Source organism: Nostoc sp., assembly GCF_036919575.1.
Taxonomy (GTDB): Bacteria; Cyanobacteriota; Cyanobacteriia; order Cyanobacteriales; family Nostocaceae; genus Nostoc.
Genome location: NZ_JBALBY010000023.1, coordinates 1 through 57671, shown reverse-complemented (window position 1 = coordinate 57671; position 57671 = coordinate 1). Strand labels below are relative to the sequence as shown.

Below are 57671 nucleotides of genomic sequence, written 5' to 3'. Positions count from 1 at the left end.
ACGGTGCGCTGTAGGCTACGCAAATCCAAGGACGCATACCAAGACGGTAAGATAATTCCCATTCACGCCCCATGTAACAACTAAGGGCAGGTATGTAATGAAATGCAATCATCTGGTAGGGGCCACCGTTATAAAGCCATTCGTCCACAGAAGAGGCTTCCCAGATGGGATAAAAATGTAAGCCAATAGCATTGGACATGGGAACTACGGCACCGGTAATGATGTTGTTACCGTAGAGTAGTGAACCAGCTACCGGTTCGCGGATACCGTCAATGTCAACTGGCGGCGCGGCGATGAAGGCGATGGTGAAGACGCAGAAGGAAACTCCTAAGAGGGGAATCATTAAGACACCAAACCAGCCGATATATAGCCGATTTTCAGTGCTAGTAACCCAATTACAGAACCTTTCCCAAGTTGGGAAACGGCCCCTCTCTCGTTGCAAAATCGTAGTCATAAATAATTCCAAATTCAAAAATTTCTTGTTTCTCGTTCCCAATCTCAGGCTGGGAATGCCTACAGGTGGGCTACTGCCTCATACTGGCGATGGCGATCGCAGAAGGTAGAAACTCTCTGAATGCGTTCACAGTCTGACACTGGGAACGAGGAATCTAAAATGGTATGAAATGCACGTTCCCAACTAATTTAAAATTCAAAACTCAACGGGATGGCTTCCCCTGTAGCTAAATCTTCAGAGAAGTTATAAACTCGGCGATCGCTTTCGCCTGCCACTTTTATCCCCAAATCAGCCCAATCAATTGTGTCTGCCCAAGTGTTAATAACTCGGCCTTGGCTTTTGATTTCTGGCTGATCAAATGTGAGTTTTTCAAAGTTAAATGCAGCGACATCAACCCCTAAGGCCGCAGACCAAATTCCTGCTACTGGAAAAGCCGCGAGGAAAAAATGCAATTTGCGAGAGTTAGGAAAACTTGCACGCCGCCATACCAACCGCCTCAGATAGAATTGAGCAGACCCAAAGTTGTAGGTTGGATGTTTTTGACCGAGTTTGTATCCGGTATTAATCGATTCTGAGTCGCTTTCTTTGGTACGAATCAAGGTCGATGTCACCAAAGAACCATGCATCGCACTCAGCATTGCACCACCTAATACCCCAATCACCCCTAACTGATGCAACGGACTCATCAGAATATTGTGATCTGCTTGAAACTGCAACATGAAGTTAAAGGTACCGGAAATCCCTAAAGGCATTCCCGCAGAAAAACTCCCTTGCCCAATTGGGTAAATTAAGAATACAGAGATGGCAGCAGCAACGGGAGCAGTGAACGCCAGAGAAATCCAGGGACGCATCCCTAAGCGATAGCTTAATTCCCATTCCCGATCTTGGTAACAGATGATGCTAATCAAAAAGTGCAGCACAATCATCTGATAAGGACCGCCACTGTAAAGCCACTCATCAAAAGAAGCAGCTTCCCAAATTGGGTAAAAGTGCAAACCAATTGCAGCTGATGTGGGTACTACGGCGGCTGAAATGATATTATTGCCGTCGAATAAAGAACCGGAAATTGGTGAACCCATTCCGCCCATGTCTACGGGCGGAGCGGCAATAAAGGCAATGATGAAAACGGTGGCTGCCGTTAAAATAGTAGGAATCATCAGTATGCCAAACCAGCCAATATATAGCCGATTTTCAGTACTCGTCACCCATGAACAAAACTTTTCCCATAAACTAATCTTCCCCCCTCTTTCTAGGATGTTTGTTGCTATTGTTTGAAGATTATGATTTGCAGGCGTAACCCGCGCCTCATGACAGTTAACATCGGCGGTAGCCGCCGCTCTCACTGCCTCATCTACGGTAACAGTCGAAGTTGCAATTATGCTGTCTGACTTTGGCGCCATCTTAATAGATCCTTGCATAATTAAATAGAAATTCTCTATCGCCACAGTTTCTCAAACCGGAGACAACAGAATAATCTTTTGCACTCAAACCAAAGCCGCTGAGACAAAAACTACTTCAAGGTCGATGTCAAGGAAGATAATAAAAAAACATGAAGAACCAATGAAGGAAGTTGATATCTTCACAGAAGTTAACAATATTCATCAGAAAGGTCAGAGGGGAAAGACCTAGCCCTGGACTCTTCAATGACGGCTCTAGAAATAGATAGAGGCATTAAAAAATGAATATATAAGTCACGTTTTAATTATCAAAATAAGTAAACAAATGTAAATTTGCTTGAAGCTGTATAAGTTTTGGATCAGAGAACAGTCAATAATAAACCTATTGCAAAAATACTTGAACTGCCAGAACCGCCAGTGACTCAAGTCACTGCCTAATAGCAAAAGTCCGTTTAAACGGACTAAAACTACTGTCATAAGTCGGTTTAAACCGACTTGAGCTATTAGTCCGAAAATAAACTTTCGGGCGGTTTTTTGACTTTTATAAGAGGTCTAATGATTTTCAAATAAAACAGGAGTCAGAATTCAGAATTCAGAATTCAGAATACTCTACCCATAAAGGGATAGAGTTTTAAGGCGAGAATATTTTAATTTTTTTCGCTTAACCCAACGGCAGAGCTACGGGCATCGCCAGGGGCGAGGTTTTGACCAATATTCATCACCCACTCGTACAGAATTCATACTGAATTCTGACGCCAAGCCGAGGAGCGTCTCCGGCTCCGCTCCTGAGTTCTGAATTCTTCTTATAAACTTGTTCACCACAGATGCTAGTACTGCTTGGCCGAATTCGTAATTCGTAATGACGCTTGAACGCGAACAGCATGTCGTAGACAAGACTCACTAACGTAATTCGTAATTCATATACCTTAAGGGTTTCATTGATTTTCAATGGTTGCTCTATTTGCGCTGTGCTAGTAGTAGATGAAGTCCTAGTGTTTAGGTACAGTAGGGTGATATTGAATGAGAATTTTACTAGTTGAAGATGACGAGTGTATCACCAAAACACTTGAAAGTGTCCTTGGTAATCAACACTATGTAGTTGATATTGCTGCTGATGGTCTGCTTGGTTGGGAGCTAGTAGAAGCTTTTAGCTATGACTTAATTTTGCTAGATATCATTCTGCCCAAATTGGACGGCATAAAATTTTGTCAGAGGTTACGTTCCCATAATTATCAAACACCTATAATGCTACTGACGGGCCAAAATTCTAGCACTCACAAAGTGATGGGATTAGATGCCGGAGCAGATGATTATGTTGTTAAACCTTTTGAACTCTCGGAATTATTAGCTCGAATTCGCGTTTTATTGCGGCGACGAAATTCACCCATTTTGTCAGTGATGAAATGGGAAAAACTGCGTATTGACCCTGGTAGCTGTGAAGTGACTTATGGTTCTCATGCTTTGAATTTAACGCCTAAAGAGTATCGTTTACTGGAGCTTTTTCTGCGTAACGAGCATATTGTCTTCAGCCGCAGTGAAATTTTAGACCATCTCTGGTCTGTAGAAGAAGCACCTAAAGAGGATACGGTGACAGCTCACATCAAGGGTTTGCGACAGAAACTAACGCAAGCTGGCGCACCAACTGATTTTATTGAAACAGTCTATGGTTTAGGTTATCGTCTGAAAGTATTTGCAGATGAAGAAAAACCTTCTGTAGCCTCAAGACAAATAAAAAAAAGCCAAAGCAAGAGGAAGCCACAGATTAGGGAAGCATTAGCAGTTGTGTGGGAGAAGTTGAAAGTACACAGTAGCGATCGCTTAGAAATTCTACAACAAGCCTCACTCGAGTTACAAGCTAACAATCTCTCTGAAGAATTACGGCAAAAAGCATATCATGCAGCACATAAGTTAGGGGGAGCTTTGGGCATTTTTGGCTTTGCAGAAGGTTCACGTCTGGCTAAACACATAGAGCAAATATTGCTATCCCAAATTACTCTTGACCAAAATGAGGCATTGCGTCTTCGCCATTTAGTAGAACTTCTTTCTGGGGAACTACAGCAGCCTGCATTTAGAGAATTGGATAAAGTACTTTGTCATTATGTTGTAGACGATGAAAATAATTGATACAGCAGAATTCAGAATTCAGGAGTCAGAATTCAGGAGTCAGAATTCAGGAGTCAGAATTCAGAATTCAGAATTCAGAATTCAGGAGTCAGAATTCAGGAGTCAGAATTCAGAAGTAAAACAGGCTTTATACTTGGCTTTGAGACAAATCGTTGTGTACTTCACTTTCCTTGAAATCTGCTGTAATTCTAATTCATAATTACAAGCCCCTAAATTTATGATCGTGTTGGTCAATTTACGAGGGGTTAAACCTCATACCTAAAATCTTGGTTTTGCGTTGCTTTCGGGCCCGACAATAAATTCCGGGCTAATAGCTAAAGTGCGTTGAAACGCACTGAAATTAAAGAAATTAAGATGGATTAAGGCTGATGGGTTAGACTCAATTTGCCAACATATCATTTATTTATGGGGATTGTTAATTTGAATTTTGAATTTTGAATTTTGAATTCGGAGCAAAGCGACGTGACTTTCTCGGTTTGCCGCTATCTGAGGACAACTGACAAATGACAAAAGACAAAAAACAAAAGCCGATCGACTCCTTGGAAGCGCTGCTACATCGGATGATGAACCGCATTCGTCAATCCCTAGAGTTACCAGCAATCCTCTCAGGAACCGTTGCTGAAGTACGTATATTCTTGGGGACTGACCGGGTTAAAGTGTATCGTTTTGATGCAGATGCGAGCGGTGAGGTTGTGGCTGAGTCGGTTAACTGCGATCGCTTACCATCTCTATTAGGACAACACTTTCCGGCTGAGGATATTCCACTTGAAGCTCGGAAGTTGTTTCTGAAAGCTCGTCAGCGCTCAATTGTGGATGTTGCAGCCCAGCAAATTGGGCTGAGTCCCTTAGATAGTCTAGAAACGACCGAGCCACTTGATGAAAATAATATGCGGGTTCGACTCGTAGACCCATGCCATATAGAATACCTCACCTCAATGGGAGTGCAGTCTTCTCTAGTTGTGCCAATTTTGCATCGTGACCAATTATGGGGGTTGTTGGTATCTCATCACAGTTCGCCGCGACAAGTGAGCGAGCGGGAATTACAAGTAGTGCAACTGGTTGCAGATCAATTATCAATTGCGATCGCTCAAAATACTCTCCTCGAACAAACCCGCGCCCAAGCTGACCAAGAAGCCACAATTAACCGCGTGGCCAAGCTACTGCATTCCATGACCGAAATGCAGTTACAACAGGCGCTGGAGTTGACTGTATCTGCTTTACAGTCTGCTGGTGGCAGAATTTATATCGCTCCCCAAAACCCAGGTGAGGCGGCTCAGGTGTTTAGCTGTGGGGATTGGGGAATGGGGGAGCGGGGGAGTGGGGGAGTGGGGGAGTGGGGGAGGAGGGGAGCAGGGGGAGCAGGGGGAGCAGGGGGAGCAGGGGGAGCAGGGGGAGCAGGGGGAGCAGGGGGAGCAGGGGGAGATGAGGGAGATGAGGAGGAAGAACTAATGCCCAATGCCCAATGCCCCATGCCCAATGCCCCATGCCCAATGCCCCATGCCCAATGCCCCATGCCCAATGCCCCCATCCTCTTCGAGGAACATCCCGGTTGGCAAGAGTGGTTAAACATGGAGGCGACTGTTGGGAAGGGAAAACTAGTGTGGGCAATTACTGATTTACATCGGGCCGCACTACAGTCAGACTTGGCACAGGCGTTTTTTGATGCTGGGATTCGCAGCTTATTGGTTATTTGCTTGCAATATCGGCAGCAGATATTGGGTTACTTGAGTATTTTTCGCCATGAAATAGACACAGAGACTCTGTGGGCGCGACGACCTGACCGCAATAATGCGCGACATCAGCGCCCGGTTCAATCCTTTGAAGCATGGCGAGAGTTAAAGCGGAGTCAAGCCCAAGAATGGAAAACCGCAGAAGTTGAACTCGCCCAAGCTTTGGGCAGTCACTTTGCGATGGCAATTCATCAATATGAACTGTATCAGAAAGTTCACGTACTCAATGCTGACTTACAGAGAGATATTGAAGAACGCAAGCAGGCAGAGAAAAAAATCTCTGCTTTGAATGCCGAACTAGAGGAGCGAGTACAGGAGCGAACGGCGGAGTTACAGCGTGCTAATGAAAGATTGCTGCGGGAAATGAGCGAACGCGAACAGGCACTACGCGATCGCCAGCAAACACAAGCCTCTCTAGAACGCCTCAGCCGACAGAGTGAGTTAATTTTGAACTCCGCAGGTGAGGGAATTTACGGTTTAAATTCCCAAGGTAATATCACCTTTGTTAATCCAGCAGCAGCCAGAATGCTTTTATCTGGGGTGAAAGAACTAAAAAATCAGTTTATGCACGGAATTGTAAAACATTCCCAACCCGACGGCGCTCCCTATTGCTGGGAAGAAAATCCGATTCGCGCCACTCTGGAAACTGGGGCAGTACAACATATTTCTGATGACATATTTTATCGTTGTGATGGGTCGAAATTTCCAGTCGAGTATGTAAGCACACCGATTAGAGAACAAGGCGATATTGTCGGAGCAGTAGTCATATTTAAAGATATTACCGAGCGACAGATAGTCGAGCGAATGAAGGATGAGTTTGTCTCAGTGGTAAGTCACGAACTACGGACACCTCTCACCTCAATTCGCAGCGCTTTAGGTTTACTAGCGCGTGGTTCCTTAAATGATCAACCAAAAAAAAGCCAGAGGATGCTGGAAATTGCCTTTGATAACACTAACCGTTTGGTACGTCTGATTAACGACATCCTTGATATTGAACGCATCAATTCCGGCAAAGCAACGATGTATAAACAGACCTGCAATGCAGCTGACTTGATGAGTCAAGCAGTGGACGAAATGCGGGCAATGGCCGAAAGAGCAGAGATTAAGCTAGAATTAACGCCCCTTTCAGTGCAGCTATGGGCAGATTCAGACCGGATCATCCAGACACTCACCAACTTACTCAGCAACGCGATTAAATTTTCATCTCCAGGTTTTACAGTTTGGTTGAGCGCCCAAGTAGAGACTAGGAAAGAAATAAATACAGAAGTCACAAAAGGGATTAGTTCTTCCTCTGACCCTTGCCACTCCAACATCCTATTCCAGCTAAAAGACCAGGGGCGAGGAATTCCTGAGGATAAATTAGAAAAGATTTTTGACCGTTTTCAGCAAGTCGATGCCTCTAACTCGCGTCATCAAGGGGGAACTGGCTTGGGATTAGCAATCTGCCGCAGCATTATACAACAGCACGGAGGGCAGATTTGGGCAGAAAGTACTTTAGGGAAAGGTAGTACATTTTATTTCACATTACCTATTAATCATTAAGTAGTTGAAGAAGAATGCAGAATTCAGAATTCAGAATTCAGAATCAAGGCGCTCTCTACGAGACGCTACGCGTAGCTTGCTTCCCCGTAGGGGTACGGCAGAAAGCTACCTCGGCTACGCTCGGCACAAGTCAGGGCAACGTAAGCTCAGTAAGCATCGTACAGAATTCTGACTCCTGAATTCTGTTTCGGTAATACCATTTCTTTATAAAGCTGCGTCAAACCCTTTTAACTAGGACTTACGCACTTTACAAATTGAGCATCATGTGTATATCAAGCTTATTAAGATAAAAGTCTTGCCCTGCCTCGTTCCCAGGCAGCAGCCCAGGAACGAGATGTGATTCATATTTGGTTATGTCTGTCAATGCGTAACTCCTATTAACTTCTTTCTTTCTTTCTTTCTTCGCGTCCTTCGCGTCCAACTCTTGGAGACGCTACGCGAACGCGGTTCGTTTTTCTTTCTTCTACTTAAATATGGTTTAGCGCATCTTCATACAGAATTGGTATAAGCGATGAAAAACACTTTCCGCAAAATCTAAAATCCAAAATGGTATAAGAGGATGTTTCAAAAGTCCTCTTGTTGGTAGCAAAAAGTTTTAGATCCCCCTAAATCCCCCGATAAAAAGGGGGACTTTAATTCCGATTCCCCCCAATTTATCGGGGAGCCAGCGCGGTCTTGGGGTCTCCCCAAGTGGAGCGACTGGCGTGGGTTAGGGGGGATCAACAAGTGCCTAAAATCACAGTTAACCACTTTTGAAACAACCTCTAACAAATGAACAAGCGTATCTTGATTATTGATGATGAAGAAGATATCCGAGAAACGACTCAGATATGTCTAGAGATAGCTAATGAATGGCAAGTGCTGACAGCTGGTTCTGGTAAAGAAGGTTTGCTCAAAGCTGCTTGTGAACATCCAGATGTGATTCTCTTAGACGTAATGATGCCGGATATGGATGGGTTGACGACATTGGAGAATCTGCAAGCAAATCCTGAAACCCAAAATATTCCCGTGATTTTATTAACAGCAAAAGCACAGGCTGCCGAACAGCGTCACTTTACTCAACTCAAAGTGGCGGCAGTAATTACTAAGCCTTACGACCCTTTTACTCTGTCTGAACAAGTTGCACAGGCGTTAATATAGCAATCCCAGGGCTATTTCATTCTCATCTAGTCCGCCTCAGAATGAATTCTGAGTCTAATAGCGAAAGTCGTCTAAAGACGACTAAGAAAAGGTTATAGGTTATAGTCCGTTTTAACGGACTTTAGCTAAAAGCCAAAGAACTTCAGTTCTGGGCGGTTTCTGTCTAGAATGAAATAGCCCTGATAGCAATCGTATTTGATTTGCGAGAATTGCAACCCCAAGATCCCCAACTTCGTAAAAGTTGTCGGGGATCTTGTTTATCACGAATGTGTAACTATTTTTCTTTTTCTTTATCATTCTTCATTAGTTTTTCATATTTTTTGCCTACCCTATGAGAAGAAGCTGGCAATCGCAAGCCAGAAGGTAAATATTTATAGTGAAAACCCGACGCATCTTACTGATTGAGAATAAAAATGCTATTCGGGAAGTGACTCAGCTTTGCTTGGAGACAGTAGAAGGCTGGGAGGTACTGACGGCGGTATCGAGCCAAGAAGCGATCGCTAAAACAAAGACGCAAAAAGTTGATGTTATCCTTGTGGATCTGGATACTTTTGTCTCCGATAGAGACTTATCGACAATTTTGCACCAACTACAGAATAACTCCGTAACCCAAGATATACCCGTAATTTTGTTAACGACTACATTATCATCTCAAGAACTAGAGCAATTTACTAAATTGGGGGTGAGAACTGCGATCGCTAAACCTTTTGATTTAATGACTCTAGCTAGCCAAGTTTCAGCAGTGCTGGGCTGGAACCGATAATCAACAACAGATAGCTATACAAATGTAACCTTTCATTAAGAAAGTATTTTCCTTCATAGGTTCTTCATTTTTATTTCCTATTCTCACCAAAGAAAGAGTTTTTCAGCTACTTATTGCTCTTGAGTTACCTTTGTTTCGCTAATCTAGCGTCACTGGTTAGTCAATCGCTGGCTTTTTTCTCTGCTGTTAAATCATTAAACTGAAACTCATCTAAATTGCATAACTTATCAGAAAGACATTCTTGAGTTCTTATTGCATCTAAGCTTGTAGAGAATTTTCTTTCTGATATTATGCAATTTCAATGTGGGACAGCTTACCAATAAACAAAACTCAAAGTTGTAAATTCTTGCTTCAGTTAGTTATTAGTTGGTCAGCGACTACCAACTAATAACTAACTACTTATAGAGAAACTTTGAGCAGAGTAAAGTTCTCATTTCTTTCATGGAAAAGGGAGAATTTCAATGACAATTACTCCTGAGCGAGAGCAAAAGGTAAGGGTTGAGGTTGATAACAATCCGGTGCCAACTTCATTTAAGAAGTGGTCGGAACCAGGACACTTTGACCGCACCCTTGTCAGAGGCCCCAAAACCACCGCTTGGATTTGGAACCTCCACGCACTCGCCCACGATTTTGATACTCATACCAGCGATTTACAAGACGTATCGCGCAAAATCTTCGCCGCTCACTTCGGACACTTAGCTGTAGTGTTTATTTGGTTGAGCGGTATGTATTTTCATGGCGCTCGCTTTTCCAATTTTGAATCTTGGATGACGAACCCTACAGCCATTAAACCCAGCGCCCAAGTTGTCTGGCCGATATTTGGTCAAGAAATTTTGAATGCAGATGTGGGCGGCGGCTTCCACGGCATTCAAATTACCTCTGGACTCTTCCAGATGTGGCGTGGGCAAGGTTTTACTAATACCTACCAGCTATATTGCACCGCCATTGGTGCCTTGGTGATGGCAGCAGTGATGCTGTTTGCTGGCTGGTTCCATTACCACGTTCGCGCTCCCAAGCTGGAGTGGTTCCTGAATTGGGAGTCAATGATGAACCACCACCTGGCAGGGCTTTTAGGCTTGGGTTCTTTGGGTTGGACAGGACACCTGATTCATGTTGCCTCACCAACTAACAAGTTGTTAGATGCTGGGGTAGCTCTAGGAGACATTCCTTTACCCCACGAATTCATCTTGAATTCCAAGTTGATGGATCAGCTCTATCCCAGTGCAAGTTGGGGTTTCGTTTCGGGTGTAGTGCCTTTCTTCACCTTGCAGTGGGGAAATTTTGCTGACTTTTTGACCTTTAAGGGCGGTCTGAACCCCGTGACGGGCGGCTTGTGGTTAACAGATGTAGCACACCATCATTTAGCGATCGCAGTGCTATTCATCATTGCCGGCCATTTCTACCGCACGAATTGGGGCATCGGCCACGACTTCAAGGAAATGCTCGATGATGCCAGAACTCCGAAGATGCTGCCATTATTCAGCTTTATTGGGCCTGTCGGTCATAAAGGCCTCGATAAAATTTTCGAGACTTCCTGGCACGCTAATCTAGCTATCCACCTAGTACAGTTTGGAACAGCCAGCCTCCTCGTGGCGCACCACATGTACGCGATGCCCCCTTATCCTTATCTGGCAACGGATTATGCGACCGTTACATCGCTATTCACCCACCATGTATGGATTGCAGGTTTCTGCATTGTTGGGGGCGCGGCTCACGCAGGCATCTTCATGGTACGGGACTACAATCCAGCCGATCATGTTAACAACGTGTTGGATCGGACGATCCGCCACCGCGATGCAATCATCTCCCACCTAGCCTGGGTGTGTCAGTTCCTTGGCTTCCATAGCTTTGCAATGTACTGCCACAACGACACCATGCGGGCTTTTGGTCGTCCCCAAGATATGTTCTCGGATACGGGAATTCAGTTGCAGCCAGTGTTTGCTCAGTGGATACAACACATCCAGACGATGACCATCGGAAATCCCGCTCTCCAAGCTGCTGCACCTCTGGGTAATGCTTTCGGCGGCTTGCGGGGTCTGGAACTGGGCGGATTGGGAACTGCTGCACCTAATTTGCATGAGCCTGTCAGCTATGCCTGGGGTGGCGGTATTGTCGCAGTGGCTGGCAAAGTGGCGATGATGCCCATTACCTTGGGTACTGCGGATTTTATGATTCACCACATTCACGCCTTCACAATTCACGTCACTGTTTTAGTGCTGCTGAAAGGTGTGTTGTTTGCCCGCAGTTCGCGTTTAGTTCCAGATAAAGCTAATTTGGGCTTCCGCTTCCCCTGTGACGGACCGGGACGAGGCGGTACTTGCCAGGTATCAGCTTGGGATCATGTTTTCCTGGGTCTGTTCTGGATGTATAACTCCTTGTCAATGGTGATTTTCCACTTCTTCTGGAAGATGCAGTCGGATGTCTGGGGGACGGTAGATGCAGATGGGGTAGTGACGCACATTACGGGTGGAAACTTTGCCCAATCATCGATTACCAATAACGGCTGGTTGCGTGATTTCCTCTGGGCGCAGGCGACGCAAGTAATCACATCCTACAATTCAGCACTTTCGGGCTACGGCTTAATGTTCTTAGCGGGACACTTCGTTTTTGGCTTTAGTCTGATGTTCCTGTTTAGTGGTCGTGGCTACTGGCAAGAGTTAATCGAATCAATTGTTTGGGCGCACAACAAGTTGAAAATTGCCCCAGCTATTCAGCCTCGCGCTTTGAGCATCACTCATGGTCGGGCTGTGGGGGTCGCTCATTACCTTTTGGGAGGAATTGTCACCACTTGGGCGTTCTTCCTGGCGCGAATGTCGGCATTGGGATGATACTCCTCTCGTTCCTAGCCCCTAGCTAGGAACGAAGATAGGAACTCCCATGAGGTTCAACCTCTGGATGTGCAATCCCAGATTCAGCCTGGGAACGAGAAAATCTCAAAACTTTTAAAACTATGGCGACTAAATTTCCCAAATTTAGCCAAGGACTTGCACAAGATCCAACGACGCGACGCGTTTGGTATGCGATCGCCACGGCTCACGATTTTGAAAGTCAAGATGGCATGACGGAAGAAAATCTTTATCAAAGGATTTTTTCTTCTCACTTCGGTCATCTAGCAATTATCTTTCTGTGGGCGTCAGGAATTTTGTTCCACGTTGCTTGGCAAGGTAATTTTGAAATCTGGCTTAAAGACCCCATACATATCCGTCCCATTGCCCACGCGATTTGGGATGCTCAATTTGGGCCAGGGGCAATTGAAGCTTACACCCAAGCGGGAGCGCGTAACCCGGTAGATATTTGCTACTCCGGTGTTTATCACTGGTGGTACACCATCGGGTTGCGGACGAATGATGAACTGTATGCTGGGGCTATTTTCCTAGTTTTGCTGGCGGCTGTATTTTTGTTTGCAGGTGCGCTGCATTTAAAGCCCAGATTCCGTCCTAGCTTGGCTTGGTTCAAGAGTGCAGAACCTCGTCTCAACCACCACTTAGCGGGTTTGTTTGGTGTCAGTTCCTTGGCTTGGGCAGGTCACTTAATACATGTTGCTATTCCAGAATCTCGTGGTATTCATGTAGGTTGGGATAACTTCTTGTCTACCCCACCGCATCCAAGTGGCTTGCAACCGTTCTTTACTGGGAACTGGGGGGCATACGCGCAAAATCCCGATACATCAGCCCATGTATTTAATAGTACCCAAGGCGCAGGAACAGCAATTCTCACCTTTTTGGGTGGTTTCCATCCCCAGACTTACTCTTTGTGGTTGACAGATATCGCGCATCATCATTTGGCGATCGCTGTAATCTTCATTGTTGCAGGTCACATGTACCGGACTAACTGGGGTATCGGTCACAGCATCAAAGAGATGATGAACTCCAAGGAATTCTACGGCAATAAAGTTGAAGGACCCTTCAACTTACCCCACCAAGGACTGTACGAAACCGTTAATAATTCTTTGCATTTCCAACTCTCTTTGGCATTAGCTTGTCTGGGTGTGGCGAGTTCCTTGACGGCGCAGCATATGTATTCCATGCCGCCTTATGCGTTTATCGCTAAGGACTTTACCACAATGGCGGCACTATACACACACCATCAGTACATTGCCGGTTTCTTGATGGTAGGGGCGTTTTCCCACGCGGCGATCTTCTGGATTAAGGACTATGACCCAGAACAGAATCAAGGAAATGTTCTAGAACGGGTACTCAAGCACAAAGAAGCGATTATTTCTCACCTTAGCTGGGTATCGATGTTCTTGGGCTTCCATACTTTGGGTTTGTACGTCCACAATGATGTCGAAGTAGCTTTTGGGGCGGCTGACAAACAAATATTAATTGAGCCTGTATTTGCTCAGTTTATTCAGTCGGCTAACGGTAAGATATTGTATGGGTTTAACACGTTGCTGTCAAATCCAGATAGTATTGCTTCCACAGCATGGCCCAATCATGGCAATGTCTGGTTGCCGGGTTGGTTGGATGCAATTAACAACGGCACCAACTCCTTATTCCTGACAATTGGCCCTGGTGATTTTTATGTACATCATGCGATCGCTCTTGGTTTGCATGTCACCACTTTAATCTTAGTCAAAGGTGCGCTAGATGCTCGCGGTACTAAGTTAATGCCGGATAAAAAAGACTTCGGCTATGCTTTCCCCTGCGATGGTCCCGGACGGGGTGGCACTTGCGATATTTCTGCGTGGGATACTTCCTACCTCGGCGTGTTTTGGATGCTTAACACCCTTGGTTGGGTCACTTTCTACTGGCACTGGAAACATCTTTGCGTCTGGCAAGGCAATGTCGCCCAATTTAATGAGTCTTCCACCTATCTCATGGGCTGGTTCAGGGATTACCTTTGGGCGAACTCCGCACAGTTGATTAATGGCTATAACCCTTACGGCACAAATAACTTAGCTGTTTGGGCTTGGATGTTCCTCTTTGGACACCTAGCTTGGGCTGTTAGCTTCATGTTCCTGATTACCTGGCGAGGTTACTGGCAAGAATTAATCGAAACCTTAGCCTGGGCGCATGAACAGACTCCACTATCCTTTGGCTACTGGAGAGATAAGCCCGTTGCTTTGTCAATTGTTCAAGCTCGTTTAGTCGGCTTAACTCACTTTACTGTTGGTTATATCGCAACTTATGGCGCTTTCTTAATCGCCTCAACAGCAGGTAAGTTTGGTTAACCTTCAAAGCTGTTTAACTACACTTGAAATTACGCAACAAATTCTAGTTCTTTGCAAATAAGTGCGTAATTAATCTGCAAGTATTCAGCTAAAAATATTCAGTTTTCGACCTCCTCTCTTACCTATTTAGGTAGGAGAGTTTTTTAGTTACAAATATGTTAACTTTCAATAAAAATGCTCTAAATTTCCGCGCCAATGATAGTATTTAACTAAGACAACAAGGAGAAATAGTAATGTCTAATACAGCTGAGATCGCAGAGGTAATTAAAGAATACAACGAAGAAGACATAATTAAACCCTTCAAAGGAGATCCTTGTCTTGGTAATCTATCCACTCCTATCAATGATTCTCCCATAGTTAGGGCTTTCATTAGTAATTTGCCAGCTTACCGTAAAGGGTTAACACCTTTCATGCGGGGGTTAGAAATTGGCATGGCTCATGGTTATTTACTAGTTGGCCCAGAGGTTGTGGTTGGTCCTCTGCGAGAATCAGCACATGGAACCAATCTCAGTGGATTAATTACCTCCATATATATAGCATTATCAGCCTGTTTAGGTATTTCCATCTTTGCAATTACTACTTTCCAAGGAAATCCTAAAGGAGCTTATAATTCATATTCTAAAGACTTCCTTCGACCACTAAGAACTCGTGAAGAATGGAGTCAATTGAATGGTGGAATTTTTGTTGGTGCAATGGGTGGCGCGATATTTGCCTACTTTCTACTAGAAAATTTTGATTCTTTAGATGCTATCTTGCGAGGTGCGGTTAACGCTAGTTAATCAAGCTTGTCTTGGGAATTTGGGATACGTCCAGAGGGTTTTAGATAAATTTTTCAACTTTGAATTCATGAGGAGAATACATCATGGTAGATATAACACAACTAACAGGTGATTATGCCGCTTCATGGCTACCCTGGATCATGATTCCCTTAATATTCTATATCTTGCCTTTTCCAGTATTTGCTTTAGTATTTATCTGGATTCAAAAAGAAGGCTCTCAAGAAGAAGGCTCTCAAGAAGAAGTATGATGAATTCATGGAAAGCGGCGGGAAACTCCATCCCCAGGTGTCTGTAGAGGGATAGCCGCCCCGCCGCTTTAGTCATTAGTCATTTGTCATTGGTCATTGGTACTAATGACAAATGACTAGTGACTAATGACTAAAAACTCCACCCACAAGGGGATGGAGTTTTTTATAACACACCTACTTATGAACTACTCCTGGCGATAACGTTGTAGCCAGGGGTTTCTACATCCGGTGAAAAGTCAGCGCTGGGGAAGGTTGCCATAGATTCGGTGGTGCTAAATACAGGCATCAAGGTTTACTATTGGCAGTCGAGAGAGTCGCCAGCCCGCACCTGGCACTTTCAAGACCTATGCTCTCAAAGTTTCTTTTCAATCAATAGTTCCATTTCATAATATGAAGTATTTTCTTTTACCCATACTTCGATAAGTTCGCCAGCCAATTGTACTGATTCCTCTGAAAGTTCGCACGCAATAACTAATTCTTCAATGAAATTTTCTTCATCATCAATAAGTCCAAATTTATCCATCCATGCTCCAATATAAACTTTTTCTGTAGTCGCTTCATCTTGATTAATACAAATACCTTTTTTACTATCTGGCGATATTAAGCTATAAATTGGATTCCCATCTAAAAATGGAGTTCCATCAACAAAATGAACGTTCAACCAAATTTTCCATCCATGTTTCTGTCCTTGGTGTTTTATAAGAATACTCTCACACAAATTACGCCAAAAATTTTCAGAAGCTTTGTAATCATCAATATTTGATAAAAAATTTTTAAATAGATGTTTTACCATTTTTTGTTCAAGTTAGTGTTATGAATTTTTTAATTACGATCAAATTTTTTGATTCCTCCAAAAACAATTAACCAAACTACAACAACAACCCAGTGAATTAAAACTATCACAAACAAAGATCCTGTTAGGGTATATGCAACAGTACATATAATTCCCAAAAATGCAGCTAAAACCAGAAAAACACGATTATAAAATGTGGGGATTTCAGCTTTAGAAAATATTTTACTATTCAATGGATGATATAAAATAAATAATAATAAACTCACTATTGCCCACAAAGCCCATTGGAACCAATTGGTGATTTCGCTAGGATGAGGAAGCAAACAAACGCGAAAAAAGAGTTCTTCAACAATCGCAGGTAAAAATAAACAACGCAATATTAATAAGCATTTATCAATCCAATTTGCAGACCAAATTTGGATATGTAAAAATCCAGATTTCCAGCCATAAGGTAGGGCAATAACACTATAAATTATCAGCATTAAAGCAACAACTAACCAATCTTTTAGTGTCGGAACTGCTAAGGACGTTAAAACGCGATTTAAAAGAATTGAAAGTGGTGAAATATTGGTAAAGGGAATCTTAATTTGTCCCAAAAGTCCTGTTGGTGCAATGGGTATAATATTAGGTTGCCAACCACCTACTTGATTGGTTCGCAATACTTGCATAATCGCACCATGTTTTAAAAATATTGCGGCGAGGTCGTCGTGTGCAAGTCTAGGCATTATTGTTCGCCATGTTGTCAAACCAGCCCAAATACTACCATCTTCAAATGGTTGCGTGGTTTTTCCTATTCCTGTACCTGCAAGTATACCTGCTTGACTGTGCCAATCAGCGCGAACTATACCCAAGGGTGCTAATTGTTGTTCCAAAGATTTACCTAATTCAACTAGCTGCTGAAAGCGTAATGCTTGCGGGTGATTGGGGTTTGCGCGTACCCAAGTTTGAATTTGAGGAGTTATAGCAACTTGGTTTTTAATTACCAGTATCGTAGTATAAAGTGCTTGGCTTGCGTCTTGGACGCATGAGGTAGCAGGTGATACCATTGCGCCACCAGTTCCATCACCAACCCGATAACGTGCCATTGTTACCTGTAATTGTTGCTGGAATTGTTCTAAAGGCGAAAGTTTAACACCATCAAAATCATAATCCTGCGTTACAGGGTCGAATTTGATCAGAATATCTGATACTGGACGTGTTGCCAGCCAACCATGTTGTAAATTACCCATATAATCAGCCCATGTATGCGTTCCGGCAATAATTCCATCAGGGTTATGGGCATAAATTTGGTGGTATTTAGTCTCAAAGCGTAATTCTTTAGTAAACTCGTCGCGGACAACTTCTGCAATTCCAAAAGCAAAATGTCCGGTGATAGTATAAGGTACTCCGACTGATTCAGCTTTACGTCCGCCAATTCCACCAAATAGGTGTAGGACAATAGCTTTATTGCCTTCTTGCCATTTTGATATAAATTGATTATGTGAATTTTGTGTTTCTACAGGTTTTAATAATACAGTATTGAATTTACCTTTATTTTTCTCGGTATTTCGCCAATTTACATCTTGGATGTAATTTAGCCCTAATTCCTCACCAGTAATGATTTCACGGGGTTGAATTTGAAACAGAGAACGAGGTGCAAGTGCTACTACCGTAAATACACCCTTTGCATCGGCAGCACCATAAATATACCACCCATCCTCACCCGCAGGTGATTGTTCGATTTGCTGCGAACTTGAAGGAGCAAAATTTCGCTTATCTATTACTTGTTGGGGAATACGAATAGTTTCTTTAAGACCATCAAAATTATTTGAATTAGGGTTATAATGGTGTACCAAAAAATAGTCGTTATACTGCTTTTCTTTGGGAAAAAAAATAGTTTTGGAGCTAGATTTAATCGGGTTAATTATTTTTACCAACCCATAAAATCTACCAGTTGCCAAAACAGGTTCGCGTTCAATTTGCAAAATAGATTTTTCTTTACTGGCATCAATGATTGTACTTGAATCTAAAGCAACAATTGCATCATCATCAGGATTCGCACCAGCCAAAGAGCGTAAAATTCCTACCTGACGAACTCCATTTAGTCGAAAAGGATGAATGTTACCTTTTTTTTGACTTTTAATCACTTCAGAAGTGAAATTTATATCTCGCGTTACAGCTTTAAGGTGATCAAGCAAATCTTTATTCTTTTTCCACTCCAAACGCACAATATTTCCTACCAACTTTTGCGCTGTAGGTGGTGCATATTGCACTTCCATCCATACCCAATCTAAACCATCTTGTAATTGCTGTTTCGTTGGTAAAATTAACCTTCCTACCCAGTCGGCAATCGGTTTATAAAGGTTTGCAGATGGAATTTGTGCAACGGGATAAAAACTAGCTTGATTAAAATTTGGTCGAATATGGATCGCGTAATTGCTTTCTTGTTGTATTAACTGGGGTTGGGTTGGGGAGAGTTGCCACACCGCAATTACTACTATGAATGCTAGCAGTAAAAATCTCGTAAATAGTAGCCTTGCTTTTCGACTCAATCCACGGAAAATCATATATTATCAGCAAGTTTTAATTGCTGATAATCTTACTCTAAATATACTGTTTTGAGTCCAGTACAAGAACCCCACCCCCAACCCCCTCCCCGCAAGCGAGGAGGGGGCTATGATCTAGCTCATGTAATTAATAAATGCTATATTTCATTAGAAATTTAGGCGATATATGAGATATCTCCAGAAATTAAATATGCTTTATCTAGAACCCTTGTAGAGACGTAGCATTGCTACGTCTCTACATTCTTTTTCACTGCTATGTCTTGTGTGTACACGGTAGCAAGCGGCGCAGGGTTTTTGGGGTTCAACGATTAAAAGCGATAGTTGCGATCGCGCACCCACATACTAACTGGCACTGCATTTCCCTGTGGATCTACTTTCGCCTTTACCACAATGGGTGGTACTTGTCCTCTGCGGGCGCGTTGGGCTTGCAAGTCGTTCCGAATCTGCTGCCGTTGGTTTTCTTTTATGTAATATGTTTCCAAGCCGTAGTTAACAGAACCATCCTGATAAATACCTTTTAAGGCTACTTGGTTGGCTCTGAGAGTTGTGGGGCGATCGCTACTTACTCGTAACGGTCTCCAAGCTCTAGGAACACCGCGCCCAGAGGATAGTTGCTCTTGCAAAGTCACGTAGATGTTGGTTCCTTCAGGCAATCTTCTGCCACTTCCACGACCTTTGCTGACTAATGTCTGCCAACCAGACAGTCTGCTCAAATTTGCAGTACGGGATATGTTGTAATCTAACGCTAAGGTGTTACCTTGCAGCACATCGTTAGGGTTTACAGGTACGGTTTGCAAAATCACCGTCTTACCTGCCACATCTGTATAAAGCGCTTGGGCTGGTACTGCCATAATTAGCCCTGTTTGCAGCGCCAGAGGAGCTAGTAACCGCCAAAAAGGTAAGGGCTTATTCGATTTTTGTTCAGTGGCAATCAAGTAATCCCGAAAAGTCACCTTACTGGAAAATTCGGCTTCGGGAGACAAAGCTTTATTTTTAGATTCAGAAGAAGTATTAGTCATGAGCGTAGTCCTAAAAAGCAGAGGTGTTGAGGAGGTCAAAAGTAACGAGATTAGGACTGACGCAGAGAAACTTTAAAAACTTTGATGCACAGAGATTTTGATGATGGGCAGATTTTAGAAGGAGTTAGGAGTTAGGAGTTAGGAGCAGAGACGCGATTAATCGCGTCTGTACAGGAGTTAGGAGTTAGAAGGGCTTTGAATGCAACTGGTAGATGATTATTGGTTTAAAGCCGATCTCCTTGTGAACTGTATAGAAAACATTAAATACTTTGTTCAAACTCCATCTCTTTATGATTGGGCTTCTCCTGAATTCTGAATTCTGACTCCTGAATTCTGAATTCTGACTCCTGAATTCTGAATTCTGACTCCTGACTTCTGATTTTGCCCTACTTCTTACTTGTAGAGCCACCACCAGATAGGCGGCGTTCAAACCAAAGTCCAGCGCTAATTAAAGCAGAACCGCATAAAACAAAGACCAGCGACTTAAAAAGTAAGTCGGTGTCGTACTCTTGCACCCGACTGATAATTTGCAGTGTTATTAACAGCATACCGCCCCAAAAGGAACTTCTGTTACTTAATTTCAATCCTTCTTGAATTAGTCCCCAGGCTAATGTTGCTAGAAGTACATTGAAAATAAAAACACCAAGTTCATCAATCCGGCTGATAGTTTGATGCCAAAAAGGTACTAGGGTAATAAAGACAAGAAAAGTACTAATGATAGCAGTTGTGAAAATCACTTCGCGGCGCGGAGGGTTATTTCTTTGACGCAGTAGAAACAACCATTGCAATACCGCCAAGCCACTGAGAATCCCCAAATCGATGATCGGCAGAGACTCGAATAAGTTTGTCACATTCGTTGGCTGATTATAACCATAATTTGGAGATTCCCAAACCCAACGAAAAGACAAGATATAAAAGACAATGCCGAAGCTTACCAACGCTAAATTACGGGCTAGATATTGAAATAACCTATAATTTATAGTTGGGAATAGCAAGTCATCATAACTCCAGAATAATGCAGGTGGGAGTGCAAAAGCAAAAGATGCCACCCAAGGGGCTATATCAACATAATTCAGCAGTGGCAGAGGATTGAGGTTGGCTTGTAAGGAACTCGCAAAAACAAAGGCTGCTAAACCAAAAATCCAACGCGATCGACAGAAGTAGGCTAAGGGTACAAATACCAGCCATGCCAATAAAGGCAGATGCTGCACCACTAAACGCGACCAAGTTAACTCTCCTGAAGAGTACCACAAGTCTTCTAGTCCAGTCCAGTAGCCGATTTCCACGAGGACAATTGACAGAATTCCTAAAGAATTTAAGCACAAACTGAAGGCCATCACCACAACACCCAACCCCCAGGCGAGAAACAGTTGGGAAGTTGAACCGGCAATATTGAACATCTGGGCCATCAGCAGTAAATTTGCACCGAAAATGAAGGCGCTTAAAATTAGCAACCCTTCTCCCAGTAAGCGTTTGCTTCGTTCTGGTTTCTTTCCTTCAGGTGGCCTCCAGGTGTAAAATCCAGTGATTGCGATCGCAAAAAACAAACTGATCATCAGAATAAATTTGATTTCTCGTGACCCTCCCTGCCAGTTTCCTGCTACAAAGGTAATTATGCCTAAGCATAAAACTATGCTGCCCACAGTAATGGCGATCGCTTTATTGCGATCGCGTGCAGCAGTTTCCAGGTTTTTAAATTGATAACGTTCTGCTATTTGCTCATACAGCGAAGAACTAATTAATCCTTCATCCCTCCATAATTGTGCTTCTTTGCGTAATTTTTGCGGAAAATTATCTAAGTTCATGACCTTCTCCGGTGCAGTGGGGTAGCTTGGCCATTGCGATCCCAATGGCGGTCATTATATTTTGAGTATGAAGCCAAAAGCCTTAATTACATTGTTCTTGTGTAACAATTTTATTTTGATTCTAATACAACTTACTAATTCGTAATTCGTAATTCGTAATTCACATGGAAAAACCTTCTAATTTATTACTTAAAGTTTCGCGGCGTTTGTTCACTGATGTAGATGATCAAGAAAAATTTATCGAGGCTTTAATGAATCCTCAGCCTTTTTCACCCAGCATTCTTTGGTGTCAAGAAAAGCCAGAGATTTCGCTTTTAGCAGTGGAAACACCAACTTATTGGCAACCACAATTTATAGACCGCTTATCTCTGGGAGAAAAACCCGGTCAGCATCCCTTGCATGAAAAAGGATATTTCTATTGTTTAGATTTTTCTTCGGTCTTTGCAGCTACTACTTTGTTAGCTATTCCTCAGTCAGTGCCTTTAGTTTTTGATATGTGTGCCGCACCAGGAGGTAAAAGTATCTTTGCTTGGAAAGCTTTACAACCTGACTTACTTATTAGTAATGAAGTAATTGGTAAACGTCTGGGAATGCTAATTTCTAATTTGAAGCGTTGCCAGATTTGCCCTAGTGCAGTGGTTAATCGAGATTCAAGTATATTTGCCCAAATGTTTCCCGGCTCTAGCAATCTAGTAATAGTAGATGCTCCTTGTACTGGACAATCTTTACTTGCCAAAGGTGAAAAAGCACCCGGATGTTTTCACCCAACTGCTATTAATAAGAGTGCAAATCGCCAAAAGCGTATTATAGCTAACTCTGCTAAAATTGTTTCACCACAAGGCTATCTTGCTTATATGACTTGCACCTATTCACCCGAAGAGAATGAGCAAGTTTGTGAATGGTTTTTAGAACGCTTTCCCCAGTTTCAGGCAATAGAAATTAGTAATTTATCTAAATATCAATCGCATTTAACTACAATGCCTTGTTATCGAATGTTTCCTCAAGATAGGTTAGGTGCTGGTGCATTTACAGTCCTGTTTAAAAATACTAATGAGGATGAAGATGAGCGTGAAGAAGTAGATTTAAATACAATATCTTCGCTGTATATCTACCAAAATATGAAAAAGTCAAGTTAGTTAAATTGGTGACATATAGCAATCCTAAATCATTCGTGAAGAACGAGATCCCCGACTTCTCTAAGAAGTCGGGGATCTGAGTCTGTGATTTTAATAAAATAGGATGGCTATATATTCTGGTATTAGGCCAAAATATGTGATGTTTTGAAGAGTGCCGCATTTGTAAATCAACCATCGGGAATACATATTTTACAGCAGTTAATTTTATATTTGTAAGATTACAAACCTAGCGATTCTTATATCCTGCTTCAACAATCAAAAACTTTGAATAATTAACTCTTATGGTAAAAACCATTTTTAACCTTTTGATAATCTGAGCTTAACCAGAATTTATCCGGTATCAGCTCTCGACTTTCTGAAGTAAATATTGTACAAAAAAGCTAGATATTACAGGATGCAAATTACATGAGTCAAAAAGTCAGCAAAGTGTTTAAACAGTCTGGGGTGATTCCTTATAGAGTGAACAATGGCAAAATTGAAATCTTGCTAATCACGACCCGTAACTTTCAAGATTGGGTGATTCCGAAAGGAGATATTCCTAATGGCATGAGTCCGCCTGATTCAGCAGCCAAAGAGGCGTGGGAAGAAGCAGGGGTGATTGGGCAGGTAGACGCGAATGAACTGGGTACTTACAAGTACCGCAAACGAGGCAAAAATTACCGCGTTAAGATGTATTTGTTACCAGTCGAGATGCTGAGTGAAGATTATCCAGAAGCAAATAAAAGAAAACGCCAGTGGGTAAAAGTGCCTAAAGCTATCAGGTGCGTTAAGTTTAATTCACTCAAACGAATCCTTAAAGGTTTTTTTCAGGTAAAATCTCAGTTTTGTGCATTTCGATGTTAGTCAGATATATCAATACAGATTATTACAAAGCCCTCGGAGCAAAGTGAGGGCTTTTTTAGAAGTGGTTATACTTAAAATAACTGCGATCGCTAAGACATTTCCAACAAATAAATTACTACTACTTGTGGGGTGGGCATCTTGCCCGCCTTTGGCTAAGGGCGCTCGTGTCGCCCACCCCACAATAAGTAAGTAGTTGAGTATTTTTTTCTTGAGTGTACAATCCATTCTAAATCCACAATAAAGCTACCCAAGTTTTTATACCGATAATTCCATCAGCTTGCAATTTCTTAGATGTTTGGAAACTAACAATTGCATCCTTAACTGACTCAGAGAAATGCCCATCAATGGCATTAGTATATAATCCAATCTTTGTTAATTGCTGTTGTAATTGTTTGACTCTTAGCCCAGAATCTCCTAGCTGAAATCCATTAAATCTATTCAAATCGGCTCGACCACTAACACCTGGTACACCAGATATATCACCTTCATATTGATGGATTAAGTATTGCCCCTGCCAAGCGCTAGGAATAGTTGGGTTCTTGGTTCCGTAGTGGGCAATCCATAACGGATAACTAGCAAAATCAGATGGATTGCCAAGTTCTGTCCAGAAACTGGGGAAGGTATAAATAATTGGTTTGATTGGTTTTTGTGTTTGTTGTAAAAGGGCTTTTTCCACCTCTGCTAACCAAAGTTTAGCTGCATTAATTACAGCTTGGCTATTTACTTTGTCATTTACCTCTACATCCAGAACTGGTGGTAAGTCTCCCGGTTCTAATTTTCCCAGTGTTTTTAAGAATTCCTTCGCTTGCTGAACCGGGTCAGATGTATGTGGGTGAAAGAAATGATAAGCACCCCGAATAATACCAACAGCTTTCATGGTCTGCCAGTGATGAGCAAAAGCAGAATCTTTGATGCTAACTCCTTCTGTGGCTTTGACAAAGGCAAAAGTTTTACCAGAGTTTTTTACTGCTGTCCAATCTACTCTGCCATCTTGATCGGCAACATCAATTCCTTCCATAGAATTTTTTAACCTTTTTATACAGTGCAATACTGAACTTATCACAGGCTCTAATCAAATTTATGCTATTTCTGGATGTTTGAGTAAATTACAGAAATTTACCGAAAATTTGGGTAAAAGCCTCGTCCTTCCAGGACGGCTTTATATTGTATTTTCTTTGATTATCTTATGAACACTATGCTATCATAAGACTATGATAAACAGAAAATTCCATGTTAGTTTTTGAGTTCAAAACCTACGGCAAAGCAAGACAGTTTCAAGCAATTGATGAAGCTATCCGAACAACCCAGTTTATTCGGAATAAAGCTATTAGATTGTGGATGGACGGTCAGGCTTCGTCTTGGGTTGAACTCTCACGGCATTGTGCATTATTGGCGAAAGAGTTTGCTTTTGCTTCGAAGTTAAACTCGATGGCCAGACAAGCCGCAGCAGAAAGGGCATGGGCTTGTATATCTCGGTTCTACGACAACTGCAAGAAAAAAATATCGGGTAAAAAGGGGTATCCAACTTTTCAAAAAGATTGTAGAAGCGTAGAGTATAAATCAACTGGGTGGAAGTTGTCTGAAAACAGAAAGTCTATTATCTTTAGCGATAAAAATGGAATCGGCAGTCTTAAGATGAAAGGTACTCGTGACCTGAATTTTTATCAGACCGACCAAATTAAGCGCGTGAGGCTAATTAAACGAGCAGATGGCTATTATGTGCAATTCTGCATATCAGCAGACCGGACAGAAACCATTAAACCCACTCATCAGACAATTGGGCTAGATGTAGGATTATCTTGCTTTTACACCGATTCTCTTGGAAATAAAGTTGAAAATCCTCGGTTCTATCGAACTGCGGAACATAAAATGAAACGGTCACAAAGGCTTGTTTCCAGAAAAGTTAAAGGTTCTAGCAACAGACGTAAAGCCAGAACTAGATTAGGTACAGTTCACCTCAAAATAAGCAGACAACGTAAAGACCATGCCGTGAAGTTGGCAAGGTGCGTAATCACATCAAACGATGTAGTCGTCTACGAAGATTTGAGAATTAAGAACATGGTGAAAAATCATTGCTTGGCAAAGTCAATCAATGATGCTGGATGGTATCAATTTAGGGTGTGGTTGGAGTATCTTGGAAAGGTATTTAAGAGGATTACTATTGCGGTAAATCCATCATATACCTCGCAAGAATGTTCTAACTGTGGCGTAATTGTGAAAAAGTCTCTGTCTACTCGCACACACGTTTGTCAATGCGGATGCAATTTAGATAGAGATCACAACGCCGGGATAAATATTCTTAATTTAGGATTGGGTACGGTAGGGCATACCGGAACCTTTGCGCTAGACGCAAGCAACGCTTCTGGAGAAACAACCTCTACTTTAGCTGGAGTAATCCTGTTAGAGCAAGCTGTCTCGTAGATAGAAGAATCCCCGTGCGTTCACACCGGGGAGTGTCAATAGGGTTGAGTGGTAACGGCTCGCACTGGAGTCACTCTAACTTTGCCCGTACAAGGCTTGATTTCTTCTGTAAGGGTAAAGTGCTGGTAAGCATTCGGAGGCGTGATTTGAATTTTACTAGACATTGGGCAGTGTTCCTCTGGGGAACCAATGTGGTTATATGCTATCTGAAATGATGCTTGTTTTCCAGGAGCTAGAGTTACTTGTTGTCGAGGTTGCTGACTCGAAAAGTATGTGTCCTTGGAACGAATAACTTTAACCCTCTCCAAAGGCTGATCTTTTGCATCCAGTATTGCCAATCCCGGATAACCGTTGAGGGTGCAAGGGGATGAGCCGTTATTGGTGAAGGCGTAGGTGAGTGCAACATTCCCAACGCCAGCATCTTTGGAGACTTGGCGCACTGACAATTGGCTAGTTTCACAGCGCGTCGGATTCGTGGCAATAGTGGCTTCAGGGGTAGAATTCTCTGTAGTTTTTTGAGTCGGTGTAGGTGTTGAGGTCAACACAGTTTCCTTCGTCGCCTGCTCAGTGCTTGCTGGCAAGGCTTGCGGCTGTTTTGTAACAGAGGAAGAACCTACACAGCCACTTGTCATCGCAGTCAGGAGCAACAACATACTGCTTTCCACAATTAGAATTCGCATATCTTTTTTCTCTCTAGTGAACTACTTACACTGATGGTTTATATACAGTGTAAGTTTCCAAATTCACAACGGTTAGCGTTGCTGTGCATATACCATCTTTTATAGTGGGGTCTATGAGAGTTTGCCAAAGATTAAATAAGTTATCTTTGTATGTGTCATTCGATACGATAGGTAAGTTATGGACGTTGAAGAATTGCTCCAGCGTTATGCTGCTGGGGAGAGAGATTTTAGCAGGGCTAATTTGAGTAATATCGATTTGAGTGGTGCTGACTTGAGAGAGATTAACTTGACTAGTGCTGTTCTGGAAGGAGCTAAATTTGACCGGGCTAATCTCAGTCGAGCAATTTTGAGACAAGCGAAAATGACTGGGGTTAGTCTGTTCAGGACTAATCTGGAAGAAGCTGACTTGAGAGGAGCTAAATTGTTTGATGCTGGACTGACAGAAACTAACCTCAGAAGTGCCAACTTGGAAGAAGCGAGTTTGGTAGAAACTACTTTGCGTGATGTCAATCTGGAAGGGGCTAACCTCAAAGGTACTAGCTGGGGAGATACTTCCATCCTGATTAATGCTAACCTCCGAGGAGCTATTTGGGAAGATATTGATGGATATCCCCTCAGGCGAGATACTATTATGCCCAACGGAGAGATTGTCACTGATGAGATTGAGTTGCCTGACGGTTCGAAAATATTTCCCTAACTCAGTTTATGCTTGCAAGATTATTAGTACAGGAAGGCGGAAATAAGCAATTAAATAGCCAAAACTTTGTTTTGCGTAGTGCTGATTTGAGTGGTGCTGATTTGAGAGATGTCGTTCTTGACAAAGGCAAACTGACTAATATAAATCTGAGTAGGGCTAATTTGAATAACGCCTGTTTGGAAATTGCCAATTTAACTGGAGCGTTGACACCAGACATAAATTATGGAAGATGAAAGAAAGTTTATTAATCGTCGAAAGTTGCTTAAGAGATACGCTGCTGGCGAGAGAGATTTTGCTGGGATTAGAATCAGTTCCTCCGGGCTGGATGGAGAAGATTTGCGGGAAATTGACTTGAGCGGAGCCGATTTGATAGGTGTTGATTTGAGTGGCTCCAACCTGAGCCATGCCAACTTGAGTGGAGCCAAAATGCTTTGTGTTAACCTCACAAATGCCAATCTCAGTTATGCCAATTTGCGAGGAGTTGACTTAAGTGGTGCTGATTGCATAGGGACTGACTTCTCCAATGCCAGTTTGAATGATGCTATCTTGACTGCTGCTATATTTGATGGGGCTAATCTCTACAGGGCGGCGATTGGTGGTACTGCCAAATTTATAAAAACTGACTTCAGGGGAGCCAAAAATTTCCCTCCTCTCGGAGAAGGTGTTTTGGTGTATCAAACTTTTAGAGAAGATGGAAGTTTCTTCAAAGGACCTGATTGGATTGAGTGAGCTACAAGAACCCCACCCCCAACCCCCTCCCCGCAAGCGAGGAGGGGGCTATGATGTACCTTATATGATTGGGAAAGGCTATAGAAATTTAAATATTTAAGCGAATTTAATATTATCTGTTGCTTCAATCAAAGCACTACGAATTCCTGGCTCACTCATCGAATGTCCAGCATCAGGAACCACTATAAATTCGGCTTCCGGCCAAGCACGATGTAATTCCCAAGCTGATATCATTGGGCAAACTACATCATAGCGTCCCTGAACAATTACAGCCGGAATATGGCGGATACGGTGTACATTTAAGAGTAATTGATCTTCTGTTTCCAAAAATCCCTTATTCATAAAGTAATGGCATTCAATACGTGCGAAAGCTGAAGCAAATTCACTCTCGCCAAACTTTTGCATGAGTTCTGGGTCTAAGAAAAGTCTACTTGTACTACCTTCCCAAATTGACCAAGCACGCGCTGCTGTTAATTGAATTTCTAAATCTGGACTGGTCAAGCGTTTGTAATATGCTGCGATCAGATCATCACGTTCATCTATGGGAATCGGTTTTAAATATTCTTCCCAAGCATCAGGAAAAATATAGCTCGCACCCTCTTGGTAAAACCAGCGCAACTCTTTTTGTCTCAGCATAAAGATCCCACGCAAAATTAGCCCCGTGCATCGAGAGGGATGGGTTTGACTGTAGGCTAATGATAAAGTGCTACCCCAACTACCACCGAAGACCGCCCACTTTTCTATACCTAAATGTTGGCGCAGTTTTTCGATATCACTGACTAAATCCCAAGTGGTGTTTTCTCGTAATTCTGCATGGGGCGTACTTTGACCACAACCGCGCTGGTCAAACATCACTAACCGCCATTTTTCTGGATGGAAATATTGCCGATAAAAAGCTGGACATCCGCCACCCGGCCCCCCATGCAGCAAAACGATGGGTTGACCTTGCGGGTTCCCTGACTCTTCAAAATGAATGGTATGAAGGTCGGAAACCTTTAAAATACCTTCTAAGTAAGGCTCGATCGCTGGGTAAAGTTCTCGCATTTTGCATATTTTATCACTAATGTTGTCATTGCGATCGCTTGCATAAATCAAATAATCCCGATACCCATGATACAACCCTCCAATGGTCTTCCACCTAAACGGCGATCGCCTCAGATGAGAATGATCACAGCATTAAAAACTTGGGCTGCTACTCCGCATGGAATCTCAACAATTGTGCTAGCTAAGATGGCATTCAAAATGGCGATCGCATCGGCAATATCTTTTGAAGTTGCTCAGGCGTTGCGATGGCAGTATCCTTTTTATGCAGCGATCGCCGCCATCATTGTCATGTCATCTACTCATGGCAGCACTTTGTTACTAGGAATTCAACGAATAATTGGCACGGTGATTGGTGCCATCGGTGGAGCCATCTTTGCGGTTGCGCTGGGTACAAATTTCTGGTCATTGGGAATCAGTGTATTTTTGACGATCTTTCTGACTTCTTATTGGAAATTCAATGAGGCAGCAAAATTGGCGGGGTATGTGTCAGCGATCGTCATTTTAAGTCACAGCCAATCACCTTGGCTGTACGCTTGGGGTCGTTTTCTCGAAACCCTCTTAGGTATTGGTGTCGCACTGTTGGTAAACAATTTTATTTTTCCTGCTTCGGCTGGAGTCGAACTGAGGCGTTGTTTGTCACAAACGCTAACTGATTTGGAGCAGTTTTATGAGTTAGTTGTGGACTCTGCCTTTACAGGAAACTACGATCGCCCCCGTGTGGATAAGTTGAAAACTAGTATCATTAGTTCACTGACCAAGGGGCGATCGCTATGGCAGGAAGTCAGACAGGGACAGACAAACGAACCGCCAGGAAAACGGGTGAATGAAGCCTGGGAGTTTCTCATCCGCCGGATTTGGGAACACATTTTGACAATGGAACATACCGTACTTGCTAGACAGCAGGATACTTTCTGGCAAATTCTTTCACCTCAAATTACCCAACTGGCACTAGAAACTAAAAGTGCAATGCTCACCCTCGCAACAGCTGTGAAATCGCACCAACCTAGTTTATCTTTGTCAGGAATGGAAGTTGCAATCACCAATGCTACTGAGCAATTAAATCGGTTGGAAGAAATTAAACAGCAAGATTATCCAATGGATGAGATACTCCGGTTTTTCACCTTCTTTTACACGATGGAAGAGGTGGGCAGAAAACTGCAAAAAATGGCAGGTACGCTGAGTACCAAGTAAAAATAGAAGTAAACTCACATCTTGCACCTAGCCCTAGCGATTAGAAATCGCGGCTATACAAACGAAGTCCGCCTGCGCGGACTAACATAAAATCAAAGGTTTTCAACCCGCGCAGGCGGGTTTTGCCTGTGTAGCCAAGCCAGTGCGGTCTTGGGGGTTTCCCCCATGAGCAACTGGCGCGCGACTTCCAGTCGCCTGGTGCAAGATATGAGTAAAATCTAAGTTGAGAGTGATAATTAACTAAAAAAGCTTATGACCACAGCAATCAGGAAACTCACTCTGGACGAGTACCTTGCCTATGATGATGGCACAGATGCTCGGTACGAACTTGTGGATGGAGAGTTGCTTAAAATCCCACCGGAAAGCGATAGAAATAACTTAATTTCTCTCTATCTACTGTCACAGTTTCTCAAGTTTGTGCCGATTCAACTGATCCGCCATAAAGATACAGAACTCGTGGTCATCGGCAACCGGACTCGTGTACGAGTGCCTGACTTGATGATCTTGACACAGGAGTTATTAGAAGCGATCGCTCTTGGACGGGCTACGATCACTTCAGATATGCCTTCCCCTGCACTGGTGGTTGAGGTTGTCTCCCCAGGAAAAGTGAATGAGGATAGAGACTACCGATATAAGCGTTCTGAGTACGCAGCACGGGGGATCTCTGAATACTGGATTGTTGATGCTGATAGAGCCAGGATTACCCTGCTGACTCTGGTAGATGGACTGTATGAAGAAGCTGTGTTTCAAGGAACAGACATTATTCGATCAGTGACTTTGCCAATGCTGAATTTGACCGCAGCCCAAGTATTGACGGCTGGACAGGTATAATATCTGACAATCCCACAAAAAAGTTATTATGGCATTGTCAGATAGTTAGATATGCGTTATCCATAACCTTGTAGAGACGTAGTAATGCTACGTCTCTACAATCAATCATTTTCACTCCTATGTCTAAGGAGTATTTACAGCCTGTGACATACTCCTACACTGACTGCAAGCAGTGCAGTGTAGGCTTCTCACCCAATCCGGCTATTGCTTAGGAGGCGATGAGCTTTATTAAAGAGACGGAATGCCCTGCCGCCCCTATTTGTTAATTTTAGCTTAGATTTGTTCGTTTCCTCCACATCCCTTTTTCCCGTGCTTTACACATCCAAAAAGGGATAGTCGTCACCTCACTCGCGTACATCTCACACTCCTAAAAGTGAGTGTGAGGCTTCTGCTGATTCAGCTAACTGTACTACCCTACAGCAAATTGCTGTAAACCTTTAGAAGGTGAAAGTCGTTCTCAGCGTACCAATGATTGCATCATCGTTGTTGCCAGCAAGTTGACCAGGATTGGTTAACCAAATTACCCCAGGAGTAATAGAAATGTTGTCGGTGACGCGATACTTATAGAAACCTTCAAAGTGGTATGGTTTATCACCAGTGTTACCTCCAACATATGGTTCAATACCGGCGAAAAGTCCTAAAACGTTGCCCTTTTTACCTAAGTCTGGCAGGGCTACCCCAAGTCCATAACTCCAAACTTGACTATCATCATTAGCACCAAAGCCTCTGATATCGCTGTAAAGCGCAAAGCCACTAATCGACAGTTTGTCACTAGGTTTGAAAGCAGCCTCAAAGCCGTAGGAATTAGTTGAATATGGATTGCCACCACCGACAAAGTTAGCTTGGGCAGTACCAACTACACCAGTTGTTGTACTCGCGGAGCCGGCATCGAATAATACAGTACCACCATTATGATAACCGTGGACGTAGGTTGCAGCTAAGGTGATGCGATCGCCTACTTTTAAATTCAACTGTCCTAAAGCAGCATAGTTACCCTCTAATAAACCCGTATTTAGACCAGGGTTATTCGCTTGAGATGCCAAGTAACCCAAGGTTAATGAAGGTTGGAAGCCACCAGAACCTTTACCAAAGGCTAAGTTAACGCCGATACCAGCACCGCCGCCAATCCGATAGATCGGACTTTCAGAAGCAAAGGTAGACAAAGCACCGTTACCGCCATCATAATCCTCAAAGTATGGGTTGACGGTAGGAACGTAATCGCTCTGAATACCTCCACTCGCAGCTATGTAAACTTGGGAGTTGCCAATGGGGAAGTAATAGGACAACCAGTCTATATAAACACTGTTGTTCGTAGAAGGGGACAGGCTAAAGGTTTGAGTCCCTTCAAATGTGCCACCTGGTAAAGCCAATCCAACTGCATTACCAGCTGCAAGCCTAGTATGCAAAGTATCTTTACCTGTGAAGCTGGTTTGCAAGTCTAAACGCACCCTGTCTTGGAAAACAGTGTTGTTTTTGTCGTTGTCGCCAAAGTTATCGGTGACAGCGAAAACTGCTTCACCAACCAGCTTGGTTGTAGTAGAAAACTGATTTGCTTCAAGTTCAGCAGTCCGTGCTTCTACAGAATCTACTCGACCACGCAGAGTTGCTAGTTCTGCCGAGAATTCCTCTTGCAAACGCTGGAGGGTCGTCAAATCCTGTTTTGACACCAAGCCAGCAGTTGCTGTCGCAATCAGTTCATTAACTCGATCTAAACAAGCATTCAAACCTGCGGCAAATTCATAACGAGTCAAGGCTCGATTGCCACGGTAAGTGCCATTGGGGTATCCAGCAATACAACCGTAGCGCTCAACCAGCGATTGCAAAGCTTGGAATGCCCAGTCAGTCGGCTGTACATCAGAAAACTGAGAAACTGATGTGACTTGAGACAGTGAATTCTGGTTCTCGCCTTCGCTGCTGTAGCGGTTAACCTCTTCTAAAACGTTATTATCATCAGTCTTTTGGGCAACCAACTGCTGATTAACTTTTGGTTGCTCTGTTTGAATGAATATTGAAGCAGCAGAAGCTATTGGTGCTTCTGTTTGAGCAACTTTTGCCTTTATATCTTCAGAAGAGCCTGGTACTTTAGCAGCTATAGCCCTAACAGAAACCAACATTGTCACTCCCAAAACTACTGGACTTAGTACCAGAGTTTTCCACAACAGATGAGACATTTTTTTATTTTCCTTTCCCAAAAAAGACCCGAAATCAGTGGCTTCAAGAAAAAGAGAACAAGCAGTTATTCTACTTGTTGGAAATCTTACCAGATTGTAGTCAACTAAGATATGTCTCACAAAATTTTTACGGATGAAGAATCTTTAGGAGTGCTGTTAGCGGATAGCTAGGATTTAACCCGTACTGAGTTCTGAGTAAATCTTTCTACTCAGCACTCACTACTCAGAACTGATTTGATGCTGAGTTCGATTATGGTTACTGAGCTTGTCGTCATTCTGACTCCTGAGTTCTGAATTCTTCTTATAAAATACTCAGGGTAAGTTCTCAGCAAATAATTAGACATCTGGCTAAATTAAATATGTGTTATCCAGAACTCTTGTAGAGATATAGCAGAAAAAGCGCCCGAAAATAAATTTTAGGGCTAATAGCTCAAGTCGGTTTAAACCGACTAATGACAGTAATTTTAGTCCGTTGAAACGGACTTTTGCTATTAGCCAGTGACTTGAGTCACTGGCGGTTCAAGTATTTTTGCAATAGGTTTACAACTATCGGTAGTCTTTGATTTTACTCCTACAATATCATACATATCTGGCTCAAATCTTCCGTGCATTGTGAGAACGATCGCATGAATTAAGGCTTCCGCTTTCAGCAGCGTTTCTTGAAACTCTATCTCCGGCTCGGAAAGCGCCACAATTCCGCCACCAATACCAATAGAAGTTTGATTAGGAGTCAGAATAGCAGTGCGAATCACAATATTTAAATCGGCTGAACCATTCAATCCCAAAAAGCCGATCGCTCCTGAATACACTCCTCGCGCTTCTTGTTCCAGGCGATCGATAATTTGCATAGTTCTGAGTTTGGGCGCACCTGTCATCGAGCCTCCGGGAAATGAAGCCCGCACGCAATCTATTGCTGTTAAATCTGGTCGCAAATGCCCGCGTACTGTTGTCACCAATTGATGCACTGTTGCATAGGTTTCTACATCCATTAACTTCGGTACGTGAATGCTACCGACTTCACAAACTCGTCCCAAATCATTGCGTAATAGATCGACAATCATCAGATTCTCAGCCCTGTCTTTTTCGCTATTGCGTAGCTGTTCTTTGAGGATAAAATCTTCTTCAGGGAGTTTTCCGCGTCTCAGGGTTCCCTTAATCGGCTTAGTTTCTACCCAACCCTGCTGATCAATCCGCAGAAATCGCTCTGGAGATGAGCAGGCGATCGCAATCTCACCAAAGCGCAAAAATGCCGCATAGGGGGCAGGATTGAGCCGACGTAATCTGCGGTAGAACGTCAATGGATCGGGGGTTATATCAGTATAAAGCTGATTTGTGAGGCAAACTTGATAGGTTTCCCCTTCATAGATTTCGTCTAAGCAATGGTGAATATCATTAATATAAGTCTGGTAAGTACGACTTAAACAAAACTTGACTGGCTGACTATTTCCTTGAGGTACAAGAGGAGTCAGAGGAGTCAGAGTTTCGAGTTGTTGTTCGATAGTATCAAACCAAGTTTCTAACTGTTGTGTTTGTCCTTTTTTGATTAATTGCAGCAAATAAATACACTGTTCTTGGTGATCGATGGCAATCATGCGATCGGCAAATAAGAAAATTGCATCAGGTAATGGCGAAGAATGCACCAATGACGAGCCAGACTCTGCCTTGAGTTCATAGCCAAAATAGCCAACAAATCCACAGTTAAAATCAAACGGTAAATCATCAGCTTGGCAACTTCGGAGGTCAATTTCTCGTTTGAGATACTCGAAAATACTTTCGCGGCGATGGGTAACACGATCTGACTGTGCGATCGTCAATTCTTGCGTTTGCGTATGGTAGCGTACCAAAAGGCTATTTTCCCCGTTTCCATCGCCCATAAACGAGAAGCGAGATAAACCGGGTTCCACACGGCTACTGTCTAACCAAAAGGCATTTGGTGCTTGACGAAATAAATGGACAAATATTTGTTCTGTGTTCGGGCAAATATCCAGTTTGCGGCTATAAAGTTCAAACTTATCTTCCTGTTTTTGGCAAGTTTCATTGATAGGAGGAACAATAAATTCATATCCAAAATACTGCTTTTCTAAACTTCTTGACGATTTATCTATAAATTGCAGCGTGATATCTCTAAAGTTTTCTAACAATGTTTGTCCATATTCTGTACAGATAGACTCTGGGTGAAACTGCACACCCCAAAAAGGTAAATACCGATGACGCAATCCCATCACCAGTCCTTCCTCAGTCCAAGCAATTTTTTCTAAGCACTCAGGTAATTCATCAGCAACTATCAAGGAGTGATAGCGCACCACAGAAAACTGACTGGGAATGCCTTGGAATAATTTGGAATTATTATGATAAATTTTACTGAGTCTACCGTGTCGAACTTCCGGTGCATGAATCACTCTTCCACCATGTAGATAGCCAAGTCCTTGATGTCCCAGACAAACTCCCAGCAAAGGCACATTCACATTCTCAATTATCTGTCGGCAGACTCCAAAATCTTCTGACCTTTCTGGACGACCGGGGCCAGGTGAAATCACAATGTTGTCAAATGCAATTTTTTTCAATTCATCCCAGTTAAGCTGATCGTTACGAATTACCAGAGGCAGTTCCCCATTTACTTCGGCAATCATCTGATAAAGATTAAAGGTATAAGAGTCATAATTATCAATAATTAATGTTTGCATACATACTAAATTAACTACTACATATAGGACTAGTATTTGATTTTTGAAATGCACTACAAGACTACCGAGATTTTTTCAGAAATCAAATATGATTCCTATAGAACCTTTTTGCAGTAGAGGTAGGTTGGGTGGAGCGGAGCGCAACCCAACTGATTATCAGGATGTTGGGTTACGCAAAGCCTCCACCCAACCTACAATTTTTTTGCAACTGTACTTCCGACTTCCGACTTCTTTAATGTATGCTATAGCAATCCTGAATCATTCGCAAGAAACAAGATCCCCGACTTCTCGAAGAAGTCGGGGATCTGAATTAAATAGAATTGCTATATGTCTAAGAAAATTTTCCCGGATGAAGAATCGTAAAGTCTTGCAGATAGCTTGTTTGCCAAAGGTCGCGTTTATACGATAATTTCGCTCGATTTTGTACCATTTCTGGACTTGACCTTCTTATTCTTGACCCTGATTTGTGGTAAATCCTTTTTATCTTTGTAAAAATAACAGATTTCCACTAGAGTTGGCCATATTTCTAGAGAACCGTGAAATTGGCTAATAACATCATCGATAATTCTGGAAACGTTTTGCTGAAAAAAGTCGGGTTCAAACCCATAAAATGCTCTCGATAAGTTCTCAGCAAAAAATTGCAGAGACTGCTTACGTTCTTCATTCTGGGTAGACATTGAGGCTTTGACTACCTGGCTGTGGATAGCAGAGATTTTTTCTAAGATTTCTTCAGAGTCTAGCAACGTCACCTCGCCAGAGTAATCAAACTTGATTCCCAGATCATCAAGATGATAAACACTGCTTTTAATCTTCTTTTTCAGCAGGCTACATATTTCTTCATTAAAGAGTTCACTAGCGAGAGGATTACGCATATAGTTATTTCTAATGTGGTTTTGGACAGCATCAACGTGTGCAGCCACAATCCCCTCTTGCTGTATCCAAATCCTGTAGATATAATCTTCAAACCTCAGCCGAGTTGGAAAAAATGGTGGTAAACCTAGCTGGTTATCATATCCAGCGACTCCACAATCCATTCTCCAGTTTTTGTTAGTAATAACAGGTCTAAAATTGGTGAGAATATAAAAATCATTTAGGTCATTTGGACTTATTTGGTTTTCATCATTGAGGTACATCTGAATAAAATCAAGTGTATCGATATCATTAGTTCCTGTGCGAAAAGTCTGGGCAATTTTGACGATCGCATTATTCAATACTCTCCCCTCTTGTAATAAAAGGCTGTTTTCCCGAAAGTAACCCTTAGTTGTATTGGTTTCTAAATCCATTGCTGTATCAACAACCAATTCTCCAGCCTCGTAGTTTTCCGGTACATGGCTGGCTTTTTGACCTAGAACATCAGCAAAAGCTGTGAGTAAGTCAAAAGATTTATGGATGTAGCCGCCTTGTTGATTGGACTTGATTAATTTACCTCGACATATTTCATCGCCTGTTAAAGATTCTGGACTAGTTTCAATTAATGCATCTGGTCGCATATCGTCATCTGCACTAACCATTAAATGACCAAGGGTATACATCAGCGTGAAGTTGCGATTTCCTCCATAACTAGGTCTAAATAAGTTTTTGACTAATGATTCTAGCTTGCGATCGCGCAGTCTTTCATTTAAAAATGTAATAAATTCCTCTTTCTGTTGGGGTCCGACATAAAACACGTCATTGACTGTCTTAGTCTGTTCTAAAATCGGGTAATATTTCTCATGGTTAGCAATACTGGAATCATCAAAGACGATAATTTTTAAAGCATGACCATTTGCCCAGAAATTCTCATCATATTTTTCGATGGTCTGTGCTACATCTCTCAATCGATGAGTCGGAATAACAAATATCGTCTCTTTTTGTTTCATAAAATATGTTCAGAATGCATTGGTGTTGTTGCGCTTTCATCAGGATTAGTCAACTAAATTAAACTGATAGATCGCTACCAATTTCTAGCTTATTTTTACTACGTTCCAACTGTTTCCATAATGCCTCAATTTGGCTGAAAGCTTCTTCGGAAGATATTTTTCCACCAGTTTCTAAATTAGTGATATAGCTAATTCTTTGAGTAAATTCTTGGAGATTGGCATTAAATACTAAGTTCTTTGGCTTAACTTGACCGTAGTAGCTACTCCGAGGGTATAAAAAGCTATTTTTCTCTTCATAATTGGACTGTGCCATTAATTTGTTCCTGATGAAAAGCTTGATTTTTTTAGTTATTATTTGGCTGATTGCAGCGACCTGATATCATTCCATTTGGTAATACTGTTTCGCAGAGAGTAACAGAATTGCGACCTGGGATTTCGTTGTTTTTTGAAGCTTTGGTGAGATTTGCATAAAGCGATCGCTGAGAAATTCACCTATTTAGGCATATAGTCAGAGCAATTGAGTGCTTGTTGAGTTAGAGCAATGACAGGGTGTACTGCACACTTTAGATAATGGTTATTGTTAAAAAATTGGCAGCTTTTACAGGGATGTTGCTGTAAATGTTTGATGCTTACAATTTCGTCTTTATCTTGTGCCGCATTTTCTGGAGGATCTTCTATTGCTTTGCAGGCATATGAAACAAGAAAAACGACGATACCCCAAACAATCATGAAGGAAATGTGAGCCAAAAATACTGCTACAAAGGGAATATCTCCCTCATGTGGTTTTGGATCATTATGTGTTGCCTTAGCTAAGTTAACTTCAATCAGGGTGGACTGATGAACACTTTTTTGGGCGGATACATCAAGTCGGAAAAGCTCCGAAATATGCATATTAAAAACCTTTAGTTAGTCGAACTCCGATTCAGTAAAATTCATCTACAATTAAACATCTTCAGAAGATAGCACGATCAGAGATAAGTAAATGTTCATCTGTCTAATAATATGTGGAATTGAAACTAGTTATTTACCTCTGAATCAACAGATTGGCTGGCTGTTGGTCGAGCTTCCAGCAAGCAATAGTTGAGGGAGTAGTAAACAGAATGAATTTTCTTGAGAGTGACTTTGAGAGCGGGAACCATCATGGGATGGGTTGCGATCGCTAAGATGTAGTCTCCAGCAAAAATTGCGGGATTATCTGTTGCTGGAATGACTTGAATTTCTCGTAATATTCCTAGAAAAACACATTGATCGGGTAACTGAATTTCAGTTAAATGAATTCCACAGTAAACGCTATTAGCTTGGATTAAAACACCAAACAGGCTTGGTTCTAAAGCTTTTTTGTTTTTTAACACAAATCTTTTTTTAACTCTAATAGTATTGTGCAATATTTTACAGTGAAAATATTTTTTCTGAGATATATTTTCAAGATATATAAAATGTATTAAAAAAATAAAGTATATGTTTATTTATTAGATAAATAGGTATATATTTAGAGATATAGCTTTGATATATAGGAATCCTAAATCATTCGTGAAAAGTTAGATCCCCGACTTCTCGAAGAAGTCGGGGATCTGAGCCTTTCGATAGGATTGTTATCAATACGGTTCGGTTAAGGTACACAGTCCTTAATGATCCCCCTTACTCCCCCTTAAAAAGGGGGAAATAGAGCCATTCTTAGCCCCCCTTAAAAAGGCAGGGCTGATTCATTCCCCAAAGAGCTTTAAAAATCAAGGGTTCTAGCGATTAAAAATTAGTTATTTTGTTACCAACGTGCCGATGAAACCAACTATTTTACTGATATTTCAGTGCTTAAATGTTCATCTCTTCGTCACGCTTACTTACAATTTTCTTGCTAACCATCTTGACAAATCCTGTTTGAAATGGAATGAATCAGCCCTGCCTTAAAAAGGGGGTTGGGGGGATCGAGTCTTATCCGAAACGTATTGGGATTGCTATAGCCCTACTTAATCATTGGTGAAGAACAAGATTCCCGACTTATTAAATAAGTCGGGAATCTAAGCCTTTCGATTTTAATTTGGAATTTTGAATTGTTAAGCCTTAATCTGATCGAGAGCTAAATTCAGCTTTAACACATTAACCCCAGGCTCACCAAAGATGCCGAGAAAGCGACCATCGGTGTTTTGAGCAATCAAGGTTTCCAGTTGGTTCGGCTGAAATCCTCGCGCCTTAGCCACGCGTGCAATTTGCGCGATCGCAGCTTCGGGGGTAATATGGGGGTCAAGGCTAGAACCAGAGGTGTAGACTAAATCGCCAGTCGGCTGCACACCTGCTTTTTTCAGACGATTTAAGTCACCTTCAATTTTTTTGGTGGGGTCGGGGTCATCTTTACCTTTGATGCGTTCCAGTAATGCGGGATTACTGGGAGCCAAGTTACTAGCACCAGAAACCCCAGTTTTCAAAACTCCCCCATCGTCCTTTTTGGGATCGGCTGTGCTGTAGCTGGTGGTGCTGGGACGACTGTTAAAATAGCGATCGCTAGTAAAAGGTTGACCAATTAAGGCAGAACCGACAACTTGTCCGGCACTATTTTTCAGTAGACTACCGTTTGCTTGAAACGGAAACACAAGCTGTCCAATGGCAATCATCGCAAAAGGATAAATAATTGCGCCGATTACCCAAAGTACTAAGGTAGAACGAACAGCTCTGCTAGCTTCGCGTGCAAAACTCATTAGAATTTCTCCGGTACAAACATCACAAAAAATAAATAGATGGAAAGCCCTAGCGTCACTATTCCTAATAGTCCCAATCCCCAAGATTGACTGCGGGAAAGTTGCTCACCAGTAGCGCCATAAACCAGAGGTGCAACCACTAGGTTGAAACACATCGCCAGGAACAAATACAGTGGCAGCTTTTGTCTGCGCCATTGACACCAGATTTCAGTTATTTCTTCTAATACTTGGGATGCAGCGATAGTGCGTCGAATCTGAACGGATTTCATAGTAAATTAAGACAAAGGTAAGATAATATCTATCAGTTTGATGGCAATGAAGGGAGCAATGATGCCACCAAGGCCATAAATCAAGATGTTGCGACGTAGGAGTTGATCTGCGGTTAAAGGCAAGAACTTTACCCCTTTAAGTGCTAGCGGAATTAATGCCGGAATAATCAAGGCGTTGTAAATCAGCGCCGAGACGATCGCAGATTCGGCACTCTTTAATCTCATAATATTAAGTGCGCCGATTCCAGCAGCTGCAAAGATCGTGGGAATGATCGCAAAATACTTGGCAATATCGTTAGCGATCGAGAATGTTGTCAATGCTCCACGAGTAATCAACAACTGTTTACCGATGGTTACTAGGTCAATTAGCTTGGTGGGGTCAGAATCTAAGTCCACCATATTAGCAGCTTCTTTGGCGGCTTGCGTCCCAGAATTCATCGCCACACCCACGTTTGCTTGAGCTAGGGCAGGTGCATCGTTGGTACCATCCCCCGTCATTGCCACCAGTTTACCCTGAGATTGTTCGGCGCGAATCACCTCAATTTTGTCTTCTGGAGTCGCTTCGGCAATAAAATCATCAACCCCAGCTTCTTCGGCAATTACCGAAGCGGTAATCCGGTTGTCACCTGTGAGCATGACGGTGCGAACACCCATGCGGCGGAGTTGGTCAAATCGTTCCCGCAGTCCAGGTTTGACAATATCTTTGAGGTAAATCACACCATAAATCTCGGCATCTTGGCAAACAGCTAAGGGCGTACCGCCTAACCGGGAAACGCGCTCATAAGCTGCGTCTGTATCATCAGGAACCTGACCGCCACGGGAACGGACAAACCCTTTAATGGCATCCACTGCTCCTTTACGAATTTGTTTGCCATTGGGTAGATTTGTGCCGCTCATCCGGGTTTTTGCGGAAAACTCCACACCTTCGGCTTTGTCGATATTAAAATCTACCGCCGCTTGGGACTTTTCTGCTAAAACTACAATTGACTTGCCTTCTGGCGTCTCGTCAAACAAGCTAGCAGCTAGGGAGATTTGCGCCACGTCTTTTATTGAGTGATTATTCAGGGGAATAAACTCATCAGCCATGCGGTTTCCCAAGGTGATCGTCCCTGTCTTATCCAGCACTAGGGTGTTGATGTCGCCACAGGCTTCTACTGCTCGACCAGAGGTAGCGATCACATTAAATTGGGCAACCCTGTCCATGCCAGCGATGCCGATCGCACTGAGTAAACCACCAATAGTTGTGGGAATCAAAGCTACCAGTAGCGAGATCAGAATCGCAACGCTAGCACCCGCACGCAAACTGTTTCCCGACTCAACCCCAAACGCCGTACTGACAAAGCTGGCAATGTAGCCAACGAAGGGAGGGATTGTTGACACTACAATCAGGAATACCTGTGTTAACACTGCCAACAATACCGTTAAGGCAATTTCGTTGGGAGTCTTGGTGCGTTGTGCGCCTTCTACCAGGGCAATCATGCGATCGATAAAGCCTTGACCAGGATCAGCACTAATGCGAATTGTCAACTCGTCTGAGAGTAGGCGCGTACCTCCTGTCACCGAACTGGCAATATCTGTACCTGGTTGCTTGAGTACAGGGGCAGATTCCCCAGTAATGGCAGACTCATCCACTGAGCCAATGCCTTGAATTACATCCCCATCAGAGGGAATCATATTATTTGCAATCACTTTCACCAAATCGCCCCGCCGCAGTTCTGTGGAACTGACTTGTACTACAGAACCATCAGGGAGGATTTTGTTAGCGATCGTATCCGATCGCGTCGATCTTAGTGAATCAGCCTGTGCTTTACCGCGTCCTTCAGCTACGGCTTCGGCAAAGTTAGCAAAAACGAGTGTGAAAAAGAGAATGAAGGTAATCAACCCGTTTAACAGGCGTTGTTGGTTAACATCTGCCTGGATTGTACCGAAAAAGTTCGGGTCAAGGGTGACAATCAAGGTGACAATCGTCCCCACCCAAACAACAAACATTACTGGGTTTCTGACGGTAATTCGAGGATCGAGCTTGAGAAATGACTCACGAATTGCTCTCTGGTAAAGTCCCCGCAAATCCGCTTTGGGCGTATGCTTGCGCGAATCACGAGTACCAGATGGAATCCGGGGCGAACGAGAATCAGTATCAGTAGTAGTTGGCATATATTAAATTTTGGGCATGAGTCTTTGAGGTCGATAAACGGAGTTCCGAAGTCAATGAATGGAGTTCCGAAGTCGATGAATGGAGTTCCGAAGTCGATAAACCGAGTTCCGAAGTCGATGAATGGAGTTCCGAAGTCGATGAATGGAGTTCCGAAGTCGATAAACCGAGTTCCGAAGTGGATGAACGGAGTTCCGAAGTCGATGAACGGAGTTCCGAAGTCGATAAACCGAGTTCCGAAGTAGATAAACCGAGTTCCGAAGTGGATGAACGGAGTTCCGAGGTCGATAAACCGAGTTCCGAAGTGGATGAACGGAGTTCCGAAGTGGATGAACGGAGTTCCGAAGTAGATGAACGGAGTTCCGAGGTAGATGAATCTAGTTCCGAGGTAGATGAATCTAGTTCCGAGGTGGATGAATCAGTCTCTAATTTTCCTTGTCCCCACTCCTAACTCCTAACTCCTAACTCCTAACTCCTAACTCCTAACTCAGCACTCCCCACTTCCTACCCAATACCTTTGGCGATAAAAAAGGCTTCACCGATGGGGCCTAATGCTAATACTGGGAAAAATGTAAGTGCGCCCAAGATTAAAATTACCCCTGCGGTGACGCCTGTAAACAGTCCGGTATCGGTTCGCAATGTACCAGTCGTGTAGGGAACAGCTTGCTTACGAGACATACTATCTGCTAACAACAGCAAACCGATGATCGGTATATAGCGTCCTGCAAGTAAACTGAAACAGGTACTCAGGTTCCACCAGAGGGCGGTTGCGGTAGTTTTGGCGCCTGTAGCGATCGCAAAAGGAGAAGGTTGTGAATCGCCTAAACCTTCAAACCCAGAACCATTATTAGCAGCAGCTGAGGCATATTCGTAGATCACCTGAGAAAAGCCGTGAAAGCCGGGATTGCTAATTCCTGCCAGTTGGTCAGGAAAAGCTAAGGCGATCGCCCCTGGAATCAAAATGGCGATGGGGTGAACCAGTAAAATCAGGAAGCTAGCAAGCACTACCTCACGCTTTTCAATCTTGCGTCCCAGAAATTCTGGCGTGCGTCCCACCATCAGACCCGTGACGAATACCGCCAGGATGCTATAGGCAAACAAGTAAGCTGTTCCTGTACCCTGTCCACCCCACATGATTTGCAGGAACATATTAGAGAGAAAAATAAAACCACCGGCGGGCATAAAGGAGTCGTGGAAACCGTTGACGGCGCCGCACATGGTTCCGGTTGTACTTACCGCAAATAATACAGATTCTGCCCAACCAAACCGGACTTCTTTACCCTCTAGGTTGGGTTGCTGACTACCCAAAAGCGTATTTACAGCCGGATTGCCGTTATATTCTCCAATGGCGGTGACAATCAGAAATCCGACAAAAATTACACCGATCATGCCGTAGAGTAACCAAGCTTGTTTGGGGTTATTTGCAAACAAGCCATAGGTATAGATCAGAGACGTGGGAATCGAAAGCATTGCCACGATCTGAATTAAGTTAGTAAATCCACTGGGATTTTCAAAGGGGTGCGCCGAGTTGATCGCAAAAAAGCCGCCGCCGTTTTCCCCTAATTGCTTGATAATTTCAAAATGGGCAACGGGTCCACGAGCGATCGCCTGACTGATATTCGGATCTTCCAAGGTCGGGAATACAGCTGCACCCGCCAGTGTTTCTGGAACACCAGCTGCCATCAAGGCGATCGCGCCCACAATACAAATCGGCAGCAAAATTCGGGTAATCGAGCGAATTAGGTCTACATAAAAGTTACCCAACGATCTACCCGTCAATCCCCGAATAAAAGCAATTCCTACCGCCAAACCAGTTCCAGCAGAGGTGAACATGTGGTAGCCCAGCCCAAACATTTGACTACCGTAGCTCAAGTAAGTTTCACCAGAATAGTGCTGCTGGTTGGTATTGGTAATGAAGGAAATCGTGGTGTGTAGTGTGGTGTCCCAGGTTGGGGCGTCTATCTTGGTCGGGTTAAGCGGTAGCCATCCCTGATTTGCGATGATAAAGAAAATCAGCAACCCCATGACTACGTTGCTATACAGGATTGCTCGCGCATACTGCCAACCCGTCATATTTTCTTGGGTTTGAACGCCTACCAAAGAATAAAGCGATCGCTCAACCGGATTCAAAATTGGGTCGAGAAAAGTACTTTGCTCTAGGTAGACACGCGCCATATAGCGCCCAAAAAAGGGAGTAAGCGCTACTACAATTAGTAGCGTTAATGCAATTTGAATCCATCCTTCTAGCATTGGATTAGTCGAACTCCGACATGAATAAACTTCAGATGAATATCAGATATTTTTTGGCGATGAATCAGAAAAAACTATATCGCCATTATTATTAGCTAACCTATAACTATGTCCTTTCTCAATCAATCATCGAACTTTTTGTGAAAGAACACAAGGTATAAATTAATATTTAAACTAGCCTATACAAGGAATATATTTGTCTATATATACAAATCTTCAGAGTGTTTATCTCGATATATATCTGCAAATATAGAGCAACAGCTAAATGCTAAACAACTATAGCGGTTCTCAATAGCATGGAATACAGACCTAACAAGAACAGCCCCTTCCCTTCTAGCGTTGGGGAGTAAGATTCAAAGCCTCTCTCCTAAGAGGAGAGAGATTTGGAGAGAGGTCAAAACTGTACTGCACCCAAGCGAGAACCGCTATAGAATACAGACCACTCATAGGGAACATTGCTCATAGGTGTCAACTTAGAGCCAGGGCAATAGGATTCGCGGCTACACGAATAAGAGCCACACCTCTGTGGGTTAAGAGAAAATAAAGCTTTTTGTAACCCAGGTCGGTGGGTTTTGCCCGTGTAGTTGCGGTTTATAACCGCCCTTTTAAGGTTAGTCAGGAGTCAGGAGTCTAATTCATAATTCATAACTGATTTTGGCGACAAATTCCAAATGCTGAAGTGTAGGCATGTAAGAAGGTTCTGCCACCAACAGGGCCGATTTCACCGCCACAGAAAAAGCCGCCTACAGGAATATCGTTCAGGTAGCGCTGAAATAGTTCAGAATCGAAATTGGGTTTACCATACAGTCTTTCACCTCGCCCCAGACAGGCAAACATCAAGGCAGCTACGGCAGAGGGTTCAGATTCTCGTTGGTGTTGATAACTCTGGAGGAGTAATTCTAGGTCTTGGGCAGAGGCTTGGGCATCGCGGAGGTGGAATTGCAGCCTTTGACCCGGACGGACGCGATCGCCAATTGCGATCGCCCCAGCAGTGGGATCGACCCCAAGAATAGCCCGAATTAAAAAGTCTCCTTGCTGTAAAGCCAGCTTAAATTCATCCATTGCCACACCAACAAACAGAGAATGCTGTGCTAAATTCCGTTCTTCTTCGCTGAGACTGGCAATCAAATCTCGCAACACCATCAGAGGTACTTTCTCATCTAACTCCAGAATAATATTGCGATCGGCTTTTGTGACTTGCAATGGTTTGCCAATCGGCCGGCATCCTTGGGCGACAATCGTCTCCAAAACAATATTGCCAGTCAAAGCTATACCAACAGTGCCCTCACGATACAGGTTTTGGCGTTCCTCACCGCAGGCATCGTTACAAAAAAGGGCAACACGACCACCCATACCCCCACCACTAGCCTGTCCCCCCACGATCACCGATCCTGGATAAGCAAAATCCAGCCCCTGCAACAAATCGTTGATTCCAGAGGCGAAAGAACTAGACAGCAAGATAAACTGGGGTGTCGGTGATGATGGCACACCGATCAAATCCAGCCAAGCATCTGGTGAACTGTCCAAGTCAGGTAATTCTTCAGCAAGAATATGAAAGACTTGAATCTTCACTCCTGGAAGGTGTGCTAAAGTCAAGCTGATAGCTGGTTCAGCTTCTAGTTCTTGGGTTTCTCCGCTAATTGTCGTCCCAATCACACCTCCACCACTACAGCCAATTAGCACTGGCACAGAAAGCTTCTCAGCTAACAAAGGTAACAGTCGGGAATACTCACTCGTAAAAGCAGACGAAATGAATACCAGTCCTAGATCCGCAGGTACTGTTAACGATGAGACAGCTCGTTCCACCACATCTGTAACGGCGGCTTCCAAAGAATGACGGGTTGATAGGGCGTTTGCCCACTGCATTTGGTCTGCCATGAGTTTTGAGCTTCTTTCTCTTTTTAGGCTACTAGGTTTTGATTTTTTATTTTGGGAAGAATTGCATCTTACAAGAATTGACACCAGCCTTTCGTTTCCTGCATCCCAATAAGCTGGGGTTGTCATTCCCTAATATATGCATCTCAATATATTGTATGATTATTTGTCTGTAGTACTGATTCCACAAAATCTTAAAAAATAAAGCTAAATGCATCATAGATGCAGCAGTTTGCTGTGTTAGTTATAAATCAATAGGCTAAAACACTAACTTTTGATCAGCTAAATGGTTAGAATGGTTAGTAATAAAGCCAAAAACTACCTTTTGTGAAGTTTTTCTATACTAGTATTAACAACGCACAACGAGACTAAAGCAATGACCAACATCCAAGAAACAGCAAAGAGCGACATCCAAGAAAAAATCCACGAAGAAGTGGAACAAGCGCGTACTGTCTGTGATATTAACGGTAGCAACTCACCAGAGTGTGCTGCTGCTTGGGATGCAGTAGAGGAATTGCAAGCTGAAGCTTCCCACAAGCGCCAAAGCAAGCCAAAAAACTCTCTAGAACAGTATTGTGATGACAACCCAGATGCAATTGAATGCCGGGTTTACGACGACTAGAAATTGAGGCAAGTGAATTTTCTGTTCCTTTGGTCAGCAAGCAACCAGGATTTACCTTTTACGCCGTAAGTCCCCCACTGAATTATGTACTCAGAATCAGTGGCGGGATATAAAGCGGGTGGGAAAAACATGGGAAAACGAACTTTTTTTTGGTATGATTAAACATCTTGACCATCAATGCCGTAAGCGAAAACCATTAGCTTTTAGGGATATGTTGCAAGATAAAAAATTTCGGTCTTGGGAACCAGGACTTCTGCCCTTGGAGGGAATGTAAGACCAACAGGATTACTGAGTTCTCTTGGCTATTCCCGATGAACTGGGAAGCCCACACCATACCGCCTAGCGGTTGGTGTGTGGTAGTTCACTTACTAAGATTTCGCATTTTTACGCCACTCCCTGTTTCATAATTTTCCCCAAAGGGTAGAAAATTGGTTAAATATCTGGAGTTAGGAATGTCTGAGGGTTAAAATTTAGTGAATTGGCTTTAGGAGCGTACATATGTACGCCCCTATAAATTTGTTTGTAGTATAAATTTCGTGAAATCGGATGAGTTGGAGAGCCACTTGCTTACGAGTCGTGATGTGTAAAGCCCCCGTGTTTCTAACTGGGGGATATAAGCGAAAAGCCGAATTTATTCGGCTATAAAATAGTAAAATAGTGTGTATGAAAACACTGAAGTTTAAGCTTTATCAACACAAAAGGAATAGATACCTCAAGGGCATAATTAATGCCTCTGGGGTAATTTATAATCATTGTATTGCTCTCCACAAAAGATATTATCGGATGTGGGGCAAGCATTTAAGCTGTGCAAAACTTCAGTCTCATATTGCCAAACTGAGAAAGCGTAACCCAATAGGCAATCAGTAGGCTCTCAAGCGGTACAAGATATATGTCAACGCATTGAAAAAGCCTATCAATTATTTTTTAAACACCATAAAAAGCGCAAAGTCTGTGCGTCCCGGTTTCCGGGCGCAGAACTTTGTAAGAAGGGGGTTAGACCACCAGGGTTCAAAAAGGTTAGGAAGTACAAGTCATTCACACTCAAGCAAACTGGTTATAAGTTTTTGGGTGGCAACCGAGTGCATATTGGTAATCGAGTTTATCAATTTTATAAGTCTAGAGAAATTGAGGGAACAGTTAAAACCTTAACTATAAAACGTACACCATTAGGTGAATTGTTTATGGCTGTGGTTGTCGATAATACTGTTGATTTAGAAATCAATTCTACGCCTAGTAAAATAGCGGGATTCGATTTTGGACTCAAGGTGTTTCTCACTTGCTCAGACGGATCTAGAATTGAATCGCCCCAATTCTTCAAGCAATCCCTTAACGCTATTAAAAAAGCAAGCATTCATCACTCTAAAAAACTAAAAGGTTCATGGAATCGGGAACGAGCAAGAAAGAACCTAGTACGCAAACATGAGGATATTTCTAACCGAAGACGTGATTGGTTTTGGAAATTAGCGCATTCCTTAACCCTGAAGTTTGATGTCCTGTGCTTTGAAACCCTAAACCTAAAGGGAATGCAACGTCTTTGGGGCAGAAAAATATCAGACTTGGCTTTCGGCGAGTTTCTACAAATCCTAGAATGGGTTGCCAAGAAGAAAAACAAACTGGTTGTATTTGTGGACAGGTGGTATCCCAGCAGCAAAACTTGCTCTAACTGTGGACACATTTTAGAAAGTTTGGATTTGTCAGTCAGAGAGTGGCGTTGTCAACACTGTCAGTCAGTTAATGGACGTGATGAAAACGCCGCTAAGAATATTCAAGCAGTCGGGGCATCGACTGTTGAGTTAGGTGATCTAAGTCGGGCAGTGCCTGCAATTGCTGTTTGACCTCAGAATCCCCCGTTTTCTAAACGAGGGAGTATGTCAAAGAAAGAAGTTAGAGCGCAGTCTTGAGGCTAACCACTGAGCTTTATGCTTTGATTAAACTGTTATCAAGAAGAATTCAGCATGAATTGGAGTCCGATTGACTCCTGAATAAAAGGGTTTAAGCGGTCTACAATCAGGTAGTGGTATAAAACCCCACTTGATTTCTTCTGACGCCAAGCCGCAGAGCAATCCTAAGCTCCGCTCCTGACTTCTGAATTCTTTTTTATCTATTGTTTGAGAAAAACTATGGACTATAATATTTGGTTTCGCCCTTTCGTCTGGATTGATTACCGACTGGCAGTATTATTCCTGGTAATTATTCCGCTAATCCTTCTGATTTGGGCATTTGTGCAAAAAGCAGAAAGTATACAACGCTTATTGACTATATACTGGCGAATATCAAGCCTGGTGGCAATCACGATTTACTTAATGATTGCCCAGTATCCGGTTAGCTTTATCTCTGGGTTGATGGCTCGGATTTTGATCCCGATTTCGTTGTGGTTCTGGGTGGATCTCAACGATGAAATTGAGTATCAAACCAGTGGCTCTTTGAAATTTATTTTTACCTCTTGGCGCTGGGCTACAACTGTTTATTGTATTTTGGGTACACTAGCTTTTATCCCTTTTTTGGGTTGTGCTTTTTCTGGCAATGTGCTTAAGACTCCCTATTGTCGCGTCTGGTTCGAGGCTCCATTGCTATTCAAAGAATATTTCCATGCTAATAGCAAGGCTGAGTTCTTAGGTTTTCTTGGCATAACTAGTTTAGTAATTTATGTGGTTTACTTAAGCTATTTTGTTCTGATTAAGCTGGGCAAGCAGGGACGCTCTGCCACACCACAGTAACCGTCGCTGCCTCAGCGTACCCCTACTCTTAAAAAAATGAATTCCATTGACAAGCGACTGGAACAATATACCGCTAAACGCCCTCAAGAAGTCCTACTTGTAACGGTGGAAATTGCCGATGAGCAAGATATAATTGCTATTTTCAAAGGCTTTTCCAGTTCTTTGATGCGTCCAACGGCATTTGATGCAGATGTACCAGTTCTACCAGATGGGGCAAAGATCCTCAACATTGACCGAGTAGCCAGTCCTTACAATCCTGAAGTACCCCGTTATATTCAACAAGGACTCTCTTGGCCAGCTATGGAAGCTCTATTATCAGAAGTAGGAGTCTAACTAATTTGTCGGTGAGAGTTCAGGGTTAGTTCCGCCGTTGATTTGAGCCAAACTAATCCTGTATGCAAAAGATATTATAGGCTGCATTCGTTATATGGGTTGGGTTTTAAGCTTTTGAAGCTTCCCCATAAAACCTTGATTTTAATGCCGTAACATAAAATGAGCGGTAGAACATTAAAAAGGGGCAGTTTGATTGCCCCTCCCTTAAGAGAATGCCAATAATTACTTTAGTCTATGGCAATTATTACATCTGATGATTTGACTATGGCATACACTTGTTTACCTTCAGTAAGTTTCAGACTTTCTGCTGATGACTTGGTAATAATTGAAGTTACCTCTACTCCCGGTGCAATTTCCAATGTCACTTCTGTATTTACAGATCCAACTACGATGTTTTTAACTGTACCTTTGAGAGCATTGCGAGCGCTAACTTGCATTTTACGATTTTTCCTTTTGTTTTTCTTAACAGATTAATTATAACAATTATTTACATTAAATTCTCTGGCTACAGGTATAAAATTCACTATTTTTTAGTATTTATTGTATCAAGTAATATATCTAAGTAAATTCAGCCTATTTAGTTGGTAATTTTTCCTAAAAATGTAGTTATCTCTGCTGATTTCCAGCTTTGTTGGTAATTAAAACCCTAAAATTCACGAGACTGCGATCGCCAGTTTTCACAACCCTTGTAGAAAAGCGATCGCATACGAACCCTTCCAGAAATTGCAGCACGACTTTTGAGGCTAAGACTGTAGCTCTAGGCGCTAACGCAATGCTAACGGCAGTTACTTCATGTTGTAGCGACTGCCGTTGCTCCAGACGTGTTGCACAATACTTCTCAATAACCCCGCATTAGGACATCAAAACATTCTTGACACAACACTTCTCTATGTCCAATGAATCTCTTTAGAACGAAAAGCTCTATCCCAATCGTTAGCAATCACCTCCATCATATTGATCATGCCTTCATAACCAAAATATGGCTTATCAACATAGGTTTCTCTGTTAGTGGGGCTAAATACATCGAAAGCAATTTTTATTCCCAATTCCTCTGCCATGTATTTTTCCCATGCCGAGCCAATCACCGCATCAACATCAAACTCCTCTAAGGTCTGTTTAATCTGATAGCCATCTGCCAAAAATGCCACGCGGGGAGCAAGACCAAGACTATCTAGTTCTCGCTCCAGAATTGAACGAGAATCAGGCATCGCCGAGCGAAATAATAAGACTTCTGGAATCATCTCCAATTCTTCAAAGAGCATTCTGACTAGTCCAATGCCAAGCGTCCCATCCGCAGATACGGCAATTCTACAATTACGATATCGAGGAATAATCATTAATGCTCGTTTGCGAAGTGTATCTACGACCATTTCTTCGCCTTGTTTAATTAGCGGTTCGACTTTTTCTTCTATTTTGAAATGTGCCGCCAATGCCTTCAACCATCGAGTAGTGTTGTTTACACCTACTGGCAAAGGTATATCATCAAGGATCAAAGGGATGTCATGAATCTGTTGCATTTTTCGAGCAAACTTATACCCAACATCATGACTGAGAACAATATTGGCGGTTGCTTCACCAGCTTGCTCCAGTTCTTCAAATGAAGTATTATGAGAGAAGACCGTCTGTACTCTGATCCTTAAAGATTTTAAAATCTGCGTTACCCATTGCAAATCAGCCCACCAAGTAGGATTAAGATTTGCCTGTGGCGCAATGATATTTACAATCCTCGGCTTTCTGCCCCTTCTCTTGGTTTGCCTTTTTTTGATAAAAGGAAGTAAAGCCTCCAAACCCATCTCCAAGCCATCATAAGCATTGCCCCGAAACCCACCAGCAAGTAAAGGAACGAGTTTGGCTTTGACATCTGGCTGAAGTTGATGGCATAATCCCGCAATATCTTCACCAATTATGTCCGCAGCGCAAGTCCCAACGACAAACATGACCCTAGAATCAAAAGATTGATCAGCCTCTTTAATCATCCCTTTGAGTTTTTCAGACGCTCCCATCACAATATCTGACTCAAAAAGACGAGTACAGCCTACTTTCCGCTTGGTGAAATCAACCTCATGAGCATCATACCCAGCTGCGACAGTGGAGGCGCAACCCTGTGGAGACTGAATCACAATACTGACATCTTTAATGCCAGCAACCGTAGTTGCAATACCTTCAAGGGCACAGCCTACGATTGGGTCTTTACTATGGTCACAATTATCAAAAGTTAGTCCAGCAGACATTTTTCCCTCCTGTTTCTCTAAGGTTTGACTATGGTAAACGCGTTTCACGCAGTCTGTAGCGACTTCTGTCTCGACGTTTCTGTGTTTTGTGCAGCCTGTAGCGGCTTCTGCCTTGACGTTTCCGTGTTTCGCGCAGCTTGTAGCGACTTCCGCCTTGACATTTTTGGCTTAAGCTTTTTCTTGTGGGGTGGGCGACACGAGAGCCCGTATCATACAAAGGCGGGCAAGATGCCCACCCCACAAGATTGGGTAATTTATTTGTTGGAAGTCCGTTAGACAAAATTTCATTTATTACTCGTTAAAACATTTTCCCCGCTTCTTTTCTGCATATACGGTACAATCAGGCAGGTCTTGGGCTAGTTTTCCAGTCAGTGATTGAGCAGATGCTAACCCGGAATTTTTAGGGAACACCATTTGCTTGGTTAAGGAACTGCGAGGTCTAAAGCCATATTGAAGTGCTGTTTTAATACACTTTGCGACCTTTAAGGCTCCGCGATAGCCAAATCTAGGACGATTTAAGATGGCATTTAAATCGACTACGGGAATATGGGGGAAACTCAAGGAAGAACCAAAATACACTACTGAATCTGGATCAAGACCACCAATAAAATCCAGTAATTCATCTTCCGTTTGTTTCATGGACTCGTACTTGCCAAAGGCCAGCGTCCCCTTCGTAATCAGGATTTCTGGGTCTAACCCCGTTTCTAACAGGTAGTCTACACTGGTTTCTCGTGCTTCTGTACTCCAGGGATGGAAATTATAGATTACCGCACGCATCCCAAAATCACGCTCCAACATGTGGGCAAGGGACAAGCACTTGATAGCATCATGTCCTTCGATAATCGCTAATTTCCCTTCTATATAACTCTTAGCTGCTTCAAATTCAGTCTTGATTGCCGCATATTCCCTTTCCATTAGGGCAGCCGCCTGTTCTTCCATCCCTAAATATTTTGCAGCCCCTTCGAGCCATTTTTCTGTAGCGGTGATTCCATAGGGAAGGATGGTAGAGTTTAGCGGAGTACCAAACTTGTCTGACATGGCTTTGCCGATGGTATAGCCAAGATCCAAACATAAAGTACAGTTGACTGCTGCACTCGGTGCTTGCTTGAGTTCTTCTAAAGTACAATCACCAGCGATGACGCTGTGAACTCTTGCACCCATTGCTTCTATCAATCGCACCAGTTCTTTGACATCAGTTTCAACTTCTGTCCTTTCAGGACCCATCTTTGCGCCCACAATATTGACAGCATCGGCTAGTTGTGCTTTTCTTTCTGGAGTTGGCGGCTCCATAAAGTCTACGATTTGCCGAAATACGATATCAAATCCACTGCGATATTCCCCGGCGAATCCTTCACAATGTATCGTCATGATCTCAGCATCAATTTCGCTGCGGGCTTTATTTACTACGTCATCAACACAGTCACCAATAATACCAGATGCACAACTAGTAGCAACAACGATCGCATCAGGATGGTATTTTTCATCTACTTCTCGAATCGCGCCTTTTAATTCTTTTTCGCCTCCAAAAATTACCGCTTTCTCACTCATGTTTGTAGTCACCACGGGTTCATAAGGTGAACCACTATTGCGGCTATTGGTCAGTTTGTATGCCCGCTTTACACCATAGGCACAGCCACTCGGCCCATGAGAAATGACGATCGCATTTTTAATCCCACTTAAAATCTTCGTTGCAGTCCAAAATTTGCAGGGGCGGGTATGACTACCTTGTAAACTGGTCTTAATCTTACCCTCTTTTGCCAAGCGATACAGTTGGCTCAAATTTCCGTAAAATACGACATTCTGATTTATACTTGCAGTCATGAATGCTCTCCAATCTTTCAATAGCTTTTGTAGCGTAGGTGATTAGATCCCCGACTTCTTTAAGAAGTCGGGGATCTCGCAGATCGTCAAGTGTCTTATTCAGCCTATTACCAAACGTTTAAGATCCACTCGCGATCGTGCTTGTTCTCCATATCTGCAAACATGGCGTTGGCAATGTTATCTGCTAGCCATTCTGCTCCTTTATAGCCAATCACAGGATATTTCCACAGACCTGCGCGGTCAAAGCTGGGGAAGCCAACCCGAACCATCGGAATTTTGTTGTCGATAGAAATATATCGACCCTTGGAATGACCTAGAATCAAGTCGATTTCGAGGGATTTATCTGTAATGCGGCGCTCCAATTCCCAGAGGTCTGCATTCCAGATAACTTCGATATCACAAGCTGCTTGCTTCTCCAACTCAGCAATTCTTGGGTCTTTGGTGCAGGCTTTGTTGTCGTCTCCCAACAACATCAGCACTGGCTCTAACTCAACTTCTAAGCAGAACTCTGCTAGGCCAATTACTAAATCGGGATCTCCGTAAATAGCTACCTTTTTGTTGGCGAAGAACATGTGTGCGAGATCTGCGATCGCATCGATAGCTTTACCACGTTCTCTGACTAAAGATTCTGGTATTGGTTTGCCAGTTAATTTGCTGATATTTTGCAGCCAGATGTCGGTATTTTTGATCCCAATTGGTGTTGGGCCGATGATTGCAGGTACCTTAAACTTCTCTTGTAAGAATTCGGCTGCGCTACCGCCTTCATATTTACATAAGGCAATAGTTCCTAACGCATTGGCAGAATCAGCAATTTCTTCGATGGTGCTATTCCCAAAGGCAAAACTTGTCTTATCGGGCATAGTGGGCGCATCGAAGGTTTCTGTATCCAGTAAAATGTTTCCTGGAACGTCCATCTCTTTTAAGATGCGCTTAACTTCGGTGACATCTCCAGGGTTAAGCCACCCAGTGATGATGTTCAACTTGCCAGTTGGTTGGCCTTTTTTTGCTAGGGTAGAAATGATTGCATGTACGCCGACATTATAGCCAGTAACTTGACTGCCTTTGTAACTGGGGGTATGTACAGGAACAAGAATAACCTTGCGATCGGGATAAGCCTCCTTTAAATAGCCGTTGAGCTTGTTAATGGTTCCTTCGATATCGTCCCCAATTGTCTCAGTTGAACAAGTCGTAATAATTGGGATAATCCGTAAATCGGGATATCGTGCTACTAAGGTTTTTACGCCTTCCTCAATGCGTGGCTGTCCTCCAAGAACAGCGCTATTTTCATGGAGTGAAGAAGAAGCAATGTCGAAATTTTCCTTCAAATGCTGGGCAAACAGAAGACGAACGAACATACTACATCCCTGTCCTCCATGCACCAGGGGAATACAATCTTTGATTCCGATGGAAGCATATTCAGCCCCAGCAGGCTGACAGGTAAATATAGGATTGATGATTCCCTTGCGTTCTTTCTGTTTTACGACTAAAGACATTCTCTTGACTCCTATGTGGTAAAAAATTGCGTGATTTTGTTTGGCGTTGTTCAACGAAGATATGAAGTGTCATTTTGAGCTTAAGAAAGTGGAGCGATGTCCGCTTTACGCGACCAGGAAGTAATATGATGTCCGGGCAATTAAACATAATACCCCCAACCCCACCCCGGCAAAGCTGCGCTTTAGCTCCCCTAAGAGCCTGCGGGGAGGGGTTGGGGGTGGGGTTCTTTTATTATGGGTAATTTGGCGGACATGATATAAGCTACGCATAGCGTCGATTACAGAAGAAAACTAGAATTGAATTTCCTAAAAATCTTGAAAGCTAGATGAGATGCTTCTGTAGTCAGACGGAATGTTTTTAGCGTAGCCCGTCGTAGCGTTAGCGTTAGCTTGTCGCAGGCATCGCTCTCTACCCTGTAAGAAAATTTCTGCACAAACACTAACAGGATGACTTGACTCTAATTCATACTCCAATTGAGCAACGCCGTTCGTTTGGTTGAATTACCGATCCAATTGCTTTAATAAAGCGAATAATGCAACTCACCATTCTTCGACTTGGTTATTACAATATCGACCAGCATTCCCTTAACAGCTTCCAGTACTGCTTTCTTTTGCGAGTTCTCCATGCTATTTAACCATGCAAACCTAATTTCCAGGTCAGCTGCAAGGATCTTCGCATCTGCATAAAAACCTCTGTCGATCAAGGTTTCCAGAACTACCTTTTCTCCAGTCAAGATTTGGGCGGTCTTATTGAGAACACCATTGATGTTTTCTTCCCGATCCCATGCACGAGAGTGAAACTGCCACAAACACCGTTCTTGAATTAATTTTGTGACTTCCCCAGCTCGCTCTTGAATGTATGAGGCGATTTCCTTAGCTTGCACTTGAACCTGTGGCGCGGTTTCCTTAGCTTGTGGTTGAACTTGTGGCGCAGCTTCCTTAGCTGGCTTTTGAACCTGTGGTGCGGTTTCCTTAGCTAGTTGTTGAACCTGTGGCGCAGTTTCTTTAGCTTGCGGTTGAACCTGTGGCGCAGTTTCCTTAGCTGGCTTTTGAACCTGTGGTGCGGTTTCCTTAGCTAGTTGTTGAACCTGTGGCGCAGCTTCCTTAGCTGGCTGTTTGGACTGTGGTACGGTTTCCTTAGCTGGCTGTTGAACCTGTGGCGCAACTTCCTTAACTAGCTGTTTGACCTCTGAAGTGGTTTCCTTAACTAGCTGTTTGACCTCTGAAGTGGCTTCCTTAACTTGCTGTTGAATTAAAGAAACGACTTCCTCAGATAGCTCTTTGGTTGCTTTACCGTTGCCATTACCATTGGTACTTGGCAGATTTTGCTCAGTACGGATATCAGATTGAGCCAATTTCATCAGAGGGGAATAAATGGCATTGTACATATCCCGCGCCATATTCACCGCACCTTCAAAG

The 57671-nt window shown here is 42.9% G+C and carries 47 protein-coding genes and 1 pseudogene (1 of these 48 running past the window's edge); 21 read left to right on the top strand and 27 right to left on the bottom strand.

The genetic code is table 11. The annotated features are described in order from the left end of the window. Both psbA and V7K27_RS07635 read right to left on the bottom strand, forming a co-directional pair. Positions 1 to 454: the 5' portion of a photosystem II q(b) protein gene (gene psbA, locus V7K27_RS07640; RefSeq protein WP_334945860.1), read on the bottom strand. It extends 638 nt beyond the left edge of the window; the window shows 454 of its 1092 coding nt (coding positions 1-454); its start codon is at positions 452 to 454; its stop codon lies beyond the left edge, outside the window. A gap of 188 nt (positions 455 to 642) precedes the next feature. Next, positions 643 to 1854, bottom strand: coding sequence for a photosystem II q(b) protein (locus V7K27_RS07635; protein ID WP_334945858.1), 1212 nt, complete (start codon positions 1852 to 1854; stop codon positions 643 to 645). A gap of 1017 nt (positions 1855 to 2871) precedes the next feature. Here V7K27_RS07635 and V7K27_RS07630 point away from each other — a divergent pair. The 8 genes from V7K27_RS07630 (at position 2872) to V7K27_RS07595 (ending at position 15350) form a co-directional block, all read left to right on the top strand. Further along, positions 2872 to 3975: a response regulator gene (locus V7K27_RS07630; protein ID WP_334945856.1), complete on the top strand. Its 1104-nt coding sequence runs from the start codon at positions 2872 to 2874 to the stop codon at positions 3973 to 3975. Positions 3976 to 4478: 503 nt separating this feature from the next. Further along, complete coding sequence (locus tag V7K27_RS07625) at positions 4479 to 7247, top strand: ATP-binding protein (RefSeq protein WP_334945854.1); 2769 nt, start codon at positions 4479 to 4481, stop codon at positions 7245 to 7247. Positions 7248 to 8018: 771 nt separating this feature from the next. After that, positions 8019 to 8387: a response regulator gene (locus V7K27_RS07620; RefSeq protein ID WP_334945852.1), complete on the top strand. Its 369-nt coding sequence runs from the start codon at positions 8019 to 8021 to the stop codon at positions 8385 to 8387. A gap of 376 nt (positions 8388 to 8763) precedes the next feature. Then, positions 8764 to 9150, top strand: a complete 387-nt coding sequence (locus V7K27_RS07615; protein WP_334945850.1) for a response regulator — start codon at positions 8764 to 8766, stop codon at positions 9148 to 9150. Positions 9151 to 9611: 461 nt separating this feature from the next. Continuing rightward, a complete protein-coding gene (gene psaA / locus V7K27_RS07610; protein ID WP_334945848.1) occupies positions 9612 to 11978 on the top strand; it encodes a photosystem I core protein PsaA in 2367 nt (788 codons plus the stop codon). Positions 11979 to 12100: 122 nt separating this feature from the next. Continuing rightward, positions 12101 to 14323, top strand: coding sequence for a photosystem I core protein PsaB (gene psaB / locus V7K27_RS07605; protein ID WP_334945846.1), 2223 nt, complete (start codon positions 12101 to 12103; stop codon positions 14321 to 14323). A gap of 233 nt (positions 14324 to 14556) precedes the next feature. After that, positions 14557 to 15102: a photosystem I reaction center subunit XI gene (locus tag V7K27_RS07600; RefSeq protein ID WP_334945844.1), complete on the top strand. Its 546-nt coding sequence runs from the start codon at positions 14557 to 14559 to the stop codon at positions 15100 to 15102. 83 nt (positions 15103 to 15185) lie between these two features. Next, the gene (locus V7K27_RS07595) at positions 15186 to 15350 is read left to right on the top strand and encodes a hypothetical protein (protein ID WP_334945842.1); all 165 of its coding nucleotides are present in this window, start codon (positions 15186 to 15188) and stop codon (positions 15348 to 15350) included. A 352-nt stretch (positions 15351 to 15702) separates the two neighbouring features. Here V7K27_RS07595 and V7K27_RS07590 read toward each other — a convergent pair whose 3' ends face one another. The 4 genes from V7K27_RS07590 to V7K27_RS07575 form a co-directional block, all read right to left on the bottom strand. Further along, positions 15703 to 16143 (bottom strand): hypothetical protein, encoded by a 441-nt coding sequence (locus V7K27_RS07590; protein WP_334945840.1) that lies wholly within the window; start codon positions 16141 to 16143, stop codon positions 15703 to 15705. Between the two features lie 29 nt (positions 16144 to 16172). Then, entirely contained in the window at positions 16173 to 18689 is a 2517-nt protein-coding gene (locus V7K27_RS07585) for a CPBP family glutamic-type intramembrane protease (RefSeq protein WP_334945838.1), read from the bottom strand. A gap of 308 nt (positions 18690 to 18997) precedes the next feature. After that, the gene (locus V7K27_RS07580; protein ID WP_334945836.1) at positions 18998 to 19708 is read right to left on the bottom strand and encodes a GDYXXLXY domain-containing protein; all 711 of its coding nucleotides are present in this window, start codon (positions 19706 to 19708) and stop codon (positions 18998 to 19000) included. A 386-nt stretch (positions 19709 to 20094) separates the two neighbouring features. Next, positions 20095 to 21513: a DUF2157 domain-containing protein gene (locus tag V7K27_RS07575; RefSeq protein ID WP_334945834.1), complete on the bottom strand. Its 1419-nt coding sequence runs from the start codon at positions 21511 to 21513 to the stop codon at positions 20095 to 20097. 164 nt (positions 21514 to 21677) lie between these two features. Here V7K27_RS07575 and V7K27_RS07570 point away from each other — a divergent pair, with 164 nt between their 5' ends. Together V7K27_RS07570 and V7K27_RS07565 are read left to right on the top strand one after the other, a co-directional pair. Next, positions 21678 to 22649, top strand: coding sequence for an RsmB/NOP family class I SAM-dependent RNA methyltransferase (locus V7K27_RS07570; RefSeq protein WP_334945832.1), 972 nt, complete (start codon positions 21678 to 21680; stop codon positions 22647 to 22649). A 405-nt stretch (positions 22650 to 23054) separates the two neighbouring features. After that, positions 23055 to 23492 (top strand): NUDIX hydrolase, encoded by a 438-nt coding sequence (locus V7K27_RS07565; RefSeq protein WP_334945830.1) that lies wholly within the window; start codon positions 23055 to 23057, stop codon positions 23490 to 23492. A 9-nt stretch (positions 23493 to 23501) separates the two neighbouring features. On the opposite strand, the gene V7K27_RS07560 is transcribed toward V7K27_RS07565, so the two are convergent. Both V7K27_RS07560 and V7K27_RS07555 read right to left on the bottom strand, forming a co-directional pair. Further along, the gene (locus V7K27_RS07560; RefSeq protein WP_334945828.1) at positions 23502 to 23717 is read right to left on the bottom strand and encodes a hypothetical protein; all 216 of its coding nucleotides are present in this window, start codon (positions 23715 to 23717) and stop codon (positions 23502 to 23504) included. 1 nt (position 23718) lies between these two features. Next, complete coding sequence (locus V7K27_RS07555; protein ID WP_334945826.1) at positions 23719 to 24510, bottom strand: GH25 family lysozyme; 792 nt, start codon at positions 24508 to 24510, stop codon at positions 23719 to 23721. A gap of 212 nt (positions 24511 to 24722) precedes the next feature. Here V7K27_RS07555 and V7K27_RS07550 point away from each other — a divergent pair, with 212 nt between their 5' ends. Then, a complete protein-coding gene (locus V7K27_RS07550; protein ID WP_334945824.1) occupies positions 24723 to 25913 on the top strand; it encodes an RNA-guided endonuclease InsQ/TnpB family protein in 1191 nt (396 codons plus the stop codon). A 35-nt stretch (positions 25914 to 25948) separates the two neighbouring features. Here V7K27_RS07550 and V7K27_RS07545 read toward each other — a convergent pair whose 3' ends face one another. Further along, positions 25949 to 26593, bottom strand: a complete 645-nt coding sequence (locus tag V7K27_RS07545) for a DUF4232 domain-containing protein (RefSeq protein WP_334945822.1) — start codon at positions 26591 to 26593, stop codon at positions 25949 to 25951. Positions 26594 to 26771: 178 nt separating this feature from the next. Between V7K27_RS07545 and V7K27_RS07540 the strand changes: the two genes are divergently transcribed. The 3 genes from V7K27_RS07540 to V7K27_RS07530 are packed head-to-tail and all read left to right on the top strand — an operon-like array spanning position 26772 to position 28019. Beyond that, positions 26772 to 27290, top strand: a complete 519-nt coding sequence (locus tag V7K27_RS07540; protein WP_334945820.1) for a pentapeptide repeat-containing protein — start codon at positions 26772 to 26774, stop codon at positions 27288 to 27290. A gap of 8 nt (positions 27291 to 27298) precedes the next feature. Beyond that, complete coding sequence (locus V7K27_RS07535; protein WP_334945818.1) at positions 27299 to 27523, top strand: pentapeptide repeat-containing protein; 225 nt, start codon at positions 27299 to 27301, stop codon at positions 27521 to 27523. Further along, the gene (locus tag V7K27_RS07530; RefSeq protein ID WP_334945816.1) at positions 27513 to 28019 is read left to right on the top strand and encodes a pentapeptide repeat-containing protein; all 507 of its coding nucleotides are present in this window, start codon (positions 27513 to 27515) and stop codon (positions 28017 to 28019) included. The genes V7K27_RS07535 and V7K27_RS07530 overlap by 11 nt, the downstream gene beginning before the upstream one ends. Positions 28020 to 28115: 96 nt before the next feature. Here the strand turns inward: V7K27_RS07530 and pip are convergent, their stop codons facing one another. Next, positions 28116 to 29063 carry a prolyl aminopeptidase gene (pip, locus tag V7K27_RS07525; RefSeq protein WP_334945927.1) on the bottom strand — a complete coding sequence of 316 codons (948 nt, stop codon included), beginning with the start codon at positions 29061 to 29063 and terminating at the stop codon, positions 28116 to 28118. 66 nt (positions 29064 to 29129) lie between these two features. Here pip and V7K27_RS07520 point away from each other — a divergent pair, with 66 nt between their 5' ends. Next, positions 29130 to 30254, top strand: a complete 1125-nt coding sequence (locus V7K27_RS07520) for an FUSC family protein (protein WP_334945814.1) — start codon at positions 29130 to 29132, stop codon at positions 30252 to 30254. Positions 30255 to 30506: 252 nt separating this feature from the next. Then, positions 30507 to 31085: a Uma2 family endonuclease gene (locus V7K27_RS07515; RefSeq protein ID WP_334945812.1), complete on the top strand. Its 579-nt coding sequence runs from the start codon at positions 30507 to 30509 to the stop codon at positions 31083 to 31085. Between the two features lie 437 nt (positions 31086 to 31522). On the opposite strand, the gene V7K27_RS07510 is transcribed toward V7K27_RS07515, so the two are convergent. The 9 genes from V7K27_RS07510 to kdpB all read right to left on the bottom strand — a co-directional run bounded on the left by V7K27_RS07510 (position 31523) and on the right by kdpB (position 42912). Continuing rightward, complete coding sequence (locus V7K27_RS07510; RefSeq protein WP_334945810.1) at positions 31523 to 33256, bottom strand: iron uptake porin; 1734 nt, start codon at positions 33254 to 33256, stop codon at positions 31523 to 31525. A 491-nt stretch (positions 33257 to 33747) separates the two neighbouring features. Then, positions 33748 to 35940 carry an aminodeoxychorismate synthase component I gene (gene pabB, locus V7K27_RS07505; RefSeq protein ID WP_334945808.1) on the bottom strand — a complete coding sequence of 731 codons (2193 nt, stop codon included), beginning with the start codon at positions 35938 to 35940 and terminating at the stop codon, positions 33748 to 33750. Between the two features lie 398 nt (positions 35941 to 36338). Further along, a complete protein-coding gene (locus V7K27_RS07500; protein ID WP_334945806.1) occupies positions 36339 to 37799 on the bottom strand; it encodes a hypothetical protein in 1461 nt (486 codons plus the stop codon). A 58-nt stretch (positions 37800 to 37857) separates the two neighbouring features. Next, a complete protein-coding gene (locus V7K27_RS07495) occupies positions 37858 to 38112 on the bottom strand; it encodes a DUF7219 family protein (RefSeq protein WP_334945804.1) in 255 nt (84 codons plus the stop codon). A gap of 179 nt (positions 38113 to 38291) precedes the next feature. Beyond that, positions 38292 to 38690, bottom strand: a complete 399-nt coding sequence (locus V7K27_RS07490) for a hypothetical protein (protein ID WP_334945802.1) — start codon at positions 38688 to 38690, stop codon at positions 38292 to 38294. A 125-nt stretch (positions 38691 to 38815) separates the two neighbouring features. Beyond that, entirely contained in the window at positions 38816 to 39151 is a 336-nt protein-coding gene (locus tag V7K27_RS07485; protein WP_334945800.1) for a TrkA C-terminal domain-containing protein, read from the bottom strand. 699 nt (positions 39152 to 39850) lie between these two features. Next, positions 39851 to 40489: a K(+)-transporting ATPase subunit C gene (gene kdpC / locus V7K27_RS07480; RefSeq protein ID WP_334945798.1), complete on the bottom strand. Its 639-nt coding sequence runs from the start codon at positions 40487 to 40489 to the stop codon at positions 39851 to 39853. Next, complete coding sequence (locus tag V7K27_RS07475; protein ID WP_334945796.1) at positions 40489 to 40758, bottom strand: potassium-transporting ATPase subunit F; 270 nt, start codon at positions 40756 to 40758, stop codon at positions 40489 to 40491. The genes kdpC and V7K27_RS07475 overlap by 1 nt, the downstream gene beginning before the upstream one ends. 6 nt (positions 40759 to 40764) lie before the next feature. Next, positions 40765 to 42912: a potassium-transporting ATPase subunit KdpB gene (gene kdpB, locus V7K27_RS07470; protein WP_334945794.1), complete on the bottom strand. Its 2148-nt coding sequence runs from the start codon at positions 42910 to 42912 to the stop codon at positions 40765 to 40767. Between the two features lie 176 nt (positions 42913 to 43088). Between kdpB and V7K27_RS07465 the strand changes: the two genes are divergently transcribed. Then, complete coding sequence (locus tag V7K27_RS07465; RefSeq protein WP_334945792.1) at positions 43089 to 43361, top strand: hypothetical protein; 273 nt, start codon at positions 43089 to 43091, stop codon at positions 43359 to 43361. 53 nt (positions 43362 to 43414) lie between these two features. Here V7K27_RS07465 and kdpA read toward each other — a convergent pair whose 3' ends face one another. After that, positions 43415 to 45160 (bottom strand): potassium-transporting ATPase subunit KdpA, encoded by a 1746-nt coding sequence (gene kdpA / locus V7K27_RS07460; RefSeq protein WP_334945791.1) that lies wholly within the window; start codon positions 45158 to 45160, stop codon positions 43415 to 43417. 642 nt (positions 45161 to 45802) lie between these two features. Further along, positions 45803 to 47038 (bottom strand): FIST signal transduction protein, encoded by a 1236-nt coding sequence (locus V7K27_RS07455; RefSeq protein WP_334945789.1) that lies wholly within the window; start codon positions 47036 to 47038, stop codon positions 45803 to 45805. A 373-nt stretch (positions 47039 to 47411) separates the two neighbouring features. On the opposite strand from V7K27_RS07455, the gene V7K27_RS07450 reads away from it, so the two are divergent. The 4 genes and pseudogenes from V7K27_RS07450 (at position 47412) to V7K27_RS07435 (ending at position 50707) form a co-directional block, all read left to right on the top strand. Next, entirely contained in the window at positions 47412 to 47657 is a 246-nt protein-coding gene (locus V7K27_RS07450) for a Calvin cycle protein CP12 (RefSeq protein ID WP_292769998.1), read from the top strand. A 663-nt stretch (positions 47658 to 48320) separates the two neighbouring features. Then, positions 48321 to 49492: pseudogene (locus V7K27_RS07445) on the top strand (RNA-guided endonuclease InsQ/TnpB family protein). A gap of 285 nt (positions 49493 to 49777) precedes the next feature. After that, entirely contained in the window at positions 49778 to 50374 is a 597-nt protein-coding gene (locus V7K27_RS07440; RefSeq protein WP_334945787.1) for a DUF3177 family protein, read from the top strand. Between the two features lie 36 nt (positions 50375 to 50410). Further along, positions 50411 to 50707, top strand: a complete 297-nt coding sequence (locus tag V7K27_RS07435) for a DUF7734 family protein (protein WP_334945785.1) — start codon at positions 50411 to 50413, stop codon at positions 50705 to 50707. Positions 50708 to 50934: 227 nt separating this feature from the next. On the opposite strand, the gene V7K27_RS07430 is transcribed toward V7K27_RS07435, so the two are convergent. The 6 genes from V7K27_RS07430 to vnfG form a co-directional block, all read right to left on the bottom strand. Further along, positions 50935 to 51144, bottom strand: a complete 210-nt coding sequence (locus V7K27_RS07430; protein WP_334945783.1) for a TOBE domain-containing protein — start codon at positions 51142 to 51144, stop codon at positions 50935 to 50937. Between the two features lie 169 nt (positions 51145 to 51313). Further along, positions 51314 to 51439, bottom strand: coding sequence for a hypothetical protein (locus tag V7K27_RS07425; protein ID WP_334945781.1), 126 nt, complete (start codon positions 51437 to 51439; stop codon positions 51314 to 51316). A 155-nt stretch (positions 51440 to 51594) separates the two neighbouring features. Next, positions 51595 to 52938 carry a nitrogenase component 1 gene (locus V7K27_RS07420; RefSeq protein WP_334945779.1) on the bottom strand — a complete coding sequence of 448 codons (1344 nt, stop codon included), beginning with the start codon at positions 52936 to 52938 and terminating at the stop codon, positions 51595 to 51597. 291 nt (positions 52939 to 53229) lie between these two features. Continuing rightward, complete coding sequence (locus V7K27_RS07415; protein ID WP_334945777.1) at positions 53230 to 54759, bottom strand: nitrogenase component 1; 1530 nt, start codon at positions 54757 to 54759, stop codon at positions 53230 to 53232. 107 nt (positions 54760 to 54866) lie between these two features. Then, the gene (gene vnfK / locus V7K27_RS07410; RefSeq protein ID WP_334945775.1) at positions 54867 to 56252 is read right to left on the bottom strand and encodes a V-containing nitrogenase subunit beta; all 1386 of its coding nucleotides are present in this window, start codon (positions 56250 to 56252) and stop codon (positions 54867 to 54869) included. Positions 56253 to 56770: 518 nt separating this feature from the next. Continuing rightward, positions 56771 to 57671, bottom strand: a 901-nt coding sequence (gene vnfG / locus V7K27_RS07405; RefSeq protein WP_334945773.1) for a V-containing nitrogenase subunit delta, incomplete at its 5' end; no start/stop codon positions are given.

Excerpts from the sequence above, each read along its gene's own strand:
- V7K27_RS07635 (WP_334945858.1), bottom strand. The coding sequence starts at position 1,854 with ATGGCGCCAAAGTCAGACAGCATAATTGCAACTTCGACTGTTACCGTA.
- V7K27_RS07630 (WP_334945856.1), top strand. The coding sequence starts at position 2,872 with ATGAGAATTTTACTAGTTGAAGATGACGAGTGTATCACCAAAACACTT.
- V7K27_RS07625 (WP_334945854.1), top strand. The coding sequence starts at position 4,479 with ATGACAAAAGACAAAAAACAAAAGCCGATCGACTCCTTGGAAGCGCTG.
- V7K27_RS07620 (WP_334945852.1), top strand. The coding sequence starts at position 8,019 with ATGAACAAGCGTATCTTGATTATTGATGATGAAGAAGATATCCGAGAA.
- psaA (WP_334945848.1), top strand. The coding sequence starts at position 9,612 with ATGACAATTACTCCTGAGCGAGAGCAAAAGGTAAGGGTTGAGGTTGAT.
- psaB (WP_334945846.1), top strand. The coding sequence starts at position 12,101 with ATGGCGACTAAATTTCCCAAATTTAGCCAAGGACTTGCACAAGATCCA.
- V7K27_RS07600 (WP_334945844.1), top strand. The coding sequence starts at position 14,557 with ATGTCTAATACAGCTGAGATCGCAGAGGTAATTAAAGAATACAACGAA.
- V7K27_RS07595 (WP_334945842.1), top strand. The coding sequence starts at position 15,186 with ATGGTAGATATAACACAACTAACAGGTGATTATGCCGCTTCATGGCTA.
- V7K27_RS07590 (WP_334945840.1), bottom strand. The coding sequence starts at position 16,143 with ATGGTAAAACATCTATTTAAAAATTTTTTATCAAATATTGATGATTAC.
- V7K27_RS07585 (WP_334945838.1), bottom strand. The coding sequence starts at position 18,689 with ATGATTTTCCGTGGATTGAGTCGAAAAGCAAGGCTACTATTTACGAGA.
- V7K27_RS07580 (WP_334945836.1), bottom strand. The coding sequence starts at position 19,708 with ATGACTAATACTTCTTCTGAATCTAAAAATAAAGCTTTGTCTCCCGAA.
- V7K27_RS07575 (WP_334945834.1), bottom strand. The coding sequence starts at position 21,513 with ATGAACTTAGATAATTTTCCGCAAAAATTACGCAAAGAAGCACAATTA.
- V7K27_RS07570 (WP_334945832.1), top strand. The coding sequence starts at position 21,678 with ATGGAAAAACCTTCTAATTTATTACTTAAAGTTTCGCGGCGTTTGTTC.
- V7K27_RS07565 (WP_334945830.1), top strand. The coding sequence starts at position 23,055 with ATGAGTCAAAAAGTCAGCAAAGTGTTTAAACAGTCTGGGGTGATTCCT.
- V7K27_RS07560 (WP_334945828.1), bottom strand. The coding sequence starts at position 23,717 with ATGGATTGTACACTCAAGAAAAAAATACTCAACTACTTACTTATTGTG.
- V7K27_RS07555 (WP_334945826.1), bottom strand. The coding sequence starts at position 24,510 with ATGGAAGGAATTGATGTTGCCGATCAAGATGGCAGAGTAGATTGGACA.
- V7K27_RS07550 (WP_334945824.1), top strand. The coding sequence starts at position 24,723 with ATGTTAGTTTTTGAGTTCAAAACCTACGGCAAAGCAAGACAGTTTCAA.
- V7K27_RS07545 (WP_334945822.1), bottom strand. The coding sequence starts at position 26,593 with ATGCGAATTCTAATTGTGGAAAGCAGTATGTTGTTGCTCCTGACTGCG.
- V7K27_RS07540 (WP_334945820.1), top strand. The coding sequence starts at position 26,772 with ATGGACGTTGAAGAATTGCTCCAGCGTTATGCTGCTGGGGAGAGAGAT.
- V7K27_RS07535 (WP_334945818.1), top strand. The coding sequence starts at position 27,299 with ATGCTTGCAAGATTATTAGTACAGGAAGGCGGAAATAAGCAATTAAAT.
- V7K27_RS07530 (WP_334945816.1), top strand. The coding sequence starts at position 27,513 with ATGGAAGATGAAAGAAAGTTTATTAATCGTCGAAAGTTGCTTAAGAGA.
- pip (WP_334945927.1), bottom strand. The coding sequence starts at position 29,063 with ATGCGAGAACTTTACCCAGCGATCGAGCCTTACTTAGAAGGTATTTTA.
- V7K27_RS07520 (WP_334945814.1), top strand. The coding sequence starts at position 29,130 with ATGATACAACCCTCCAATGGTCTTCCACCTAAACGGCGATCGCCTCAG.
- V7K27_RS07515 (WP_334945812.1), top strand. The coding sequence starts at position 30,507 with ATGACCACAGCAATCAGGAAACTCACTCTGGACGAGTACCTTGCCTAT.
- V7K27_RS07510 (WP_334945810.1), bottom strand. The coding sequence starts at position 33,256 with ATGTCTCATCTGTTGTGGAAAACTCTGGTACTAAGTCCAGTAGTTTTG.
- pabB (WP_334945808.1), bottom strand. The coding sequence starts at position 35,940 with ATGCAAACATTAATTATTGATAATTATGACTCTTATACCTTTAATCTT.
- V7K27_RS07500 (WP_334945806.1), bottom strand. The coding sequence starts at position 37,799 with ATGAAACAAAAAGAGACGATATTTGTTATTCCGACTCATCGATTGAGA.
- V7K27_RS07495 (WP_334945804.1), bottom strand. The coding sequence starts at position 38,112 with ATGGCACAGTCCAATTATGAAGAGAAAAATAGCTTTTTATACCCTCGG.
- V7K27_RS07490 (WP_334945802.1), bottom strand. The coding sequence starts at position 38,690 with ATGCATATTTCGGAGCTTTTCCGACTTGATGTATCCGCCCAAAAAAGT.
- kdpC (WP_334945798.1), bottom strand. The coding sequence starts at position 40,489 with ATGAGTTTTGCACGCGAAGCTAGCAGAGCTGTTCGTTCTACCTTAGTA.
- V7K27_RS07475 (WP_334945796.1), bottom strand. The coding sequence starts at position 40,758 with ATGAAATCCGTTCAGATTCGACGCACTATCGCTGCATCCCAAGTATTA.
- kdpB (WP_334945794.1), bottom strand. The coding sequence starts at position 42,912 with ATGCCAACTACTACTGATACTGATTCTCGTTCGCCCCGGATTCCATCT.
- kdpA (WP_334945791.1), bottom strand. The coding sequence starts at position 45,160 with ATGCTAGAAGGATGGATTCAAATTGCATTAACGCTACTAATTGTAGTA.
- V7K27_RS07455 (WP_334945789.1), bottom strand. The coding sequence starts at position 47,038 with ATGGCAGACCAAATGCAGTGGGCAAACGCCCTATCAACCCGTCATTCT.
- V7K27_RS07450 (WP_292769998.1), top strand. The coding sequence starts at position 47,412 with ATGACCAACATCCAAGAAACAGCAAAGAGCGACATCCAAGAAAAAATC.
- V7K27_RS07440 (WP_334945787.1), top strand. The coding sequence starts at position 49,778 with ATGGACTATAATATTTGGTTTCGCCCTTTCGTCTGGATTGATTACCGA.
- V7K27_RS07435 (WP_334945785.1), top strand. The coding sequence starts at position 50,411 with ATGAATTCCATTGACAAGCGACTGGAACAATATACCGCTAAACGCCCT.
- V7K27_RS07430 (WP_334945783.1), bottom strand. The coding sequence starts at position 51,144 with ATGCAAGTTAGCGCTCGCAATGCTCTCAAAGGTACAGTTAAAAACATC.
- V7K27_RS07420 (WP_334945779.1), bottom strand. The coding sequence starts at position 52,938 with ATGTCTGCTGGACTAACTTTTGATAATTGTGACCATAGTAAAGACCCA.
- V7K27_RS07415 (WP_334945777.1), bottom strand. The coding sequence starts at position 54,759 with ATGACTGCAAGTATAAATCAGAATGTCGTATTTTACGGAAATTTGAGC.
- vnfK (WP_334945775.1), bottom strand. The coding sequence starts at position 56,252 with ATGTCTTTAGTCGTAAAACAGAAAGAACGCAAGGGAATCATCAATCCT.